The sequence below is a fragment of the Nonomuraea antimicrobica genome (genome assembly GCF_039536965.1).
Classification (GTDB): domain Bacteria; phylum Actinomycetota; class Actinomycetes; order Streptosporangiales; family Streptosporangiaceae; genus Nonomuraea; species Nonomuraea antimicrobica.
In genome coordinates this window covers 1-56455 of record NZ_BAAAZP010000203.1, presented here as the reverse complement: position 1 = coordinate 56455, position 56455 = coordinate 1, and the positions used below count along the sequence as shown (strand labels likewise).

52 protein-coding genes, 1 tRNA gene and 3 pseudogenes (1 of these 56 cut by a window edge) are annotated in these 56455 nt (G+C 69.7%); 37 read left to right on the top strand and 19 right to left on the bottom strand.

What is annotated here, in order from left to right; genetic code table 11:
* Positions 1 to 761, top strand: partial view of a nuclease-related domain-containing protein gene (locus tag ABD844_RS44840; protein WP_344893240.1) — the 3' portion only. Its footprint begins 7 nt before the window's first position; 761 of the gene's 768 nt are visible here — the last part of the coding sequence; its start codon lies beyond the left edge, outside the window; the stop codon is at positions 759 to 761.
* Between the two features lie 10 nt (positions 762 to 771).
* On the opposite strand, the gene ABD844_RS44835 is transcribed toward ABD844_RS44840, so the two are convergent.
* Both ABD844_RS44835 and ABD844_RS44830 read right to left on the bottom strand, forming a co-directional pair.
* Positions 772 to 2148 carry a vWA domain-containing protein gene (locus tag ABD844_RS44835; RefSeq protein ID WP_344893237.1) on the bottom strand — a complete coding sequence of 459 codons (1377 nt, stop codon included), beginning with the start codon at positions 2146 to 2148 and terminating at the stop codon, positions 772 to 774.
* Positions 2141 to 2980 (bottom strand): AAA family ATPase, encoded by an 840-nt coding sequence (locus tag ABD844_RS44830; RefSeq protein ID WP_344893234.1) that lies wholly within the window; start codon positions 2978 to 2980, stop codon positions 2141 to 2143. Before ABD844_RS44830 ends, ABD844_RS44835 begins: the two co-directional genes overlap by 8 nt.
* Before the next feature lie 162 nt (positions 2981 to 3142).
* On the opposite strand from ABD844_RS44830, the gene ABD844_RS44825 reads away from it, so the two are divergent.
* From ABD844_RS44825 to ABD844_RS44795, 7 genes are all read left to right on the top strand, one after another.
* Positions 3143 to 3216 (top strand) — tRNA-Lys (locus ABD844_RS44825).
* A gap of 463 nt (positions 3217 to 3679) precedes the next feature.
* The gene (locus tag ABD844_RS44820; RefSeq protein ID WP_344893264.1) at positions 3680 to 4789 is read left to right on the top strand and encodes a phosphotransferase; all 1110 of its coding nucleotides are present in this window, start codon (positions 3680 to 3682) and stop codon (positions 4787 to 4789) included.
* A 167-nt stretch (positions 4790 to 4956) separates the two neighbouring features.
* Positions 4957 to 6378, top strand: a complete 1422-nt coding sequence (locus ABD844_RS44815) for an ATP-binding protein (RefSeq protein ID WP_344893231.1) — start codon at positions 4957 to 4959, stop codon at positions 6376 to 6378.
* Positions 6379 to 6474: 96 nt separating this feature from the next.
* Entirely contained in the window at positions 6475 to 6891 is a 417-nt protein-coding gene (locus ABD844_RS44810) for a roadblock/LC7 domain-containing protein (RefSeq protein ID WP_344893228.1), read from the top strand.
* Entirely contained in the window at positions 6888 to 7247 is a 360-nt protein-coding gene (locus tag ABD844_RS44805) for a DUF742 domain-containing protein (protein ID WP_344893225.1), read from the top strand. Before ABD844_RS44810 ends, ABD844_RS44805 begins: the two co-directional genes overlap by 4 nt.
* Before the next feature lie 22 nt (positions 7248 to 7269).
* Entirely contained in the window at positions 7270 to 7836 is a 567-nt protein-coding gene (locus tag ABD844_RS44800) for a GTP-binding protein (RefSeq protein WP_344893222.1), read from the top strand.
* Positions 7833 to 9119 (top strand): cytochrome P450, encoded by a 1287-nt coding sequence (locus ABD844_RS44795; RefSeq protein WP_344893219.1) that lies wholly within the window; start codon positions 7833 to 7835, stop codon positions 9117 to 9119. Before ABD844_RS44800 ends, ABD844_RS44795 begins: the two co-directional genes overlap by 4 nt.
* Before the next feature lie 505 nt (positions 9120 to 9624).
* Here ABD844_RS44795 and ABD844_RS44790 read toward each other — a convergent pair.
* Complete coding sequence (locus tag ABD844_RS44790) at positions 9625 to 10212, bottom strand: TetR/AcrR family transcriptional regulator (RefSeq protein ID WP_344893216.1); 588 nt, start codon at positions 10210 to 10212, stop codon at positions 9625 to 9627.
* Between the two features lie 92 nt (positions 10213 to 10304).
* Here ABD844_RS44790 and ABD844_RS44785 point away from each other — a divergent pair, with 92 nt between their 5' ends.
* Positions 10305 to 11177 carry an alpha/beta fold hydrolase gene (locus tag ABD844_RS44785; RefSeq protein WP_344893213.1) on the top strand — a complete coding sequence of 291 codons (873 nt, stop codon included), beginning with the start codon at positions 10305 to 10307 and terminating at the stop codon, positions 11175 to 11177.
* Between the two features lie 421 nt (positions 11178 to 11598).
* Here ABD844_RS44785 and ABD844_RS44780 read toward each other — a convergent pair whose 3' ends face one another.
* Both ABD844_RS44780 and ABD844_RS44775 read right to left on the bottom strand, forming a co-directional pair.
* Entirely contained in the window at positions 11599 to 11859 is a 261-nt protein-coding gene (locus ABD844_RS44780) for a hypothetical protein (protein ID WP_344893210.1), read from the bottom strand.
* 41 nt (positions 11860 to 11900) lie between these two features.
* Positions 11901 to 12080, bottom strand: coding sequence for a hypothetical protein (locus ABD844_RS44775; protein WP_344893267.1), 180 nt, complete (start codon positions 12078 to 12080; stop codon positions 11901 to 11903).
* On the opposite strand from ABD844_RS44775, the gene ABD844_RS44770 reads away from it, so the two are divergent.
* The gene (locus ABD844_RS44770; RefSeq protein WP_344893261.1) at positions 12034 to 12297 is read left to right on the top strand and encodes a hypothetical protein; all 264 of its coding nucleotides are present in this window, start codon (positions 12034 to 12036) and stop codon (positions 12295 to 12297) included. The two genes, ABD844_RS44775 and ABD844_RS44770, sit on opposite strands and share 47 nt — an antisense overlap.
* Before the next feature lie 121 nt (positions 12298 to 12418).
* Here the strand turns inward: ABD844_RS44770 and ABD844_RS44765 are convergent.
* Positions 12419 to 12997: pseudogene (locus ABD844_RS44765) on the bottom strand (SDR family NAD(P)-dependent oxidoreductase); the annotation flags it as partial.
* 57 nt (positions 12998 to 13054) lie between these two features.
* On the opposite strand from ABD844_RS44765, the gene ABD844_RS44760 reads away from it, so the two are divergent.
* Positions 13055 to 13513, top strand: coding sequence for a MarR family winged helix-turn-helix transcriptional regulator (locus tag ABD844_RS44760; protein ID WP_344893207.1), 459 nt, complete (start codon positions 13055 to 13057; stop codon positions 13511 to 13513).
* Between the two features lie 714 nt (positions 13514 to 14227).
* Here the strand turns inward: ABD844_RS44760 and ABD844_RS44755 are convergent.
* Genes ABD844_RS44755 through ABD844_RS44740 form a run of 4 tightly spaced genes read right to left on the bottom strand, consistent with a single transcriptional unit; the run spans position 14228 to position 17747 of the window.
* Complete coding sequence (locus ABD844_RS44755; protein WP_344893204.1) at positions 14228 to 16153, bottom strand: ABC transporter ATP-binding protein; 1926 nt, start codon at positions 16151 to 16153, stop codon at positions 14228 to 14230.
* Positions 16154 to 17167, bottom strand: a complete 1014-nt coding sequence (locus ABD844_RS44750; protein ID WP_344893201.1) for an MvdC/MvdD family ATP grasp protein — start codon at positions 17165 to 17167, stop codon at positions 16154 to 16156. It abuts the gene before it with no gap.
* Between the two features lie 3 nt (positions 17168 to 17170).
* Positions 17171 to 17476: a hypothetical protein gene (locus ABD844_RS44745; RefSeq protein ID WP_344893198.1), complete on the bottom strand. Its 306-nt coding sequence runs from the start codon at positions 17474 to 17476 to the stop codon at positions 17171 to 17173.
* A 37-nt stretch (positions 17477 to 17513) separates the two neighbouring features.
* Positions 17514 to 17747 carry a hypothetical protein gene (locus ABD844_RS44740; protein ID WP_344893195.1) on the bottom strand — a complete coding sequence of 78 codons (234 nt, stop codon included), beginning with the start codon at positions 17745 to 17747 and terminating at the stop codon, positions 17514 to 17516.
* A 990-nt stretch (positions 17748 to 18737) separates the two neighbouring features.
* Here ABD844_RS44740 and ABD844_RS44735 point away from each other — a divergent pair.
* From ABD844_RS44735 to ABD844_RS44705, 7 genes and pseudogenes are all read left to right on the top strand, one after another.
* Positions 18738 to 18863, top strand: a pseudogene (locus tag ABD844_RS44735) (IS3-like element ISRhosp5 family transposase); the annotation flags it as partial.
* Between the two features lie 18 nt (positions 18864 to 18881).
* Positions 18882 to 19352, top strand: coding sequence for a YbaB/EbfC family nucleoid-associated protein (locus tag ABD844_RS44730; protein WP_344893191.1), 471 nt, complete (start codon positions 18882 to 18884; stop codon positions 19350 to 19352).
* A 1-nt stretch (position 19353) separates the two neighbouring features.
* Positions 19354 to 19677, top strand: coding sequence for a hypothetical protein (locus ABD844_RS44725; RefSeq protein WP_344893188.1), 324 nt, complete (start codon positions 19354 to 19356; stop codon positions 19675 to 19677).
* 21 nt (positions 19678 to 19698) lie between these two features.
* Positions 19699 to 22635: an alpha/beta hydrolase gene (locus ABD844_RS44720; RefSeq protein ID WP_344893185.1), complete on the top strand. Its 2937-nt coding sequence runs from the start codon at positions 19699 to 19701 to the stop codon at positions 22633 to 22635.
* A gap of 11 nt (positions 22636 to 22646) precedes the next feature.
* Positions 22647 to 23069: a hypothetical protein gene (locus ABD844_RS44715; RefSeq protein WP_344893182.1), complete on the top strand. Its 423-nt coding sequence runs from the start codon at positions 22647 to 22649 to the stop codon at positions 23067 to 23069.
* 1084 nt (positions 23070 to 24153) lie between these two features.
* Positions 24154 to 24567: a hypothetical protein gene (locus ABD844_RS44710; protein WP_344893179.1), complete on the top strand. Its 414-nt coding sequence runs from the start codon at positions 24154 to 24156 to the stop codon at positions 24565 to 24567.
* Between the two features lie 1059 nt (positions 24568 to 25626).
* On the top strand, positions 25627 to 26667 hold the full coding sequence (locus tag ABD844_RS44705; protein WP_344893176.1) for a LacI family DNA-binding transcriptional regulator: 1041 nt from the start codon (positions 25627 to 25629) through the stop codon (positions 26665 to 26667).
* A gap of 82 nt (positions 26668 to 26749) precedes the next feature.
* Here the strand turns inward: ABD844_RS44705 and ABD844_RS44700 are convergent, their stop codons facing one another.
* From ABD844_RS44700 to ABD844_RS44690, 4 genes and pseudogenes are all read right to left on the bottom strand, one after another.
* Complete coding sequence (locus ABD844_RS44700; protein ID WP_344893258.1) at positions 26750 to 27904, bottom strand: 2-oxo acid dehydrogenase subunit E2; 1155 nt, start codon at positions 27902 to 27904, stop codon at positions 26750 to 26752.
* Positions 27905 to 28260: 356 nt separating this feature from the next.
* Positions 28261 to 29046 carry a site-specific integrase gene (locus ABD844_RS53470; protein WP_425568761.1) on the bottom strand — a complete coding sequence of 262 codons (786 nt, stop codon included), beginning with the start codon at positions 29044 to 29046 and terminating at the stop codon, positions 28261 to 28263.
* Between the two features lie 75 nt (positions 29047 to 29121).
* Positions 29122 to 30330 (bottom strand): annotated as a pseudogene (locus tag ABD844_RS53465) (RNA polymerase sigma factor); the annotation flags it as partial.
* A 55-nt stretch (positions 30331 to 30385) separates the two neighbouring features.
* Positions 30386 to 30709 (bottom strand): YciI family protein, encoded by a 324-nt coding sequence (locus tag ABD844_RS44690; protein ID WP_344893170.1) that lies wholly within the window; start codon positions 30707 to 30709, stop codon positions 30386 to 30388.
* 148 nt (positions 30710 to 30857) lie between these two features.
* Between ABD844_RS44690 and ABD844_RS44685 the strand changes: the two genes are divergently transcribed.
* The 15 genes from ABD844_RS44685 (at position 30858) to ABD844_RS44615 (ending at position 44808) form a co-directional block, all read left to right on the top strand.
* The gene (locus tag ABD844_RS44685; protein WP_344893167.1) at positions 30858 to 31526 is read left to right on the top strand and encodes a DUF998 domain-containing protein; all 669 of its coding nucleotides are present in this window, start codon (positions 30858 to 30860) and stop codon (positions 31524 to 31526) included.
* A 38-nt stretch (positions 31527 to 31564) separates the two neighbouring features.
* Positions 31565 to 31927, top strand: a complete 363-nt coding sequence (locus ABD844_RS44680; RefSeq protein WP_344893164.1) for a DUF1801 domain-containing protein — start codon at positions 31565 to 31567, stop codon at positions 31925 to 31927.
* Between the two features lie 161 nt (positions 31928 to 32088).
* Positions 32089 to 32349, top strand: a complete 261-nt coding sequence (locus ABD844_RS44675) for a helix-turn-helix transcriptional regulator (RefSeq protein ID WP_344893161.1) — start codon at positions 32089 to 32091, stop codon at positions 32347 to 32349.
* A gap of 3 nt (positions 32350 to 32352) precedes the next feature.
* Positions 32353 to 32811 (top strand): hypothetical protein, encoded by a 459-nt coding sequence (locus ABD844_RS44670; RefSeq protein WP_344893158.1) that lies wholly within the window; start codon positions 32353 to 32355, stop codon positions 32809 to 32811.
* 83 nt (positions 32812 to 32894) lie between these two features.
* Complete coding sequence (locus ABD844_RS44665) at positions 32895 to 33158, top strand: hypothetical protein (RefSeq protein WP_344893155.1); 264 nt, start codon at positions 32895 to 32897, stop codon at positions 33156 to 33158.
* Positions 33159 to 33777: 619 nt separating this feature from the next.
* A complete protein-coding gene (locus ABD844_RS44660) occupies positions 33778 to 33942 on the top strand; it encodes a hypothetical protein (protein ID WP_344893152.1) in 165 nt (54 codons plus the stop codon).
* 164 nt (positions 33943 to 34106) lie between these two features.
* Positions 34107 to 34310, top strand: a complete 204-nt coding sequence (locus ABD844_RS44655; RefSeq protein WP_344893149.1) for a hypothetical protein — start codon at positions 34107 to 34109, stop codon at positions 34308 to 34310.
* Entirely contained in the window at positions 34310 to 34849 is a 540-nt protein-coding gene (locus tag ABD844_RS44650) for a peroxiredoxin family protein (protein WP_344893145.1), read from the top strand. The genes ABD844_RS44655 and ABD844_RS44650 overlap by 1 nt, the downstream gene beginning before the upstream one ends.
* A gap of 3 nt (positions 34850 to 34852) precedes the next feature.
* The gene (locus tag ABD844_RS44645) at positions 34853 to 36685 is read left to right on the top strand and encodes an ABC transporter ATP-binding protein (protein ID WP_344893142.1); all 1833 of its coding nucleotides are present in this window, start codon (positions 34853 to 34855) and stop codon (positions 36683 to 36685) included.
* A complete protein-coding gene (locus tag ABD844_RS44640) occupies positions 36682 to 37194 on the top strand; it encodes a S26 family signal peptidase (RefSeq protein ID WP_344893139.1) in 513 nt (170 codons plus the stop codon). Before ABD844_RS44645 ends, ABD844_RS44640 begins: the two co-directional genes overlap by 4 nt.
* A gap of 154 nt (positions 37195 to 37348) precedes the next feature.
* A complete protein-coding gene (locus ABD844_RS44635) occupies positions 37349 to 37483 on the top strand; it encodes a hypothetical protein (protein WP_344893136.1) in 135 nt (44 codons plus the stop codon).
* Positions 37484 to 37543: 60 nt separating this feature from the next.
* Entirely contained in the window at positions 37544 to 40558 is a 3015-nt protein-coding gene (locus ABD844_RS44630) for an AfsR/SARP family transcriptional regulator (RefSeq protein ID WP_344893133.1), read from the top strand.
* A 253-nt stretch (positions 40559 to 40811) separates the two neighbouring features.
* Positions 40812 to 42137, top strand: a complete 1326-nt coding sequence (locus tag ABD844_RS44625; RefSeq protein ID WP_344893130.1) for a cytochrome P450 — start codon at positions 40812 to 40814, stop codon at positions 42135 to 42137.
* Complete coding sequence (locus tag ABD844_RS44620; RefSeq protein WP_344893126.1) at positions 42134 to 43351, top strand: MFS transporter; 1218 nt, start codon at positions 42134 to 42136, stop codon at positions 43349 to 43351. Before ABD844_RS44625 ends, ABD844_RS44620 begins: the two co-directional genes overlap by 4 nt.
* Positions 43348 to 44808 (top strand): M28 family peptidase, encoded by a 1461-nt coding sequence (locus ABD844_RS44615; protein ID WP_344893123.1) that lies wholly within the window; start codon positions 43348 to 43350, stop codon positions 44806 to 44808. Before ABD844_RS44620 ends, ABD844_RS44615 begins: the two co-directional genes overlap by 4 nt.
* Before the next feature lie 31 nt (positions 44809 to 44839).
* On the opposite strand, the gene ABD844_RS44610 is transcribed toward ABD844_RS44615, so the two are convergent.
* From ABD844_RS44610 to ABD844_RS44595, 4 genes are all read right to left on the bottom strand, one after another.
* Complete coding sequence (locus ABD844_RS44610) at positions 44840 to 46354, bottom strand: GMC oxidoreductase (RefSeq protein ID WP_344893120.1); 1515 nt, start codon at positions 46352 to 46354, stop codon at positions 44840 to 44842.
* Between the two features lie 76 nt (positions 46355 to 46430).
* Positions 46431 to 47594, bottom strand: coding sequence for a Gfo/Idh/MocA family protein (locus ABD844_RS44605; RefSeq protein WP_344893117.1), 1164 nt, complete (start codon positions 47592 to 47594; stop codon positions 46431 to 46433).
* 1 nt (position 47595) lies between these two features.
* Positions 47596 to 48546: a sugar phosphate isomerase/epimerase family protein gene (locus ABD844_RS44600; RefSeq protein ID WP_344893114.1), complete on the bottom strand. Its 951-nt coding sequence runs from the start codon at positions 48544 to 48546 to the stop codon at positions 47596 to 47598.
* Between the two features lie 61 nt (positions 48547 to 48607).
* The gene (locus ABD844_RS44595; RefSeq protein WP_344893111.1) at positions 48608 to 49930 is read right to left on the bottom strand and encodes an MFS transporter; all 1323 of its coding nucleotides are present in this window, start codon (positions 49928 to 49930) and stop codon (positions 48608 to 48610) included.
* Between the two features lie 111 nt (positions 49931 to 50041).
* Here ABD844_RS44595 and ABD844_RS44590 point away from each other — a divergent pair, with 111 nt between their 5' ends.
* The 4 genes from ABD844_RS44590 to ABD844_RS44575 all read left to right on the top strand — a co-directional run bounded on the left by ABD844_RS44590 (position 50042) and on the right by ABD844_RS44575 (position 53698).
* Positions 50042 to 50650, top strand: a complete 609-nt coding sequence (locus ABD844_RS44590; RefSeq protein ID WP_344893108.1) for a TetR/AcrR family transcriptional regulator — start codon at positions 50042 to 50044, stop codon at positions 50648 to 50650.
* Positions 50651 to 50813: 163 nt separating this feature from the next.
* Positions 50814 to 51695, top strand: coding sequence for a DUF433 domain-containing protein (locus ABD844_RS44585; protein WP_344893105.1), 882 nt, complete (start codon positions 50814 to 50816; stop codon positions 51693 to 51695).
* Between the two features lie 153 nt (positions 51696 to 51848).
* Positions 51849 to 52862, top strand: coding sequence for an ATP-binding cassette domain-containing protein (locus ABD844_RS44580; RefSeq protein ID WP_344893102.1), 1014 nt, complete (start codon positions 51849 to 51851; stop codon positions 52860 to 52862).
* Positions 52859 to 53698, top strand: a complete 840-nt coding sequence (locus ABD844_RS44575) for an ABC transporter permease (protein ID WP_344893099.1) — start codon at positions 52859 to 52861, stop codon at positions 53696 to 53698. Before ABD844_RS44580 ends, ABD844_RS44575 begins: the two co-directional genes overlap by 4 nt.
* Here the strand turns inward: ABD844_RS44575 and ABD844_RS44570 are convergent.
* Positions 53627 to 56455, bottom strand: a 2829-nt coding sequence (locus tag ABD844_RS44570) for an ATP-binding protein (protein WP_344893095.1), incomplete at its 5' end; no start/stop codon positions are given. The genes ABD844_RS44575 and ABD844_RS44570 overlap by 72 nt on opposite strands.

The following is a 56455-nucleotide window of genomic DNA, read 5'->3' as shown; positions in this document are numbered from 1 at the left end:
GTGGCTCTATCTACGTGCAGCCCAACGAGAAGTACACAGGCTCTTCCCCGCAGTGGTGGTATGAGAAGTTCTGGCGTGAGGACGCCGCCAACCGGCGCAAGTACCGGTACGCCAAGGCCGCTGTGGGATTCGTCATCGGTGTCGCGCTGGGGCTGAGGTTCGGGCTCGAAGGCGCCTCCGCGCTGACCGGCCTGCTGCTGGCCGGGGCCGTGGCCGGCGGCGACTGGTTCGTCTACTGGTACTCCTTCCACAAGACGGCGGTGTGGCGAGGGGCGCGACGCGGCGAGACGATCACGGGGCGCGCCCTGCGCCGATCGCTCGGCCGCTCCGGCTACCGCGTCCTCGACGGACGGGCGATCCGCGGCCAGGCGTCGATCGACCACCTCGTGATCGGGCCCGGCGGCGTGTGGATCGTCGACAACGAGTCCTGGAGCCCCGACACCGAGATCGCCTGCTACGCGGGGCGGCTCTTCTTCGGCGAGAAGTACGGCAGCAAGGTCGCCAAGGCCCTGGTCGAGCGGGCCGAGGCGTTCGCCGAGCTGCTGACGCGCGAGACCGGCGTCCCGGTGACCATCACGCCCGTGATGGCGGTGCACTGCGGCCTGATGCCCAAGGGCGGCGTGGTGATGGCCGAGGGCCTCACGCTGCTCCGGCCGAAGCTGGCGGCCAAGCTGATCAGGTCGGCCGACGGCGACGTGCTCAACGACGCCCAGATCGAGCTGCTGACCCGCACCGCGGCCCGCGAGCTGCAACGCGTCTGAGCCCAGGGGCTCAGGCCAGCGTCTCGATGAACGCGGTGAGCTGGGCGACGTTGCGGCACTCGTACATGGGGACGACGGCGCCGTAGTCACCGGCCACCGAGTCGCCCGTGTCCCACTGGGGTTTCGGCTCGGGGTTGAGCCAGTACGCGTGGCGGGCCCTGGAGGCCAGCGACGCGAGCACGTCCAGCGCGGGCGGCTGGTAGTTGGAGCGGGCGTCGCCCAGGATCAGCAGGGACGTCTTCTGGCCGATCGCGTCGCCGTACCGCTCGGCGAAGCGCTCCAGGGAGTGCCCGTAGTTCGTCCGCCCGAACCGGACCAGGTCGGCCTCGTTCGCCAGCCTGGTCATGGCCTCGACCACGTCGGAGCCCGGCAGGAAGAACCGGGTGATCTCGTCCACGGTGTCCACGAAGCCGAACGCCCGCACCTTCGTGAACTGCTCGCGCAGCGCGTACGTGAGCAGCAGCGTGAAGTGGGCGAACGACGAGACAGAGTCGCTGGTGTCGCAGAGCACGACCAGCTCCGGCCGGTGCGGGCGCGGCGGCCTGAAGTGGGTGTCCAGCGGCACCCCGCCGCTCTGCAGTGAGGCCCGCATGGTCCGGCGGAAGTCGAGGCGGCCCCGCCTGCCCTTCCTGTGCCTGATGGTCAGGCGCGCGGCCAGCCGCCGGGCCAGCGGGTGGACCTCCCTGCGCAGCCTGGCCAGGTCGGCCTTGGTGGCGCGCAGGAAGTCGACCTGGTCGAGCGGGGGGCGGACGGCCGAGCGGGCGATGCGTTCGATCCCGGAGTCCTCGGCGATGCGGCGGCGTACGTCGGTGGCCACGGCGTCCTCGAAGCGCCGCAGGTTGGCGTCGACGCGGCGGCGTACGTTCTGCTCCGCCAGCCCGCCGCGCTCACCGCCCCCCAGCACCTCGCGCAGGATGCCGGCCATCAGCGTCTCGGGCGAGAGGGCGCGCAGCACGCTGTAGGAGAACCAGTTCTGGCGGCCGGGCCCGGCCTCCTGCCTGCCGAACCGCGCCACCATGGCCTGGACGAACTCGCGCAGCTCCTGGTCGGTCGAGCCGATCAGCAGCCCCGCGAGGTGCTCGCGCAGCTCCTTCACCTCGGCCGTCGCCAGGTCCGTACGGGGTGACGCGGGCCGGATGCCGCTCATGGCGGCCGGGAACCACAGGTCGAACAGCACGTCGAACCCCGGCCGGTAGGCCGGCTTCTTGACCAGCGTGGCCGCGTAGGCGGCGCGCAGCGACTCGCGGTCGGCCAGCTCGATCACCCGCAGCGCGTTGGCCGCGTCCAGCCCCTCGGCGACCGACACCGGCAGCCCGGCCGCGCGCAGCGCGTGCACGAAACCGACGTGCCGGTCGACCAGCGACCCGCCCGGGGCCGTCTCAGGCATCGGGCAGCCCCAGCTCCTTGACCGCCCGGGTGTGGTCGGAGGCGTGCTTGAGCACCACGCCCAGCGTGCCGGCGACGGTCGCCTCGTCCAGGTCCTCCCGTCCGAGTGCCAGCAGGGTGTTGGCCCAGTCCACGGTCTCGGCCACGGAGGGGGCCTTCCTCAGCTCCAGCGCCCGCAGTGTCGCCACGGTCCTGACGAGCTGCTCGGCCAGGTCGGCCCGGAAGCCCGGCACCTGGGCCAGCACGATGTCCCGTTCGCGCTCGGGGGTGGGGTATTCGAGGTGCAGGTAGAGGCAGCGCCGCTTGAGCGCCTCCGACAGCTCGCGGGTCGCGTTCGAGGTCAGCACCACGTACGGCCTGCGCTTGGCGACGATCGTGCCCAGCTCGGGGATGGTCACCTGGAAATCGGACAGCAGCTCCAGCAGCAGCCCTTCGACCTCGACGTCGGCCTTGTCGGTCTCGTCGATGAGCAGCACGGTCGGTCTCTCGGCCCTGATGGCCTTGAGCAGGGGCCGCTCCAGCAGGAACTCCTCGCCGAAGATGTCGTCGTCGGCGCTGGTGGCCTGGATCCGCAGGAGCTGCTTCTTGTAGTTCCACTCGTACAGGGCCCTGGCCTCGTCGAGGCCCTCGTAGCACTGGAGGCGGACGAGGTCGGCCCCGGTCGCCTGGGCCACGGCCTTGGCGAGCTGGGTCTTGCCCACCCCGGCCGACCCTTCGACCAGCAGCGGCTTGCCCAGCGCGGCGGCCAGGAACACCGAGGTGGAGATGGCGTCGTCGGAGAGGTAGTCCACGGCGGCGAGCCGTTCCGTCACGTCGGCGGGCGAGTCGAACATCGCTGATCCTGTCTGCCGGTGCCTGGTGCCTTGCGTTCTGGGGCCGGTGCCTGGTGAGGTCGGCGCCCGGCCAGCGGCCTGCCGAACTTTATTCTAGCGGTTGATGTCCGCCTGATTCCGATTCGACCAGGATCCTGATCGCCGGTATATTCCTTTGTGCCAGCGCCGCTAGCTCAGTTGGTTAGAGCAGCTGACTCTTAATCAGCGGGTCCGGGGTTCGAGTCCCTGGCGGCGCACCGCACAGAAACCCTAGCTCGGCACCGTGAGCTAGGGTTTCTCGGTTCTTGGAGGACTTCCGCCTCTCTGCACGTCGAAGATCAGGTCCTCCGGCGCGGCGATGATCTTCCCGATCGGCGACTCCCACCGTTCGAGACACTCCCACGCCGTGTCCGCGTCTTCGGGCTCGTCCAGTTCCTCAAAGATGCCCAGGGCGCCCTTGGGCGCCACGAGCCGCCATGCCGGACCCGGACGACCTAGCTAGGGGCCACTAGGTAGCTGAAGGCGAACTAATCCGGCATACTCCGCAGTGAGCAAGATCCATTGTCAGGACCTGCGCCTCGGGCTCAAGGAGATCAATCGTTGGACAGCGGCGTGAGTAACAGCAGCCCAGGGGTGGTGGTGGCCAAGGGCGTCATCCGGTACAGCGGCCACGCCCTCCGGGAACAGATCACCCGGAAACGAGCGATGCGCTTGGCTGATGTGCCTGTGCGGACAAGGGAGGTCACCAGGGAATGGCTGACCGCCGCCTTGTGTGGCGGGCACCCCGGCGCGGCCGTCGAGTCGTATGTCGTGGAAGACGTGAGCAGCGGCACGTCGAGCCGCTGGCGGGCGACCGTCGCCTACAACAGTGTGGGCCGCGACGCCGGCCTGCCCACGGCGCTCTTCGCGAAGACGAGCCGGAGTTGGACCCAGCGCCTCCTGCTGGGCATGGCCGACGTGCTCACCGGCGAGCCGGGTTTCTACACCCACATCCGGCCCGGGCTCGACATCGAGGCGCCCCACGGCTACCACGGTGCGGTCGACGCGGCGTCGGGGCGCTCGATCGCGTTGATGGAGGACATCGTCGCGACCAAGAACGTGACGTTCTGTACGCCCCAGACGCCGATCTCCCGTTCGGAGATGGAAGACCTGCTCGGCGGCATGGCGACCTGGCACGGCAGGTACTGGAACAGCGCCGCACTGGACCGCCACGCGTTCCTGCGGAAGATGCCGGGGACGTTCATCGGCAACCTGGCCAAGTTCGCCGGGCTGAAGAAGCGCAGCGTGGTCGGCGTCCAGCGGGCCAGGGCGGTGATGCCGGAGGCCATCGTGCCCCTCCACGAGGACCTCTACCAGGCACTGTGGCGGTCGTTGGAGCTGGCCGGACGGGGCCCGCTGACCCTGCTGCACGGCGACTCGCACATCGGCAACGTCTACAAGACGGAGTCGGGCCGGCTGGGCTTCGGCGACTGGCAGGTCGTCATGCGCGGCAACTGGGCCTACGACGTGTCGTACACCATCGCGACCGGGTTGGCTGTGGCCGACCGCCGCGAGTGGGAACGCGACCTGCTCGCCTTCTACCTGGACCGTCTCGCGGCGGCCGGAGGCGTGGCGCCCGACTTCGAGGCCGCGTGGCTCGCCTACCGCCAGCAGATGCTCTGGGCGTACTTCGGCTGGCTGCTGTCCATCGGGCGCAGCTCGATCCAGCCGAAGTTCCAGCCCGACTCGATCAGCCTCGGCATGCTCGAGCGCGCCTCGAACGCCCTTCTCGACCTGGACACGCTGGGTGCGGTCGGCAACTCCACGGTCCGACGGCGCCGTACCGGCTGATGCGTCAGTTCACTTCTGTGGCAATCTGCAGCTATTGGTGACTACGTGCCCACAAAGAGCGAAGATTCCCCTACGATTTGATCGGAGTCTTCGCTGAACGATCCGATCCCCGCCGAAGCCGGGGCGGCTTGCCCTCCCGTCACCAACCGCCGACGAGGAACTGCTCGATGTCAGTACAGATACCTGTTCGCCGTCAGGCACGGCGCCTGCCGACGGGGCAAGCCCTGCTCGTACCGTCGGTCACCGCAGCCGTCTTCGGAGGCGTTGCCCTGCTGGTAGTGGCCGTGGCGCCGCCTGAGGGGCGCGCGCTTCTCGCCTGGAGCCTCGGGATCGCCGCCGTCCTGCTGTGCGCCGCGGTCACGATCACGATGTACAACAGGCAGCAGGCCGACGAGCTCCGCGACCGCCTCGCGGCGATGGACGCGGACATCGTCCGGCTTGCCGATCAGACCCTGCCCGCCCTGGTCCATCGATTGCGCGCCGGAGCGTCCGCGGACACCGCGCTCGCCGAGATCAACCGCCCAGCCGACCTGGCCCACCAGCGCATCCTTTGGACGCTGGCGCAGGAGATCGGCAAAGGAGACCGCATGCGCGCGGCGGCGATGTCGGCCTGCGCGAACGCCGCGAGCCGGGTCCAGGCGCTGGCCACCAGCATGCTGGCCGATCTCCGCGAGATGGAGGAGCGCCACGACGAGAAGGTGCTCGGCGACCTGCTGAAGCTCGACCACAGCACCGCGCAGGCGGGCCGGCTGGCCGACAGCATCGCGGTGCTCACCGGCGCCCGGTCCGGCCGGCGCTGGACCAAGCCGATCGTGATGGAGAGCGTCATGCGCGGCGCGGTCGGCCGCATCAACGCCTACCAGCGGGTCCAGGTGCACTCGTCCAGCACCGTCGCGATCGCCGGGTACGCCGCGGAGGGCGTCATGCACGCCCTCGCCGAGTTGATGGACAACGCCACCAGCTTCTCGCCTCCCTCCGAGGAGGTGCACGTGTACGTGGAAGAGGTGAGCACGGGCATCGTGGTCACCATCGAGGACTGCGGTCTCGTCATGAGCGCCGCCGCGCTGCGCCGGGCCCGGCAGGCCGTCTCGTCCGAGCCCCTGGACCTGACGACACTGTCAGGCACCCGGCTGGGTCTGGCGGTCGTGGGCTGCCTCGCCCGCAAGCACGGTCTGGTGGTCTCCTTCAGACCCTCCTCACGCGGCGGCACAGGAGTGGTTGTCATGATCCCGCAGCAACTGATCGCCCAGGTCGCACGGAACTCCCCGGCGTACGAGCCGCGCGGCGAGGCCGTCCCCGGCCGTCGGTCGTCCACCGCGCCGGCCCAGCCCACCGGCCCATCCGCGCCCACCGGCCCGATATCCGTGCCCGCCCCGGCTGTTCCGGACGGTGAGCCGTATGGGCTGCCCAAACGGCGGCGCGGCCAGACGCTCGCGGCGGCCTCCCCGACGGCTCAGCCGGCCGCACCGGCGGACAAGACCACCCGCCCCCGCTCCGACCCCGCCAAGTTCAGCGCTTTCCGTCAGGCCAGCCGGGGGACCGGCATCGGCAGCGGCACCCCTCCCCACGAGGAACGGGACACCCAATGACCGCCGTCCCGATGCCACAGCCGGATCAAATATGACAAACTTACCGATTGGAGGGAGGGGCCGTCCTCCCGATGGGGTGACCGTCCCGCGTATCCGATGAGAACCTCAGACCGCGACCTCGCCTGGCTGCTGGAGAACCTCCTGGAAAGGACGCCGCAGACCCGGTACGCCCTGGTGCTGTCGAAGGACGGCCTCAAGCTCTCCCACACGCGCGCGCTGTCCGTCGACCGCGCCGACCAGTTGGCCGCCATCGCCTCGGGCATTCAGAGCCTGTCCCATGGCGCGTCCATCGAGTTCGGCGACGGCAGCGGCGGGCTGCGGCAGTCGATGACGGAGTTCCACGGCGGGCTGCTGTTCATCGTGGAGGCGGGCGAAGGAGCCCATCTCGCCGTGGTGGCGGCCGATGACGCCGACCCCGGCGTCATCGGCCACAACATGAACGAGTTGGTGGAGCAGATTGGGGATTATCTGACCGCGCCGCCGCGTCAGCCTCAGCAGAGCCGGGCGCTATGATCTGGCGGCGTGTCCACGGCGAGGACCCGGACCGCCTGTACACCGTCACCGGCGGCCGCAGCCGTGTGGACGAGAGCGCCATAGACATGGTGAGCCTCATCGTCAGCGAGTGCGATCCGGCGCCGGGCATGCAGTCCGAGCACGCCAGGATCCTGCGGATGTGCCGCCGGCCGACGGCGGTCGTGGAGATCTCGGCCGAACTGGGGCTGCCCATCGGGGTCGTCCGGATCCTGCTGTGCGACCTGCTCGATACCGGCCGCATCACCGCGCGTCACCCGCCCGCGGCTCCCGCCAGGGCGCAACTGCCCGACCTCGCAATCTTGGAGCAGGTGTTAGTTGGACTTCAGAAGCTCTGATCGACCCGACCGTACGCCGCTCATGAGCACGGCGACCACCGGGCTCAAGATCGTGATCGTCGGCGGCTTCGGCGTGGGCAAGACCACCATGGTCCGCTCGGTCAGCGAGATCCGTCCGTTGAGCACCGAAGAGACCATGACACGGGCGGGTATCGGGGTCGACGACGCGAGTGGGGTGGAGGCCAAGACCACGACCACGGTGGCCTTCGACTTCGGCCGGATCACCCTGAACGAGCAGATGGTGCTCTACCTGTTCGGGGCTCCTGGCCAGGAGCGGTTCTGGTTCCTGTGGGATCGGCTGTTCTCGGGTACCCTCGGCGCGGTCGTTCTGGTGGACGTCCGCCGCCTGGCCGACTCGTGGTACGCCATCGACCGCCTCGAACACCACGGCATGCCGTTCATCGTCGCCCGGAACAACTTCGGTGAGCCCACGCACCCCCTCGAACAGGTGCGTGACGCGCTGTCCCTGTCCGACGAGGTTCCACTGATCGACTGCGATGCCCGCCGGCGTGATTCCAGCAAGGCCGTGCTGCTCGCTCTCGTCAACCACCTCTACACCATGTCCTCCGCCCGTGGGGTATCCCGATGACGAACGCCTTCCACACACCCGACCCGACCTCGTGGTTCCCCGGCACGCCCGCGCCCACCGGCTTTCACGGTCATCCAGGCGCCATGCCTCTGTACGGCCCGCAGTACCAGCAGAACCCGGCCCAGCTCTACCGGGAGATGCGGCAGCGGCATGGTCCGGTCGTCCCGGTTCTGCTCGAAGGCGACATCCCGGCCTGGCTGGTGATCGGGTACCGCGAGCTCCGCTACGTCCTGAGCAGCCCTCAGCTCTTCGCCCGCGATTCGCGCCGGTGGAATGCCTGGGACCGCATCCCGCCCGACTGGCCGCTGATGGCGTACATCGCCTACCAGCCGTCGATGCTGTTCACCGAAGGCGCCGAGCACCAGCGGCGAGCCGGGGCCGTCAGCGAGGCGCTCGCGGCCATCGACCAGTTCGAGCTGAGATCGCAGTGCGAGCGGATCGCCGACAAACTGATCGACGCGTTCACCGGGCACGGCCGGGCCGACCTGATGTCCCAGTACGCGCACCCGATGCCGCTGCTCGTGGTCGCCGGGACGTTCGGCCTGTCAGAACCCGAGACGCTGCGCCTGGTGGGTGACGTGAGCGCGACGCTGAACGGCGGTGAGGGCGCCATGGAGGCGTACCAGCGGGTCCAGGTCACGATGCAGCGGTTGCTCGAAACCAAGCGCGAGATGCCCGGCCCCGACCTGGCCTCGCGTCTCCTGGCGCACCCCGCCAGGCTCGGCGACGACGAGATCATCCAGGACCTCATCCTGACCATGACCGCGGGCCAGGACACCACCGCGAACTGGATCGGGAACACGCTGCGGCTGATGCTGACCGACGAGCGGTTCGCCGTCACCCTGTCGGGCGGCCGTCGCAGTGCGGGCCAGGCGCTGAACGAGGTCCTATGGGAGGACTCGCCCAGCCAGAACAGCCTGGGCCGCTGGGCCGTACAAGACACCCACCTGGGCGGCCAGCGCATCAGGGCCGGGGACGCGCTCATCCTCGGACTGGCCGCGGCCAACGCCGACCCGCAGGTACGACCCGACTCCCACGACGGCCCTGCCGGCAACCATGCGCACATGTCCTTCGGCCACGGCGAGCACGGATGCCCGCATCCGGCGCCCGAACTGGCCGAGGTCATCGCGTACACGGCCGTCGAGGTGCTGCTGGACCGGCTCCCGGACATGATGCTGACCGTGGCCCCCGAGGCGCTCGTCTGGCGCACGTCCATCCAGATGCGCGGCCTGTCGGCGCTGCCGGTCGAGTTCACTCCCGGCTACGCGAGGTCGATTGGCTGAGCCTCAGCAGTCACGATGACGCGCCCGGCCGTCGCGGCCGACCCTTGCCGCGGCGGACTCGGCAGGCCCTACGCGAATCACCACCAGCGTTGCCGGCCTCGAAGGTGGTGGCGCGGTGCATGTCCTTCACCGACGTCATCGCCGCTCGCGCGGCCGACATCGCGGCGCGGGCACTGAACTCGTCGCCGTGGCCGGAGCGCATGTAGCGGGTGGCCGTTGGGAAGACCGACGCCGGCGGCGTCGACGAACTTGCGCCGGACTGTAGACATGTATTGATCGCTGGGAAGGGTGCAGGCGATGCTGATGGTTGACGATCAGCACGGGGTCCCGGCAGTAATGGCGCAGGATCCAACAGATATGCCTCTCACCTGTGCTTGTGCAGAGGTCTCAGGCTGGTGGGCCAGACCTGAGCCCTGCCTATCGATGCAGGCCAGAGGCATATCTGTTGGGTTTTCTGCCGAAGCTACGGTGATCCCATCAACCTGAAGGTGGTCCTGAGTGGGGATCACCTGCGGTAGGAGTTGATCAATCGGGCGAGGTGCCGTCCGGCGATCTGCAGTGGCTCTTCGCTGTGGGACACCTGTGCGTCGAGTTCCGCGCCTTCGAGAGTGTTGATCGCCGTACGCGCGAGGTCGAGAACGTCCTGTTCGGCGATGCCGGCGCGGCGGAGCTTGTCGGCGACCAAGCTCCGCCAGTGCTCGAAGGCTTCGCGGGCGGCCTGCTGGATGTCGGGGACCCGGCCAGATGTCTCCAGGGCGGTGGCCGTGATCGGGCATCCGTCGAGCCAGTCGGAGTCGCGCAGGTAGGTGGCGAGTAGCCGGGTGCAGGCGATCATCGCCGCGCCGGGGTCGCTCTCGCCGGCCAATGCCTCCCGCAGGATGTCGGCGAATTCCCGGTCGGCGTGGCGGACCGCGGCAACGGCCAGCTCCTGCTTGCCGCTGGGGAAAAAGTGGTAGACGGAGCTGAGCGCGACGCCGGCTTCGCGGGAGATCTGCTTGATCCCGGTCGCTTCGTAGCCCTGGCGCTGCATCAGCCGCGACGTCGTTTGGACCAGCCGTTCACGGGTGCCGAGGGTGCGGGTTACGTCGTTCATGTCACAAGAGTACTGGTTGGAACGTTCGCTACAGTCGTGCTACGTTCTGGTTGGAACGTTCGTTACAGAGATTCGAATGGAGAGCACCCGCCATGCAACACAAGCGCATCACCGCCAACGGCATCGACTTCGCCTACCTGGAGCTGGGCGAAGGACCGCTGGCGCTGTTGCTGCACGGTTTCCCGGAGGCCCCGAGCATGTACCGGCACCTGATGCCGGTCCTGGCCGAAGCGGGATACCGGACGGTGGCCCCGGCACTGCGAGGCTTCGCCCCGACGCAGGTCCCCGCGGACGGCAGCATGCGCATCGCCGATCTGATCGCCGACGCCAACGAACTGCACGAAGCCCTGGGCGGCGACGCAAACGCGATCGTCATCGGACACGACTGGGGCGGCTTCGCCACCTGGGGCGCGGCGGCCCACGCGCCCGACCGCTGGTCGAAGGTCGTGGTGGCCGACGTCCCACCGGTTCGTTTCTATGACCGCAAGGCCACGGATCCCGTACAGATCCACAAGAACAGCCACTTCTACTTCTTCCAGATGGGCGTGGCGGACCACATTGTTCCCGTGGACGACTTCGCCTACCTCGACTGGCTCTGGCAGCACTGGAGCGGCTCCGTCCCGGGGTTCGACTCCAGCCAGGACAGGCAGGCCGGTAAGGATGCCCTGCGAGCGCCGGCGAACCTGCGTTCAGGGCTGGGGCTCTACCGGGACAACTTCCACCCGGCGACTTTCGGCACCGATCAGTGGGAAATGGGCAAGGTGCTGGCCGACCTGCCCACGCAGCCCACGCTCTACCTGCACGGCAGCGAGGACCCGGTCGTCGATGCACAGACGCTCGCCGACATCGTCAACGCGCTGCCTTCGGGCTCGGACGGCGCATTGCTGGAAGGGGTGGGCCACTTCCCGTTCCTGGAGCAGCCTGACGAGGTGAACCAGCGAATCCTCAAGTTCCTGACCGCCTGACCCCACACGGCGTGCCGTGGCATCAAACCCCTTGGGCGTGGGCGGCACCCGAGGACATGATTCAATCGCGCAGTCGGCCTGTTCAGCGGTGTGGCAGCTTGGCTGTCACACCGCTGCGCGGCGGTCTCAGATCTGGGTTTCGCCGCCGTCGACGTACAGGTTGGTGCCGATGATGTATCTGTTGTCGGCGGAGGCGAGGAAGGCCACGGCGGCGACCATGCCCCGGCCCTTGAGTTCGTTCGCCCATGTCCGTGCGAACGTGCGGACGGCGGCTGTGGAGGTGCCACCGCAGCTTCGGCAGAAAACCCAACAGATATGCCTCTGGCCTGCATTGATAAGCAGGGCTCAGGTCCGGCCCACCAGCCTGAGACCTCTGCATAAGCACAGGCGAGAGGCATATCCGTTGGATCCTGCGCCATTACTACCGGGACCCCGCGGGGTCGTGATGGTCAGGGTCGTTCCGGGCGGGGTCGGCTGAGGGCTGGAACCTTTCCAGGCGGTCGCCCCGGTTGGCCGCGATCACGCGGACGACGCGGACGACGCGGACGGCCCGCCGCAGCCGGTGACCGTTCGGGAACTTGACGCCGGCGGCGATGTCGGCGTAGCTGACCTCGCTCCCGTGGTTGCGGCGCAGCCAGATCGTCACGTCGGCGACGTCGAGCTCGGCCTGTGTGAAGCCCATCGCGTCGCGCTGTGAAGTCCGCCGTGAGGTCTCCCGCCCGCTCATAGCAGCCCGCCGTTCTCGTCCAGGGCGGAGCCGGTGGCCAGGTCCCGGACGGCGGCGATACTGCCCGGCACGCCGCAGGCCCTGCTCGGGCGCAGTCGCGCCGCGATCCTCGCCGAACTCGCCGACCCGATGACCACCAGTACCCTGGCCCGCCGCCTGAGCCTCAGCCCGGCCACTGTGTCAGGGCGCCTCAAAGCCCTGCCCCACGCCCGCCCTTGTCGTGTCACCGGTCTTCCCGATCGGCTACCAGCGTCACGGTCTCGTCCCACAGCTCCCGCTGCACACGCGGGTCACGGCCGGGCTCGGGACACTGGAGCGGCTGGGCGTCGCGTACGGAGAGGTAGCCTCCACTGGTCTCGGCGAACGCGGGGTCGGTTGCCAGTCGCACGATGATGCCGGCGCCTTTGCGGGGGTCGCCGATGTGCAGTAGGCGCAACACGCGTTCCAGGACCCGGGAGCCGGGCAGGTCACGGCCCAGACTGGTGGTGTTGAAGCCGGGGTCGCAGCAGTTGACTGTGACCTTCGTGGCGTCGAGGCGCCGGGCAAGTTCCTGCGTCCACATGATGGTCATCAGTTTGGTCCGCCCGTACAGGGCCATCGACTCGCGCCGGCTGTGGGGGTCGACGCGGCGCAGGTCGGTACGTGGGGAGATGGTCCCAGCGTGCCGGGATGCCTCGGAGGCGACGTTGACGATCCGGGCGGGCGCGGAGGCGGAGAGCCGGTCTACCAGGGTGCGGGTCAGGACGAAAGGGCCGAGATAGTTGACCGCGGTCATCTCCGCGAAGCCCTCGGCCGTCGTGCGCTGTGAGAAGGCGTGCAGGCCGGCGTTGTTGACCAGGACGTCCACTCGCGGGTAGTGCGCCGCGATCTCGCGTCCGACCCGGTGCGCCTGCGCGATGAGACCCAGGTCGGCGTAGAAGACATCGACGGGGACATCGGCCGCCACCGTCCTGAGGTCGCTCACGAGGGCGTCGGCCTTGGGGCGGGAGCGGGCCACGACGCCGATGCGGTGGCCGCGGGCGGCCAGTTCAAGGGCGGTGATCCGGCCCAGCCCGGATGTGGCTCCGGTGATCACGGCTACGGGGCGATCCATCGCACTTCCTTTTCATGAGGTACCTCACTATCTTGGTGTGGGAGGATACCCGACACCATGAGCGAGCACCACACGATCACCACCGGCAGCAGCCCTGAGCAGGTGGGACTGGCCCTCCTCACAACCGCCCACAACATCCGGGAGGAAGTGGACCGGCACATGATCTCGGCGACGGGCATCTCCTTGTCGCGAACCAAGGTCCTGCAGGCTCTGGCCGCCCACGGCACGGTCCACCAGGCCCGCCTGGCGGACATCCTCGGACAGGCCCCGCGCTCCGTGACCCAGGCGGTCGAGAGCCTGGAGCGCCTCGGCCTGATCGACCGCACCGGCAACGCCGAGGACCGCCGCCGCAAGACGGTGTCCCTGACGACCACGGGACGCACCGCCCTCGCGGCGGCCGAACGGGCGGGAGAGCACGTACTCCGCCAGATCTTCGGCTCACTGGCCCCCCAGCAACTGACGGACCTGGAAACCCTCCTCACTCTGATCAACCCGCCACGTTCTCACACCGGCTGAACCATGGTTGCCCGGGGTCGGCAAGCGATCTGGCAGCCGGTCACCGACCGTTGTACGGATCGCAACCGCCGCAGGCGATACTCCGGGCGATCATCAAACACGATCGCCTGCATATCTGGCACAACCTGGCCGAAGCCGTGGTGCAGGAGGTCGCCGCGCACTCGGTCTGCTGGGGCAGGACCGGCTCGCCGCCGAAAGAAGGGGTACGGGCCGCCACCACGCGCGAGCGCCGGCAGCAGGTCCATGCCCTGCCCAACCAGGGTGCCGGGCTGCTGGAATGCGCCCGCCGCCCGGGCCTGGCGCTCAACACCGTCAAACGCTACGCCCGCATCAGCGAACCCGAACGGCTGGTGCGCGCGCCAAAGCACCGGCCCACGCTCGTCGAACCCGTTCCACGACCAACTGCGCCAACACCGGGCCGAAGATCCCGCCGTCCCGATCCGGCAACTCCTCGCCGAGATCAAGAAACTCGGCTACACCAGCAGTCAGAACCTGCTCAACCGATACATCAACGAAGGCCGCGTCGAATGCGACCGGCCCGCGATCTCACCCAAGCGTCCGGCCGGCCTTCTCCTCACCGAACCGAGCAAACTCACCGGCCACCACACCGAGCGGCTGAATGCCGCCACCGCATCCTGCTCGGCTAACCACGTTCCGTCACCACCGAAAGCGGGCCAGAGCCGAAGACCGTACGTCCCAGCGGCACACCCGACATCACCCCGAGTCCCGAGGCTGAGGTTCGAGGTAGCCTGCGGCCTGGAGGGTGAAAAGCTCGGCGTAGCGCCCTCCCGCGGACATCAACTGGTCGTGCGTGCCGTGCTCGGCCACCTGGCCGCCATCGAGTACGTAAATGTGGTCGGCCATCCGTACGGTGGCGAAGCGGTGAGAGATGAGCAGCACCGTGCGCCCGGCCAACAGGGTGCGCAGTTGCTCGAAGAGCAGGTGTTCGGCCCGAGCGTCGAGGGTGGCGGTGGGCTCGTCCAGGATGATGAACGGGGCCTCACGGAAGAAGGCGCGCGCCATGGCGACACGCTGCCATTGCCCGCCGGAAAGGTCGATGCCGCCGACGAACTCGGGTCCCAGCAGCGACTCATATCCCTGGGACAGCGCGGCGAGGAGGTCATGGGCACCGGCCGCCCTGGCCGCCTGCATCACGGCGGCACGATCGTCGGCCCTCTCCCAGCGGCCCATCCCGACGTTGTCGGCGGCCGAGAACAGGTAGCGCTGGAAGTCCTGGAACAGTACCGCGATCGAATGGCGCAGCCGATCTGGATCGGCTGCGGTCACATCGACGTCGTCGTACAGGATCCGCCCGGCCTGCGGCCGATAGAGGTGCGACAGCAGTTTTGCCAAGGTGGTCTTCCCCGAGCCGTTCTCACCGACCAGGGCGACGACCTGGCCGGCGCCGATCTCCATGCTGACATTCCGCAGCACCGGGTGCTCGCCCGATGGGTAGCGGAAAGTCAGGTTCTCGACCCTGAGCCGCCGGAAGCCGACCGGCTCCGGACGCGCCTGCGGGGACGGCGGTGACTTCGGGGCCTGCGGGACCTTCCCGAGTTGGGGAAGCTTCGGCGGCTGCGGGGGCGGTGATGATCCGGGAGCCAACGCTACGAATCCCTGCAGATCCTGTAGGAACGGAGCCGCCTCGAAGAGCTGATCGGTGCCTGCGGCAGCGGTACGCAGCCGTACGCCGAGCAACAGGACCGCCGTGGCGGCGGCACCGGCGTCGGCGACGGTCATCCCACCTGTCACAGCCATCGCCAGCACCAGGCCCAGAACCGATCCCAGCGCGACGCCGCTGGTGAGGCGGGCCAGTATGGTGATCCGCAGCCGCCGCCGCGCGGTCACCCTGATCTCGGCCAGGCGCTCGTCGGTGCGCCGTTCCCACCGGGCTCGCAGGTAGCCGGCGAGGCCGAAGGCACGGACCTCCTTCGCGGCACGGCGGGTGGTCAGGACGTCGAGCAGGTAGCTGCGTTCGCGTTCAGCGGGTGTGAGCCGAAACAGCGCATCGAAGAGCACCCCTCCGCTCCTGAGGCTCGCGAACCACAGCGGCACCCCCGCCAGGAGGGTGGCCGGGACCAGCAGGGGCTCGATGGCGGCCAGGGCGAGCGCGATCCCCACGGTGCTCATGACCGCGCTGGTCAGCGCGCTGAGCCCTTGGGTGAGCTGGTGCGGGCGGATCCGGGCGCTCATCGAGGCGCGTTCCAGCCGGTTGTGAAACTCGGGACGCTCGAACTGCTCCAGTTCGATGGTGCAGGCGACGTCCAGGACGCGTCCCAGGGCGTAGCGGTTCAACTGCTCGCTGAGGACGTCGTCGCGGGAGGTCGCCACGGCGGTGGCGAGGCCGATGACGCCGAGCAGGCCGAGGATCAGCGCGCCCTGTAGCAGCATCCCGGCCAGTGACGATCCGGCTTCCGCCACCAGGAGCCTGTCCAGCAGGTCACGGCCACCGAGGATGGGCAACAGCAGACCGAGTCCGCCAACCGCCTGCAGTGCTGTGATCAGGAGGAACTCACGGCGGGCCGCGGCAAAGGTGAGCTTGAGCGCGCCGCCCAGGAGCCCAGGGAGCCGCCGCATTTCGATCTGCGGCGGCTCCGTGAACTCGGCCGCGGTGGCCGGCGAGAGCGAGGGATCGCTCATTCAGTAGCCGACCTGTTTCACCTCGCCGCGCTGGAAAGGCCCTCCCTCCATCAGGAGGTCGGATATGCAGTCGCTCATCGGTAGTCCCAGGTCGTTCTGCATCCACATGAACTGGCCGGTGGGATTGGCCTCCAGGAAGACGTACTCGCCATCCGGTGTAACGATGAAATCCAGTGCGCCGTAGACGACCCCGAGTTCGTCCAACAATGCCTGTGTCTGCTTGACGATCTGCTCGGGAAGCGGCCGATAGTCGGCGTAGTGCATTTGATCCTGCTCGGCCCGCCAGTCGACCTGGGTCGCCTCATGGCGCTGCGAGTCGATCGTCACCGGGAAATAGGTGTTCCCGATGACGGTGAGCCGCACCTCGTACGCCTTTTCGACGTACTCCTGGAACTGGCACATCGTGTGGCGCACCCGGCCCAGATGCTCTCGGATCTCATCACCGACCACGGTGGTGAGCAGTCCGGACGGAAAAGCGCCGGGATAGTGGATCACACCTCCGCTCAAGGATTTGTAGACCAGTTTCCCTTGCTCGCCTTCCAGCACCCTGGCGACCTCGTCCGGGTCGTTGGTCAGCAGTGTCCGGGGAACCCGCATTCCGAACTTCTTCGCCATCGCGAGTTGGTACGGCTTGAGATCGGCGACCGCGTCGATATCGGGACGGTTGATCCACAGGCAGTCGGTCGCGCGGAGGATCCCGCCGACGCCGTGCAGCGCCTCGTAGCGGGCGAACTGCCGCTCAGGCTCCCCCATCTCGTCACCGAACTCGAACGCGGTGGGCCGGCGGTACCAGACGCCGGATATCGCGCTGAGGTCGAGTTCGGAGTCGCGGTGCCTGAGCACCTGCCGCCCGCCCTCGAAGTCGGAGGTGGTGAAACTGAGCTTCTGTGGAAAGTAGCTGGTGTCGACCCGGACGACCCTTGCCCCTTTTGACTTCAGGCTCCGGACGACCGGGTCTACGGTGGGATCGAAGTCCTGCGTGAGTATCAGGACCTCAGGCGATCGTGCAGCCATGTCTCAGGCGCAGATGTCGTCGAGGACCCTGTCGAACGGCGGGCTGTAATACGACCGGGTGTACGAGCTGTATCCGGCCGTGATGTCCCCCTCCGGGGCAACCCAGGTCTGGGATTCGGGATCGTAGTAACCCGCCTGGGGGTCTGGGCCGTCGACGAAGGCCGGGTTCCACGGCTCGGCGTAGGCGTAGGCGAACGGCCGCTCGTCGCCCTCAGATCCCGATATCAATGACGGATCGATGTTGGCGTGGTCCGGTGACAGGAAGGGACGGCTGGTACGGAGCGGGGGCGGCGTGATGACGTTGGACATGAGCTACCTTTTTCGTATGTCGCACCGACTACGGGGATTAATTTTCTGATGTGGTTGGTTCGGTGATCCCAGTGAGCCCTGATACCTCACCGGAGAAGGCCCAGACCAGATGGGTCGCGTCGTAATGGCCGGCGGCCAGCCTCAGTTCGTTTTCCGACTCGAACTCGGAGCCGATTTCGTACAGATACGCGAGCGGCGCCGCACGGCTCACCCTGCAGCGCGCACGCGACTGCGTCGGCTTGGCAGGGACGACGAGATAGCCGTCGTGCAACTCCGGACGATCGAGCCGTAGAAACGTCGGCCAGCGATACGATTCAGCTCCGCGTCGGATCGCGCCTCCCGAAGATCAATGATCTTTTGGAAGGAAAGATGACACGGATCATCTATGCCTGTCAATGGCCTCAGGTCTTCCAGGTGGGTGGTCGTGTGATGTCCGGGTTGGTGGCCAGGTGATTATCCGGTGGGTGGTCGGCTCAAGGGGATCACCCCTTGGCTGCGAGGGCTTCGGTCCCGCTCGGGATCGGTGACCTGGCTCGTGCCGCTCGCTCCACACTCGCCCGCGGGGTCGAGCTGGCTACAAGCTCGACTACGCGCTCACTCATGGACACCAGCTCGTCGACGGGGTCGCCACGCCACTGGAGATCGCACCGACCACCGAACCGCCAGATCCCGAAGCTGAATGACTCCGCTTACTCCTCCTCGCGGAAAACCACAAGATCAACTCGCTCGTCGAATGCGCAGCGGTCCAGCGGGAGGAGGACTTCGCCGCGCTGATCGTCGAACTGGCCGTGTTCCGCAACGACCGGTTGCAGCGCCAGCCCTCGGACAGAAACCCAGTTCAGTGCGCTGAACTGGGGTTTCTCGGTTCTTGGAGGACTCCCGTTACCGGCCTGCCGCGGTCGCGGCATCGTCGACCTGTTCCCCGCCAAGGAGAATGTGGAGAACGGATCTTCTGGCAGGTCCAACCGAGGCTCTGTTTGAGCAGGCGGAAAGGTGTGCTCGATGTCGAAGCGGCGCAGGAAACGCCTGCCACATCCGGTCGACCTCGACTGGAGTCGCGTTCACTCGTGACCACCACAGCCACACCGGCTTCGGGATCGCCCCGCTGGGCAGACGGTCCACCTCCAAGCGGATCACGGTTTCCTCGATCACCGGCAGCTCGGCTTCCTCGGCCCAGGCCACGCGACGGGTCAACCGTGGGTGCAGCCGGTCCCATGCCACAGCGGCCCGCGACTGCCCGGCGGCCATCAACCGCCCCACGCTCGGCGACGGGGAATTCCTCTACCTGGCGACCGTGCTGGGCTGTTTCAGCCGCGGGGTGGTGGGCCGGTCGATCGCCGGCCACATGCGCACCGACCTGGTCGCCAATGTACTGAAGATGGCCGCAGTCTGAACAGGCTCATGGATGATGGACGACCCGGCCAAGAGGGCTGCGGCCTTTCGTTGGCTTCCTCTATGTTCGTCCAAGGGTGGCGGTTGTTACGTAGAGGGGCTTGTCGTGCAGGATGGGATTGGCACCGCGTTCGAGGAAGTGGCGGCGGAGTTTGACCGATCAGTAGGTCGGTTGCGTGCGGCGCATGATCGGCTGAACGAGGTCAGCCATACCGCCCGGGCCGCGGATGGGATGGTGACGGTGACCGTGGGCCCGCGTGGGCAGGTGCGTTCGATCACTCTTGATCCGCGGGTTTACCGCAAGCTGTCGCCCTCCGAGCTCGCTGACACGATCATGGATCAGATCGGGGCCGCGACGGGTGAGGTGTCGGCCCGGACGCGGGAGTTGGTGGAGCCCTTGATGCCGGCCGGGTTGCGATATGACGACATCTTCGGCTCTGAGGCGAGCCTGGAGGCATTCTTTCCGACCCCTCAGAAGCCGTAGCGTGAGCGGGGGCGAAGAGGGCTACACCGCCGCCTGGGACAGAATCCGGCAGCAACGGGGCGGGCAGGCGGCCGATGAGGCAGCCTTTGTCGAGGGCGTGCGTGACACCGTGCGGGAGGCGTTCGCGGTGGCGGGCCGGCCGATGGGCGATGACCAGTACGGCGCCGAGTTGGAGAAGCGCTTTCCCCAGATGAAGGCGCAGATTCTCGCCGCGTTCGACGCCTATGTCGAGGAACTCGACGGCCTGCACACGGGGTTGCGGAAGGCCGGGGCACATTACGAGGCCGCAGATGATCCGCGATTGTGGGATCCCGGGCAGGGCTGATCTGCGGTGTGGTTGGACGGGGTGCCCATCCCTGAGCAGGTACGGCCGCGGATCGGCTGGGTCGTGGGCATGGATTGGCCGGAGGCGGATGAAACCGTCCTGTTCCGGCTGGCCGATGATCTGGCGCTGGCCTTCCACCGGATCAACGACGGTGTGCGCGGCGATGGAAGGCTCGCCGGCGGGGCGGCTGCTGGCGCCGAGCGCGGCGACTGGGACGGGGAGGCGCTCAGGCGGTTCGTGGAGCGGGTAGGGGACGACACCGCCAGCCGCAAGGAGGAGTTGCTCATTCGCCTGGCGGGGTTGGCGTTGGCCTGTAACGACCTGGGCGTGGAGGTCCAGTACACCAAGCGGATGATCAAGGCTGCGGTGCTGCTGTTGATCTTCCAACTGGTGTGGCTGATGTGCCTGAAGCTGTCACCCGCCTCGGGGTGGGCCTGGGCTGCTGCGGGAGCCCGGACGCAGATCACCAGGATGATGATCCGGCAGTTGGCCAAAAGGCTGCTGTTCAACGTGGCCCTGTTCGGGACGCTGATGGGCGGGCTGGACCTCTACGTGCAGGCGAGTCAGTCCCGGCGCGAGGAGATCGATTGGGAACGGGTGGGCTGGTCGGCACTGTCCGGCGTCCTCACCGGCGTCGCGTTGACGCTGACCACGGGGCTGCTGCCGCCCCGCTCGATTCTGGAGCTAATGGGGCATTCCGCCGTGGCCGGTGGCGGGGTCACTCTCGCCACCATGCTGTTGAGCGGCCAGCCGATCGACTGGACGATGGTGGCCAAAGGCGTCACGGCCGGAGCGCTCGGAGGGGCGGATGCGCACTGGGCGAGCTGGAGCCCGCGCATCGGCCGCGCCGGCGGAGGTGACCCACCGCCCCCCGGAGGCGACCCACCGCCCAGCGCGGGCAATCCCGGCACGCCACCCCGGGCTCCCGGCGGGCCCGAGCCCACCCCTCCGATCCGGACCCGCGACGGCGGCGACCCCATACCCGCGCTCCCGCCCCGGCCAGACCCCAGCGACCCGGCGGCACGCGCCGTACCGGAGCAGCAGACCACGCCGCGCGCCGCGGACAAACCACCAGAGCCCCAGACGGGCCTGGCCGCCGCACGCCCGCAGCCCACCCCGGACCGGATCCCACCGACCGGCGGCATCGACCAGATGATCAACTGGGCACGGAACGCCGAAGGGGGCGAAACCCCCACCGTTCAACTACGCCAGCATGACGCGCCCACCACCAGGCTCGGCCGAGAGCCTGCCGCCGACCTTGCCGCCGACCCTGCCGCCCACCGGGTCGACCCGCCCGCGACGAGCCCTCGCGAGCCGTCCGCCGAACCGATTCCGGCCCGGACCCGCGACTCGGGCCCGATCGAGGACGCGCCGGCGGTGCCGTCCAAGCAGCCTCCCGAACCGACACAGCAGACCTCGTTGAGCAGGGGAGCCGACCAGCCTGCCCAGTCAGGCGCGGATGGCCCAGGTGCCGTCCGGACGCACCCCGTATCGGATGGCGGCTCGCCTGAGTATGCGCCGGTTCGCTCCGAGCCCGGCAACACTGACAGAACCGTGTCGCAGGCAGACGGGCAAGATTCTCCAGCACCGGCCCATCCGCCCAGGGAAGGTGCGCCCCGACCGACACGACCCGACGAACTTGCGGTGGCCCGCCGCGACACTTCGGCCGCCGGGCGTGACCATGTTGACCGCGCCCACGCCATGCCCAGCAGAAGCCGTCCCGAAGAGGTCTCGGCGAGGCACCTGCTCGAAGAGGTGCCGGCGACGCGACTCCGGGAAGACGTCTCGACGGCGAGTTCCAGGAGGGCGGGGGAGGAAGCGCCGACGGCGCGCTCAGGGGAGGACGGTCCCCCGCCCGCGACGCCCGACCTGTCGTCCGGGCAACCCGCCCGCCCTGATTTGTTCGAGCCGGGCGCTTTACCGACCGACGTGAATGCGAGATGGCACGCGCTCACGGCGCAGCAGCAGGAATCGTTGCTGGTCACGCGAGGTCCGGAGATCGGCGCGTTGGACGGGATTCCTGTGGTGACCAGAGACCAGGTGAACCGATCGCTGGTTGCCGATGTGAAAGCCCAACTGATTACCGAGCGAGACCAGCTCAACGCCCACCCACGACTGGACCAGAATGCCGTTAAACGGCTGGAGACGGTGAACGACAGGTTAGAAGGCATCCGTGCCATCGAAGACCGGCTGGCCGCACCGCCTAGCGCCGAGCATCCCCAACTGTTCGTGCTGCGTATCAGTGGCGAGGGTACCGGGCGTGTGATCCTCTCGGCCGGCAACCCGGATACCGCCGCGAATACGGCTGTCTATGTGCCGGGTACTTTCACACGCCTGGGCGCTAACAACGCCCGGTTCATCCGAGAAATCGACGCTATCGCACTGTCAGCTACCAAGGCCGGTTCGCCGTCGACGGCAGTGATCTCTTGGATGGACTACCACGCACCCCAGTCACTTGTTCCAGAAGCGATGAGGAAGGGGTTCGCGGATGCCGCGATGGCCGGATTGAGCCGGTTCCTGGACGGCTTGAGGGTTACACATGAGGGGCCCCGGTCGCACAACACTGTGATCGGACACAGTTACGGCACGGTGGTCGTCGGGCACACGGGAAGGGACGGCGTGCTCAATGCGGACAAGGTGCTCTTTGTGGCGAGCCCCGGAACTGGCGTCGCCCGTGCCGATCAGCTCCGTCTGGCCGGGGTCGACCAGCAGGATGTTCCGAACCACGTGTTCGCCATGACCGCTGATCACGATGTGATCCGGCTCGTCAACTGGTGGCATGGCAGGGCGCCGACCTCCGTAGCTTTCGGCGCCGCGGAGATCGCAGCAGATCCAGGCGCACCCGGGCCTTGGTACGTTTTCGGGTTGAGCAAGGCGGTGCATGACCTCTATTGGGAAAGTGGCAACCCTGCGTTGGTCAACATCGGCAACATCATCGCCAACCAACCGATCTACTGATCCGAGGAATCATGCACGGTGAACTCACTCTTGAACAGGCCACTCAACGTGTGGAGGACAACTTTCGGCGGGTTTTCGCGCAACTTCCCGCCCACGCACGCGCCGAAAAGATCGCCGGCGACCCCGCGCCCTGTAACGAGCCTTCCGACGGGGGACCAGCCGGAAGGGTCGTGGCGTCGGTGGACTACCGGATCCATGATCTGCCGCCCGAACACTACGGTCATCTCTTCGACGTGCTGCGTGCGTGGTGGATAGATCACAGGTTCACCGTGTTGATCGACGCCCGACCGCGGGGGCTATACCTGTGGGTGGAGAACGCGGCCGACGGGTTCCGGATGGCCGCACAGGCCAACGAGGCCGGCGGATTGTTCCTCACCTCCGCTTCACCCTGTGTCTGGCCTGGCAACGTCTCATCAGACGACCAGCCTCGCTGATACGAGCGTGCGGCTGTTCGTCGGCGAGTACCTCTCTTTCTTCGGTCTCGAATGGACTCCGGACGACGTGCTCGTGATGGTGAGCGTGGGGCCGCTGCGCTGCGCTTCGGGACGAGTCCCAGTGAGGTGACTGCCGCGCTCGGAGGCATTACGTCTTCGTTCTCTCCGCTGCCCGGGAGAACGCGGCTTCGCGCTTCTTGAGCAACGCTGGCGCACCCTGCAGCACGTCCATCTCAGCCCCAGCCGAACCGGCGACATCGCCCAGCGAACCGGGTTCAATCTCCCTCGGTACGGTGGTAGGCGTGCAGCGGGCAGGCGACCAGTCTTCCTACCGGCTGAGGCAATGAACCACGACCCGTCTCACCGGCTTCCTCGGGAGGCATGGGCAGTCCAGGATTAGCTGTCGCGATCCCGGCTCCGCCGAATCGGCTACCGAGGCAGCATGCGTCCACCGTGGCATGACAATCCAGGAACGCGACTCCACCGAAGTCGGGGCACACCGAAGTCTCCACCGAACCCAGGGCGATTCAGGCCGACTGCCAAGACGCACCTGTCCTGCGAGCAGGGGAACAGGGTGCTGTCGTTCATCGGCACCGCCGGTCAGCGTGGCGATTCCCGGCAGTTTCAGCCGGTGTTGGAGAAGATCGGCGGGCCCGGCCCGGCTCGGGCTGCCTCGGAAGCGGCCGGACAAGGTCCGTGCCGACTGTGCGCCGCGCTGGAGGCGGATCTCGGCCGCCGCGCCTGGCTGGGTAGCTGGAGGTGGTCCAGTGGCGGCGATCCCTCAATGACGGCGGAGAGGACTGCTTGGGAGCGGCCCTCGCGGCCGAACGACTCGATCAGCCCGGCGACCGTCACGGCCAGGGACAGCAGCACGTCCGGCCGAGTGGGTCGACACTCTCGCGGCACCCGGCGCATCAGGGCGGGCACTCCGGCCGGGCGGACAGATCACCGGGGTCGCGTAGCGGTCGCCTCGATGACGCAGGTCAGCTAACTGCCGTCCACCGAGCCTCTATATGATCACCACGCTCCCGCACACGAGGCCCTCATGGCTCGCGGGACAGTAATGAACGGCGAAAGGAAGCACATGCGCACTTCCAGCAAGCTTTCCGCCCTGGCCGGCGTGGCGATGATCTCCACCTGGCTCGTCGCGGTCGCGACCCCGGCGAGCGCCGCCGGTCCCTGCGGGAGCGGCTACACCGAGATTGCCTCATATCCCATCACCGCCAACTTCGCGACGAAGGGCTACCTGGAGGTCTACTACAGCGCAGCCACCCAGCAGAACTGCGCCCTGGCCGTAGGAACGGGTGACACCTATGGAAAGAAGACCTTCAAGCGCGTGGTGATCGGCCTGAGCACGAAGCCCGCCACCGACGAGGACAAGGGTGACTTCGCCTACTACGCGGGCCCGGTGTACGTCAAAGCCCCGGGTAAGTGCATCGACGTGGAGGGCTACGTCGAGGACGCCTCCGCGGTCGGGGTGTCGGTCCACTGCGACTGACCGGTCCGCCTCCCGTCGCGGCCGTCTCGGCGCGGCGGAAACCCCGGACCTCTCCGTAGCGCTGAGCGGCACCTGCGTCGGCCTCGGAGTTGACCGGCCGAGCCCGGCCGGGGTTCTCACCCGCGGCGGCGATTGGTACGCGCGCGGAGTGGGAGGGAAGCCCGGCCGGGGTTACGGCGGCTTCGTCAACCGGGCGTGGTCAAGCGTCTCATCGGTCGAACGGGGCCGCATCCGAGCAAGGACCTGTATTGGGAGCCCGCGCGACGAGTGACCGAAGCGGCCCCGACCACGAGGGGCCCAGGCGGTGTACTGCGAGGCATTGCTGTCAGACGTATGGGACTGCTGCTCACGCTGCCTGCCCTGTCGCCTGACCCGCTAATGCGGAATGCCACCGAAAACACTCATCCGAAATCACCGTCACACTGTTCGGCGTGTCCCCAAGCTTGTCTGACGTGTGACGCCCCCGCCCGATTGGCATGGCAGCGTGGTGCGCGGCAGTTTCTGGGGTGAGGTTCACCGGTGATCGCGACCTTCTCCCGATGGAGGTGGCCCTTTGCAGCCGAGCTTGAAAGACCGGTGCTACGGCGAGGCGCCGGGGGATACGCAGACTCACGGCAATCGGTTGTCTGGGGGTATGAGACATGCCGGCGCGCCGTAGCGAGATGGACGACGTGCACAGGACATCGCACGTCGTCGGCGAACAGCATTCCTCTCGCCCTGCCGGTGGTCAGTGAGTGCACCAGCGCCTCGTGCGGAGAATCACCGTCACCGGTGATCAGGGATGTCCGGGCTGTCGCCGTAGTTGGCGCGATCCCGTTCACCGCTGTCTTGGCAGCGGCAACCACTCAACACTCGCGGTATCTCCTGATCGGGTCAGATACGTCGCGGCTACCTCATGTTCGGCCGCCGAACACTGCCTGGCGAGTTCGCCGCCGAGAAAACCGTTGCCACCGACGATGAGGAATCTCAGGGCCGGCCGGCATAGTTGATCAGTCACTCTGAAGCGGCCGCCGATCGAAGGGGTAAGATCATTTGCTTGAGGGTGCTATCGTTTGCATCATGGCTGGGGCGAGGTTGGTGGACGTGGCGCGGGAAGTCGGCGTGCACGTCGGGACTGTGTCGCGGGCGCTCAACCCCGCCACCCGGTCGCGCGTCAACGCGGAGACGGCCGCGCGCATCATCGATGTGGCACGGCGACTCGGCTACGAGGTGAACATCGCTGGTCGCGCGCTGCGGACCCAGCGCACCCAGACCATTGGCGCGCTGATCCCCGACCTCACCAACCCCCTCTTCCCGCGCATCGTCCGTGGCGTCGAGGACAGCCTGGAGAAGGCCGGATACACCGCGCTGATCGCGAGCACTGACAACAACGCGCAGCGCGAGCGCAGGATGATCGCGGCGCTGCTCAGCAGGCAGGTCGACGGCTTCCTGATCGCGAGCGCCCGCCTGGAGGACCAGGCGCTGGAGGAGATCGCCCAGGATGGCGTCCCCGTGGTGGTGCTCAACCGGACGAGCGCCAACGCCCGGACCTCGGCGGTGATCGCCGACGACCCGCAGGGGATCGCCGACGTGATGGCCCACCTGGTGGCTCTGGGGCACGAGCGCATCGCGCACGTGGCGGGCCCCGGTGACACCAGCACCGGACAGGCACGCCTGCTGGCGTTCGAAGCGGCGCTGGACCGCTACGGCCTGAAGCACCGCTCCGAGCTCGTCGTGCGGGCGGAGGCCTACAGCATCGCGGCCGGCACCCGGTGCATGCGGGACCTGTTCAAGCGCGGCAAACCGTTCACGGCCGTGGTGGCCGGGAACGACCTGCTCGCGCTGGGGGTGCTCGACGCGCTGAAGGAGAACCGGATCCCTTGTCCCGAGCGGGTCTCCGTGGTCGGTTTCAACGACATCGACTTCGCCGAGCGGATGTCTCCGGCCCTCACCACGGTCCGCGTGCCGACGTATGAGCTGGGGGCTCGCGGGGCTGAGCTGCTGCTCGACATGATCTATCGCGAGCGGGAGATCTCTACGGTGACCCTGCCCGTCACCCTGATGATCCGCGAGTCCACGGCTCCCCCTCCGCTCCAGGGCACCGGCCTGTTCGGCCTCTGACACCGGTCATCCGCCGAGCGCCCAGCAACCCGCGTGATAACGGGCTCCCGGACAGGACGGCGGACGCCACTACACCCCTCCGTCAGGCCAGGATGCGGAGTGGGTTCTCGATGAGCGTGAGAAACGCCCTCATCCACTCGGCGGCGACCGCTCCGTCGACGGGCCGGTGATCGACCGACAGCGTCACCCTCATCACCGTCCCCACCTCGATCACGTCCTTCCCCACCACCGGCTCCCTGCGTGCGGCGCCGACCGCGAGGATGGCCGACTGAGGCGGGTTGATGATCGCCGCGAACTCCTCCGTCCCGTACATGCCGAGGTTGGAGACCGTGATCGTGCCGCCCTCCAGCTCGGCCTGCCCGAGCCTGCCGTTCTTCGCCCGCTCCACGAAGTCCCGCACCGTCGAGGCGATGGAGGACACGCTCAACTGGTCGGCCGACCTCACCACGGGTGTGGCGAGCCCTCGTTCGGTGGCGACCGCGACCGCGACGTCGACAGAGGGGAATGAGCGCACCGCGTCCTCGGTCCAGATCACGTTCATCGCCGGAACCAGCGTGTGGGCGCAGGCCACGGCCTTGACCACCAGGTCGTTGACCGAGACGCGGACCGGGGCGCCGTCGTTGAGCCGGCGGCGCACCTCCAGCAGGCCGTCTACCCTGGCCGTACCGCGCAGGTAGAAGTGCGGGATGGAGCGTTTGCTCTCCGCCGTGCGCGTGGCGATGGCCCGGCGCATGCGCGCGTGCGGGAGGTCGGTGAACGGTTGTGCCTGGGCGGGAGCCTGCGGCGCCGCGGGCGGCGCGCTCGCGGGGGACCGTTCCGGCACGTCGTGGGGGTGGGGGCGGGTGTCGCGGGCGGCGATGGCAGCCTCCACGTCTCTTCTGACGATCCGGCCGTGCGGGCCCGTGCCGGTGATCTCCTCGATGGGGATCCCGGCCTCCGCGGCCATCCGGCGCGCGAGCGGGCTGGTGAAGATCCGAGGGCCGGATCCGTCCGGGACGGCGTCGGCCGACGGCCGGGAGACGGTCGCGGCGCCGGGAGCGGCGGCGACCGGTGGCGGGGGAGCCGTCACGCCGAGCTGGGTCAGCAGGGCGTCGAGGTCGGCCACCCGCTCGCCGGGTTCACCGATGAGCGCTATGGGCGCGCCCACCTCGACGTGGGCGCCTTCTGGCACCAGCGCCTTGAGGATGACGCCGTCGCTTTCGGCCTCCACGTCCACCACGGCCTTCTCGGTCTCGATGGTGACGATGCGTTTCAGAGTGTGACGCTAATCGTGATGGCAATCGATTGTCAATGAATGACCTGCGCTTTTACTGAAAGTCACTGCTGGAGCGGCAATCCTCTGCAGCGACGGTTGACCTGCCCTTTGGCGGATGCCGCCCCTCCGCCGCGGCGAGGCTCGTGCGCGCTCACCTCCACGGCCGATCAACCGGTACGGCCTGCCGGGAGTGCTCCGCCACCGCCACGGTCACAGCACCTTCACAGCACCAGGACTCCGGTTTCCAGCGCACCCGAACCGAAGCCCACCGCCGGGCGTCCGTCGACACCGCCCAGGACCTGCCGAAGCAGTGGCTCGACACCCACCCGGGCCGCTGTTCACGAACCCTGGGACGGCTCCCACGCCTCCTGACCGCCTGATCCGCCTGGAAGGGTAGAGGCGTGGAGTGGGGCAGGGCCCTGATGGTCGCGGGTCCGTCCTGCCCTCGCGTCGGCAGGGGGTTTCAGTTGGCGGAGGGTGTAGCCGTCGCCCGCCGGGTCCAGGGACTTGGTGGCCTGCTTGAAGAGGTACTGGGCCCGTTCGTACGACAGGCGGCGACGGCCGGTCTCCGGGCACAGGTCGGCGGGAGCCGGCGTGCGGGCCGGGCCGGGACGGCGGTCGGCGAGGAACACCGGGCCCCGGGTACGCCCGGCCACGAGCCGAGGGAGGAGCCGGGCGGTCTCGGAACGCCAGCTCACCCAGGTGCCGCCGACGCGGGCCCGCCGGTCGTCCAGGTCCAGGTCCTCCACGTTCAGTGACAGGACGGTGCTCACTCCGGCGGCGGACTCGTGCAGGAGCCGCCACAGGGTGCGTTCGCGCAGGGGCAGGCCGGGGCGCTGCCACAGCGCGTCGAGCCGATCCGCACTGATCGTCTCCGTCCTGGGCCGGGTCTCGCCCCGTCGGTCGAGGCCCGCCGCGAGGTCGTCCAGGGCCGCCCACGCGCCGAAGGAGCGGACGGCGGCCCGGTGCCGGTTCCACGTCGCGGACGCCGCCCCGCCCCAGGTCGTCGCGAACACCTGCGTCACCTGGTCGGCGGTCAGAGCGGTCAGCGGCAGGTGACCGCCCAGGGACCGGCACAGGCGTCCCAAGGTCTGCCCGTACGAACGGACCGTTCCTGCGTCCAGGTCGTCGCGAGCGAGGAAATCCCGGGCGGCCTGGGCGAGGGTGACCTCCGGCTGACCGGTGACGGGGATCTCGTCGGCGCGGCGGCGCAGGAAGTCGCGTTCCGCCGCATTCCTGGTCAGGGCCGCGGCCCGTTCGAACTCCAGTCGGGCCTCGTCGTGCCGTCCCAACCGGGCGAGGAGATCGCCTCGGACACCGGGCAGCAGGTGGTAGTCGCGCAGCGCGGGCTCGTCGGTCAACGTGTCGACCAGAGTGAGCCCCGCCTGTGGCCCCTGCGCCATCCCGACCGCCACCGCCCGGTTGAGCTGCACGATCGGTGTCGGCAGTAGCCGGACCAGCGCGGCGTACAGGGCCGCGATCTGCGCCCAGTCGGTGTCCTCGGGGGCCCGTGCCTGCGCGTGGCACACGGCGATCGCGGCCTGCAGCGCGTACGGGCCGGGCGGGCCGCCGCTCTCCCGCACCCGCAGCATGGCGGTGAAGCCGCGCCGGATGAGCAGTTGGTCCCAGCGCCCCCGGTTCTGCTTGTGCAGCGGGACGGGCTCGCCCGCCGACCCGATGCGCGCGGCCGTACGGGACGCCTGAATCTCCATGAGCGCGACCAGCCCGTGCACCTCCGACTCGTGCGGCGCCAGCCCGGCCAGCAACCGGCCCAGCCGCAGCGCCTCCAGGCAGAGGCCCGGCCGCATCAGATCGTCCCCGGACGTGGCCGCGTACCCCTCGTTGAAGATCAGGTAGATGACCTCCAGTACCGACGACAGGCGCTCGGCCAGGGCGGAACCCTCCGGCAGTTCGAACGGGACCCGTTCCTCGGCCAGCCTCCGTTTCGCCGCGGCGATGCGCCGGGCGACGGTCGGCTCGTCGACCAGGAACGCCCGCGCGATCTCCGCGGCCGTCAGGCCGCCGAGCAGCCGGAGCGTCAGCGCGACCCGTGCCTCGGTGGGCAGCACCGGGTGGCAGGAGATGAACATCAGCCGCAGGACGTCGTCCTGCTCCGAGGCGTCCTGGCGTTCGTCGAGTTCGCGGGCGAGCTGCTCGTGTCTACGTTCCCTGCGCTGGGAGCGCCGGATGTGGTCGATCGCCCGCCGTTTGGCGGTCGTCATAAGCCAAGCGCCGGGGTTGTCCGGGATGCCCGACTCGGGCCACTGTTCGAGTGCGGCGACGAGCGCGTCCTGGGCGAGCTCCTCGGCGAGGCCGACGTCGTGCACCATGCGGGTGAGCGCTGCGATGATCTTGGCAGACTCGAACTTCCAGACCGCGTCGACGGTGCGATGGGCGACGGTCACGATGACGATGACAGCACCACCCCGGCCCGATCGCAAGCCGGGGCGGCGCCATGCCGGTTCAGGGGCCGAAGACCTGCTGGATGACGCTCTCCCCGTCGCCGACTATCTTGCGGAAGCGCCGGCCCAGCTCGATCGCCTCCTCCTTCGACCGGACCTCGACCAGCGCGAAGCCGACCACGGCCTCCTTGGCCTCGGCGAACGGGCCGTCCGTCACCGTGATCTCGTCGCCGGAGGACGTCATCCGGATACCGCCCGGCTCAAGGCCGCCGGTGGCCAGCAGCACACCCGCCGCGGTCATCTCCTCGACGAACTTGGCCATCTCCACGTACAGGGTCTCGTCGGGGGCGGTGTCCGCGGACTTGGACATCATCAGGTAGCGCATGAGGGGTTCTCCTCGTCTTCCATGCCGTTGTCGTAGCTCTGCTAAGCGTCGAGCAACACTATGTGACAGGGAATGCTGGCGTTCCCTGTCGCATCGGTGGGTCGACGTGTGGGTGAGAACCGCACAGACCAACCGAAAGGCACCGGCCATGACCGCCATCCAGACCCCCGCCGCCGACACCACCGCCTCCTCCGACTCGGGCGCCACCCGGTCCCTGCTCACCTGCGCGGCCGTCGCGGCACCCCTGTGGGCCGTCGTATCCCTGGCCCAGGCGGCCACCCGGGAGGGCTTCGACCTCACCCGCCACCCGCTGAGCCTGCTGAGCAACGGCTCTCTCGGCTGGCTGCAGATCGCCAACTTCGTGATCGCCGGCATCCTCACCATCGCCGGAGCGGCCGGGCTGCGCCGAGCGCTGCGAGGCGCCCCCGGAGGCACGTGGGCGCCGCGGCTCGTCCTCGTCAACGGCATCGGAATGATCGTCGCCGGACTCCTCGTCATGGACCCGGGCAACGGCTTCCCCGCGGGCTTCGACGCGGTGCCCACGTCTCTGTCCTGGCACGGTTACGGCCACTTGGCCGCCGGGTCGATCTCGTTCGCCGCCCTGACCGCCGCCTGCTACGTGCTGGGCCGCCACTTCGGCCGGTCAGGGAACCGCGGCCACGCCGTCGCCTCCCACGTCGCCGGCACCGCACTGCTGATCGGCAACGGCTGGTCGATCAGCGGCGGTGCGGCCGGATCCCTGGTGCTGGCCGTGGGCACCCTCACCGCCATGCTCTGGGTCGCCCTCGTCGCCGCCCGTTACCGCCACAGCCTCTGAACCCCCGCCGCCGGCTCACCACCAGGAAGGACACTGACATGACCAAGTTCGCGACGGTGCGGGACTACCTTGCCGTCCTGCCCGAGTCCCAGCGCCGGATCGCCGGCGAACTCCTGCCGATCATCGAGGCGGTGCTGCCCGGAGCCGGAGCCGTCTGGCACGGGCACCCGGTGTGGAGCCTCGGCGACAAGCCGGGCGATTCCCCGGTCTGCTACCTCAAGGCGTACTCCGCGTACGTGAGCTTCGGATTCTGGCGAGGGCAGGAGTTGTCCGACCCGTCCGGCCGTCTCGAACCCGGTGCCAGGGCCATGGCCGGGGTGAAACTCCGCGAACCTGCCGACATCGACCCCGACCTGTTCGCCGCCTGGCTCCACGAAGCCCGCGGGCTGGAAGGTGCCTGACCAGCCGCAAACGCCGGACCCCGTCCGATCAGCACGATCGGACGGCAGGTCGGTGAGGTGCTGCCGGACCAGGACGAAGGCCTGGATCTGGAGCAGTAGACCAACCTGATGAAACAGTGTGCAGACTTGACATTATGTTGTGTTTTCACAATATTTTGTTCATGAGTCCGGTGAGGCGTGGCAGTGCGCTCCCCATCTACAACCGGCTGCAGGTGCTCCGCGCCGAGCGGAACATGAGCCGGGCAGCGTTGGCGGAGGCCGTCCAGGTCAACCCGCAGACGATCGGCGCGCTGGAGCGGGGCGACCACTATCCGAGCCTTGACCTGGCGTTCCGGATCTGCGCCGTGTTCGATCTGCCGGTGGAGACCGTCTTCAGCCGCAAGCCGTTCACCCCACTGTCCACCCAGCTCTACCGGGAGTAAGAGATGCCCAGCAACGCACTACCGCGAACCAGGGCCCGCCGCCGCCAGGTTGCGATGTCGGTGCTCGCCGGTTTCGCATTCCTGATTGCCGGGGCGGCGCTGTTCCGGGAGCCGACCCTGGAGGTGTCCGCCGTGCTGATGGTGGCGGGCCTGCTGCTGGGTGTCGGCGGGCTGTACGTCCTCCGGTCCCTCACGGGACGGATGACGGGGGACGGCCGGGATCTGGACGAGCGCGAGACCGAACTTCGCAATAACGCGCACTACCGGAGCTACCAGACGTTCGCCTTGCTGATGCTGGTCGACCTCGCTTACGGCCTGGTGGTCGCCGGGCGGCCGGATGGAGGATCGCTGACCTCCAGCATGACCGCGGCATTGTTCCTTCTCGGGCTGGCCATGCCCACGCTGAAACTGGCGTGGTCGCTGCCCGACGACGATCCCGAGGACTTTGTCACGACCGCTTGAGCGCCATAAGATCGGCGGCGCGCCGACGGCCGCATTCCGGTCGCGGTGACCTGCCGAAGTACTCCAGGTGCCGATCCCGGGATATGACGAGTGGCTCGACCGACCCGAGCCGCGCGGCGGACTTGCCGGGCGTCTACCGGCGCGAGGGCCGCCGCGACCTGGTCAGCCAGGCCGCCGAGGAGGACCTGGTGCAGCGCCGCTTCGATGTCGAGGCGTCTGATCGGCTGTTGCTGACCGATATCACCGGGCATCCCACCGGCGAAAGAGAAGCTTTATTGCGCTGCTGTCATAAATGCCTATCCGTGCCGGATCATCGGCTGGTCCGTCGACGCACGGCAGGATTCTGATCTCGTGGTGAGGGCATTGGCGATAGCTGTGGCCCGGCTTCTCGACGCCGGAATCTGGAACGCCCGAGAATAACGGGCCGGCGCCATCTTTGAATGGATCGAATGCCGGTGCAATCCTCTCCGGCGACATTCCGGTATCGGAATACGCAGTCCGTCGCGTTCGAGGGCCTCTACAGGTCACCACCCGCACCGCTCGGCGGGGTGGGGAGACTTGCCCGGCATGGACTCGGCCCTCTCAAGAGATCGAGCCTTCCCGTCGGCTCTACAGCCGGTTACCGCTCAACTCCGGAGAGTATGACGTGAAGGCTGACACGCGGAAGCCATCCAAGTAAATGCGGTTCGGTGTGCGACGTCCCGCGGGCGGGCGGAGCGGTTCGATCAAGGTCAACGGCCATGTTCGTCACCGAAACACCAAACGCAAGTGATCTTCGTCACAGATCACCATCTTTTCGGATTTACGGTCACCCTATACAGTGCTGGATTGTTGCCCCATTTTCTTGGGGGTGGGTCGCGGTATGCGAAAGGTTGTGAGGCCGCGGGTCATTGAAGAAGGCTTGGTAATGGCAGTCGATCCTATCCGGCATATTTCTGGCAATGAATATTCGAAAAGGAGAAAGTCATGAGCCGTCTCATTGATCGAATGATCGAGCGGATTGCCCCCAAGGCAACCGCGTCCGCCTGCAGCGGCAGCTACTTCTGCAACGCCGCCGGCCACCCGGGCTACTGGTACCGCTTCTGCTGCCCACAGACCGGCTGCCAGTGGACCAAGGTCGGCAGCTGCTGACCTGACCGTCAGGCGCGCCGGGCGGTGGTGCACGCCGCCGTCCGGCGCTGACGAGGAGAAGACGCAGGGATGGAGTACGTGAGGGCGGGTTGCGCCGGCTTGATCGCCGCGTTCACCAGCGCCATCACGATCGCACTCCAGCGGGGGCGGGTTGCTCCACCCCGATGCTTCGGCGCGTCCAGTACGCCTCTCGGCCCCGTCATCTGGTCCGCAACACCGCGTTGTCGTTCATGACCGTGCTCGGTGGGCCGACACCCAAGGAGCTCCCGCCTGCCGACCTGGCCGTGGCGGCCTCGTCCGGCCTCATCGGAGCGATTCTGATCGTCTCCTTCGACGACATCATCGACCTGTTCGCGAGGACTTCCTGATGCCCTATCTTGTCGCCGCCGTGGTGCTGCTCGGTGTGCTGTGCCTGCTGAACCTGCTGCTCACGATCGGAATCCTGCGCCGCATGAGGACACAGGCCGACCAGGCGGGATGGCATCCCGGGCCCGTGTTCGCGCTCGGTCCAGGCTCCGCCGTCGGGGAGTTCGCCGTCGTGACGACCACCGGCGAGCCGGTGTCCCACGACAGCCTGACCGGCCTGGTCGGATTCTTCTCCGCAGGCTGCGAGGCCTGCCACGATCTGCTTCCGCGTTTCGTCGAACACGTGCGGGAGTCGGGTCGTAAGGACGTGCTGGCGGTGGTCGGCGGCGATGACGCCGAGCTGGTTCAGGCTCTCACTCCGGTCGCCCGGGTCGTCGTGGCCGGCCTCGACGGCGGACCCGTGGCGCGAGCGTTGCAGAACACCTGGACCCCGGCGCTTTACCTGGTCGGAGATGATCACAGGGTCGTCGCCACGGGATCCAAGATCGAGGAACTGCCGCCTCCGAAGCTCGAGCACGACCGCGTCGCCGGCAAGGGGTGAGCGGTGAGCGCTGCCCCGAAGGGGGACCTGCGGATCCGCGCGCGGGATCTGCGCGCCTCCGCCGCCGAGGCGGTCTCACTCATCTGGCGGGCAGCCTCAGCGAACGTGATGGTGTTCCTGCTGGCGACTCTGGTCGGGGCCGCGGCGCCGATCGCGACCGCGTGGGCGACCAAACTGGTGATCGATCGGCTGACGACTCCGCACGGTGCGGTCGGCGGGTTGGCGCTCGCACTGGTCGCCACCGGACTGGGCGCCGCCGTCCTGCCCGTCCTGGTCCACTACCTGAGGGCCCAGATCGGGCGGTCGGCGGGCCTGACCGCGACCGAACGGCTGTTCGCCGCGGCCGAGCGTCAGGTGGGCCTGCGTAACTTCGAAAATCCGACCTTCCAGGACCGGCTTCGACTCGCGCAGGAGGGCATCGGCCGCATCGCCGAGATCGTGGACGGCATCGGCAGCGCTCTCGGTGGCGCGCTCGCCCTCACCGGCTTCATCGCGTCCCTGCTGATCCTCAGCCCGGCGATGACGGTCATGGTGCTCGTGGCCGCCATCCCAGCGCTCGTCGCCGAGATCCTTCTCTCCCGGCGCCGGTCGGCCATGGAGTGGAGCATCGAACAGTTCCACCGGCGGGAGTTCTTCTACAGCCAGTTGCTCACCGGAGTCGCCGCGGCCACAGAGATCCGCCTGTTCGGCATCGGGGCGTTCCTGCGCGCCCGGATGATGGACGAACGGCGAAGCTCCGATGCGGCCGGCCGGCGGATGGACCTCCGGGAACTCCGCGTGCAGGGCGGACTGACGGTGTTGAGCGCGACGGTGGCAGGCGTCGGCCTGTGGTGGGCGATCACGGCGGCGCGGGGCGGCGCGCTCAGCGTCGGAGACGTCGCCATGTTCCTCGCGGCCGTCATCGGCGTGCAGTCCGCGCTTGCGACACTGACCGCGGCGATCTCCGGCGGGCAGGCGCGGTTGCTGGCCTTCACCCACTATGTCGCCGTGGTCCGGGCCGAACCCGATCTCCCACGGGCGCAGCAGGGGACCGCCCCGCAGTTGCGGCAGGGCATCGAACTGCGGGACGTGTGGTTCCGCTACAGCGACGACCATCCCTGGGTCCTGCGCGGGGTGAACCTGGCGATCCCGTACGGCTGCGCCGTCGCGCTCGTCGGCCTGAACGGCGCGGGAAAGAGCACGCTCGTCAAGCTGCTGTGCCGGATGTACGACCCGACCCGAGGGCAGATCCTCTGGGACGGAGTGGATCTACGTGACATCCCTCCGGCGATGCTGCGTGAGCGGATCAGCGCCGTTTTCCAGGACCATATGAACTACGACATGACGGCCGGGGAGAACATCGCCCTCGGTGACCTGACCACACTGGGTGAGCCAGGGCGGATCCGGGAGGCGGCCGGCCGCGCGGGCATCCACGACAAGCTCGCCGCGCTGCCCCGGGGTTACGACACACCGCTGACCCGCATCTTCGTGGTCGGAACGGACAAGGACGACCCGGTGACCGGCGTCGTCCTGTCCGGCGGGCAGTGGCAACGCCTCGCGCTGGCCCGAGCCTTCGTACGGAACGACAGCGACCTGATGATCCTCGACGAGCCCAGCTCCGGCCTGGACCCCGAGGCGGAGCACGAGATCCACACCGTGATGCGGGAGCACCGCGAGGGCCGGACGAGCCTGCTGATCTCCCATCGGCTCAGCGCCGTCCGCGACGCCGACCACATCGCGGTCCTGGACGGCGGCCGGATCACCGAGCACGGGTCGCACGACACACTGCTGGCCGCCGACGGCAGCTATGCCAGACTCTTTCGGCTCCAGGCCGCCGGATACCAGGAGGCTCTGTGACACTCGTTCTTCCAGCCGTCGTGGTGCTGCTGGCCGCCGGTCTGCTGGTGCTGTCGGTTCGCCGTGGTTTCCTGGTCACCGTCGTCGACGGCACGAGCATGGAACCGGCGCTGCGATCCGGCGACCGCGTGCTGGTACGCAGGACCAAACGGATCCGCGTGGGGCAGATCGTCGTCGTGGAGTTCCCCGATCTCCCGAGCGGGAGCGCACCGGCGACCACGCGCGGCCGACAGTTGCTCGTCAAGCGGGTCGTGGCCGTGCAGGGCGATCGGCTGCCCACCGAGTGGGAGTACCCGGACGTCGACGGGATAGCCGGCACGGTCGTGCCGCCCGGGTCCGTCGTGGTGCTCGGCGACAACCGCGCGACGAGCTGGGACTCCCGCCACTACGGCTTCGTACGCCCTGAGCGGTTGGTGGGCGTGATGCTCCGGCACCTGCCCGGGTCGGGCGGCGTGACCGAGGTCGAGGACGCCCGACAAGCCCGCTCCGGTGATGCCGAACCGACCTGACCTTGAGTGCTGCCGTCTGAGCGTTGCTGACAACGGCTCCCGCGCCGCGATGCGCGGATAGCGCGCAGATAGGGCGGCCCGCCAGGCTGTACCCGCCGGATCGCCCGAAAGGGGCGGCCACCGAGAAGAACGGAACCGATCCATCATGCGAGTGGTGATCGCCTCCCTGCTCGCCGCGCTGACCCTGGGCGCGGCCGTAGCCGGAGTCAACCTGACGGACAGGGCCGAACCAAAGGAGACAGTCCTGGCCGGGCTCTGCGGCACCACTGGATTCCCGGGCTGCCCCTGATCCGATTCCCACGCTGAACCTGCTCCCAAGGGGCAGGCTCCGCCGCGATAATGCCGATATATGGGCATCAAGGCGGAGTTTCGGTTGCTCGGTCCGCTGGAAGTGGTCGTCGACGGGGGACGGCTGTCCGTCGGCGGGCCGCGGCAGCAGCGGCTGCTCGCCACGCTCCTGCTGAACCCGGTCGAGATCGTCTCCACCTCGCGGCTGATCGACGAGCTATGGGGTGAGGACCCGCCCGACACGGCCCGCGAGCAGGTTCACAACGCCGTGGCCAGGCTGCGCAGGAGCCTGGGCCCCGCCGGCCGGCTGCTGGCCACCGAGGGCTCGGGCTACCGCCTGCGCGTGGACGGGGAGCAGGTGGACTCCCACCGGTTCGGCCGGGCCGTCGAGGCGGCCCGGCTGAGCGCCGAGGCGGGCGAGCCGGCTGCGGCGGCGCAGACCCTCGCCTCGGCGCTCGACCTGTGGCGCGGCCCTGCCCTGCAAGGACTGACCGGGAACGCCATCGAGGCCGCGGCCATGGGTCTCGACCAGCAACGCCTGGCCGCCAGGGAACAGCTCCTGGAGTGCCGGCTGGCGCTCGGCGAAGCGGCCGAGCTGGTGCCCGAGCTGACCGGGCTCGTGGCCGAACATCCCTTCAGAGAGACCTTACGGCGTCAGCACATCGTGGCGTTGTATCGGTCAGGGCAGCAGTCGGACGCGCTGGACTCCTACGAGCGCACCCGCGCGCTCCTGGCCGACGAGCTCGGCCTCGATCCGGGCCCCGAGCTGCGCCTGCTGCACGAGCAGTTGCTGCGCAACGACCCCGCCCTCGACGCTCCCGCGAAGCCGTCACCTGGCCAGGCCCGGCCGGCGGCGCGCAACTGCCTGCCGTACGACATCGCCGACTTCACCGGCCGCGCCGCCGAGGTGCGGCGACTGCTGGAGCTGACGGGTACGGCCACCGACACCGCAGTGGTGATCACCGCCCTCGACGGCATGGCCGGCATCGGCAAGACGACGCTGGCCGTTCACATCGCGCACCTGCTCGCCGACGACTATCCCGACGGCCAGCTCTTCATCGACCTGCACGGATACACGCCGGGACAGCGGCCCCTCGCTCCGGCCGCCGCGCTCGACGTGCTGCTGGACGGCCTGGGCGTGCCGCCGGAACGCATCCCGAGAGACTTCGAGCAGCGGGTCGCCAAGTGGCGTTCGGACCTCGCGGGCAGACGGGTCCTCGTGATCCTGGACAACGCCAAGGACGCGCAGCAGGTTCGCGGGCTGCTGCCGGGGGCGCCGACCGTGCGGGTCCTGGTGACGAGCAGGCGGCGGATGTCCGCGCTGGAGGGCGCCTCGTCGTTCTCGCTGGAGCTGATGCCGCCCGACGACGCCGTCAAGCTGTTCCTGCGGGTGGCCGGGGCGGAGCGCGTCGCCGGGGAGCCGGAGCAGGTGGCCGAGGTGGTCGAGCTGTGCGGCTACCTGCCGCTGGCCATCCGCATCGCCACCTCCAGGTTCCGGCACCGTCCCACGTGGACCGTCGCCTACCTCGCCGACCGGCTGCGCGACGAGCGGCGCAGGCTGCTGGAGCTGGCCACCGAGGACCGCAGCGTGCTGGCCGCCTTCACCGTCTCCTACCGGCATCTCGCACCGGCCCAGCGGCGCCTGTTCCGGCTGCTCGGGCTGCATCCCGGCGCGGACTTCGACGTGTACGGCGCCGCCGCGCTCGTCGACGCCGCGGCGGGCGAGGTCGAACCCCTGCTGGAGGAGCTGCTGGACGTGCACCTGCTCGCCCAGCACGCCGTCGGCCGCTACCACTTCCACGACCTCCTGCGCCAGTACGCCCGCGCCACCGCCGAGCGCGAGGAGAGCCCGGAGGAGCGCTCGGCGGCGATGGCCCGCCTCGCCGAGCACTACCTGCATCTCGGACACGCCGCGGAGCAGGTGTTCGACCCCGGTCGCCACCTTGGCGAGCTGGTGCTCGGCCGCCGCTCCGAGCTGCCCGAGCTGCCCGCGCCCGCCGCCGTACGCGACGTCATCGCGGCCGAGCGGCTCAACTTCGTGGAGGTCGTCGGCCACGCGGCCGGCACGGGAGCCCACTCCCACGCCTGGCGGCTGGCGGCCGCCCTGGGCCCGCTGCTGCAACGGCACGGCTACAGCGACGAGGCGTTCGACGTCTACGACCAGGGGCTGCGTGCCGCCCGCGAGTGCGCCGACTGGGGCGGGCAGGCCACGCTCTACCGGCACCTCGGCGTCGCCCGGCTCGGCACCGGCGACTTCGGCGACGCGCTGGCCGCGCTGCGCGAGAGCCTGGCTCTCGAACGGGAGGTCCACGGCGACGGGCCCGGCAGCGCCCGCGTGCTCAGCAACATGGCCATCGTGCACATCAGGCTCGGCCGCTTCGCCGACGCGCAGGAGCACCTGCACCGCGCCCTCGACCTGCTGGGTACGGACGGCTCGGCGCACGACCGGGCCTTCTTCCTGGCCAACCTGGGCGTGGTCAACACCAAGCTCGGACGCTACGAGGAGGCGGCGGCCTGCGTGCTGCGCGCGCTCGACATCCAGACCGGGCTCGGCAACCGCTTCGCCGAAATGCTCTGCCTGGTCAACGCCGGCTGGATCTACACGCTGTCCGGCCGGTTGCCGGACGCCCGCGACCACCTGGAGCGCGGTCTGGCGCTCGGCCGCCAGCTCGGCGCCAAGGAGGCCGAGGCGCGGGCGCTGTACCTGCTCGCCGACTGCCTGCGCCGCCAGGACGAGAACACCGCGGCCCTCACCGGCGCGCGGCGGGCGCTCGTGCTCGCGCGGCAGATCCAGGACGCCGACGCGGAGAGCCAGACGCTCAACGTGCTCGGGCAGGTTCACCACGCGCTCGGCGACCCGGAGGCGGCGCGCGACTGCTACGGGCAGGTGCTGCGCCTCGGTCTGGAGGTCAAGGCGGTGCCCGCCCATCGAGGGCTCGGACGGCTGGCCCTGGACGAGGGCGACCGGGCAGCCGCCCGCGCCCACTGGACGAAGGCCCAGGCCATCGCCGAGGGCGCCGGCCTGCCCGAGGCGGAGGAGATCGCACGGGACATCGCGGCCCTGGACCGATCGTGAACGGATGACGGATCTTGCCCGGATAGGTGGCGGATAGGGGCTGGAGAGCCCGCATTCCTATGGTTTCGAGCTGTCAGACAGAACGAACCATCTGGAGGAATGATGGCGAAGCTCATCTCCCGTACCGCCAAGCAGATCTTCGGCGAGCAGCGCATGGCCGGCCGCTACACGTGGTTCGCCAGGCACTAGGCGTTCGCTCATCAGGGGCCGGCGTCACGCCGGCCCCTGATCCACTCCGAGGATCGGATGTCCCATGGTTGTGAAGGCACGTGTGCAGCCGAGCCTGCCGCCGGGTCCGCGGGGGCACTGGCTGCGAGGGAACGCCCCACACTACGAGGCCGACCGGATCGGCTTCCTCCAGCGAAACGTCCGCGACTACGGCGACGTCTTCTCCTTCAACGAGAACACGACGGTCGTCAACGACCCCGCCCTCGTCCACGAGATCCTGGGCAGGACCAACACCGACTTCCTGGCCGAGGACGCGATGTTCGCCGGGGCCGGCGACCCGGAGGCGACGGCGGCGGAGGCGGCGTCGTGGATGGCCGCGCGCCGCAAGGGCTGGCGCGGGTTCAACCGGACCGTCGCCACCGCGCACGCCGGCCGCATGATGCGCCTCCTCGACGACCTGACGGACGGCACGGGCGGCCGGCGCGTCGACGTCCTGGACCTGATGGCGCGGGCGTCGGGCTGCATGGTGGCCGACTACTGCTTCGGCGCCGACGGCTCCGGGATCGTCGCCACGATCGAGGCGAACGTCGCCGCCGCGCTGCCCATCATGTCCTCCGGGCGACTGCTGCCACGCTGGCTGCCCGCGGCCAGGAACAGGCGTTTCCTGGCGGCCAGGCGGGCGACGGCGGCGCTGATCGACGACCTCATCGCGCGCCGCCGGTCCAGGCCCGTCCCCGAGGCGCCCCGCGACCTCCTCGACGTCCTGCTGGCCGCCCGCGAGCCGGAGCTGAGCCACGAGCAGGTACGCGACGTGCTGCGGGTGACGCTGGTGGCCTCGTACGGCGTCCCCGGCGCGGCGATCGCCTGGGCCGTGCGCGAGCTGGTCATCCAGCAGGACGTGCGCCGGAGGGTCAAGGAGGAGGCTTGCGCCTGGGAGGGGCGGGACGACCCGCCGGAGATCACCGAGCTGCCCTACACCCAGGCCGTGGTCAAGGAGCTGCTGCGCGCGTACACGCCGACGTGGCTCATGGGGCGCACGGCCAGGCGGGAGGTCCAGGTCGGGTCCTGGAGCCTGCCGCCGGGCCACCAGATCATGTTCAGCCCCTACCTGATCCACCGCGACCCGCGCTGGTGGCCGGAACCCGACCGGGTGGACCCGGGCCGTTGGCTCGGCACGGAGTCGCCGCACGCGCGCCACACGTACCTGCCCTTCGGTGCCGGTCCCCGGGTCTGCCTGGGCACCCAGCTCGGCATGCTCCAGCTCACGCTCGCCATCTCCAGGCTGGTGCGGCGCTATCGCTTCGACGTCGCCGATCCGGCGAACCGGCCGGCCAGTCCGTCGGCCCTGCTGAAGCCGGAGGGGCTGCGGGCCCGGTTCGTCCCGCGCGAGGCCGAGGACCGCCTCCGTTGAAGGCGACCGGGACCCGGCCCGGTACGCGGCCCGGTACGCGGAACGTGCGCCTGCTGGGCACGGCGGAGCTGGTCTCGTTCCTCGGCAGCCGGGCGTCGGACCTGGCCATGCCCCTGCTGGTGCTCTCGCTCACGGGGGCCGCCGCCCAGGCCGGGCTGGTGTTCGGCCTGGGCGTGCTGGCCAGGGCGCTGACCGCGGTGCCCATGGGCGTCCTGGCCGACCGGCTGCCGCCGAGGACCGCGCTGGCCGCCGTCGAGTCCGCGCGGGCGGTGCTCGTCGGCGTCTTCGCCGCCACGGTGTGGCTCGACGTCGCGTCGCTCTGGCTGATCTGCGTGGTGACCGTGGCGGACGGCACGGGGGGCTCGCTGTTCCGCGCCGCCCAGACGGTCGCGGTGAAGTCGTCCGTCCCGGCGGAGCACCTGTCGTCGGTCCTTGCCCGGCTCCAGTTCCCCCAGTTCGCCGCCACTCTGGCCGGGCCGCTCGTGGGCGGATCGCTGTTCGCCGTGTCTCCGGCGCTGCCGTTCGTGCTCGACTGCGTGTCCTACCTGGTGTCGGCGCTCTGCTCGCTGGCACTGACCCGGCCGCCGGGCGGCCGGGCCCCGGTGGAGGCGGCCGCGACCCCGCTGGCCGGGCTGCGCCTGGTGTGGCGCTCGGCGCTGCTGCGTACGGTGCTGCTGTGGTCGGCGGCCACGAACGCCGCGCTGGGCGCCGTCAACGTCGCCGTCGTCGTCATCGCCGGTCGGCTCGGGGCGGGCGCGGACGACGTCGGCGTGATGATGAGCATCGGCGGCTGCGGCGGCCTCATCGGCGTCGCCTGTTCGTCCTACCTGGCAGGAAGGCTGTCCGCGCCGCTGATCGTCCGCGTGGTGAGCTGGACGGTGGCCCTGGTGCCGCTCTCCTTCCTGCTGCTCGGCACGACCGCCGCGATCGGCGTGGCGCTCGCGGTGATGTTCTTCGCGCTCGCGGTGGGCAACGTGGTGCTCGGCACCCGGCGGATCGAGAGCACCCCCGCGCACCTGCAGGGCAGCGTCGAGGGCGCCAGCCATCTCGTCGCGAGCGCCGTCGCCCCGGCGGGTCCCGCCGTCGTGGGGTGGGCGCTCGACGCGGCGGGCCCGCCGCTCGCGATGCCGATCGTGACGCTCATAGCCGGCGTGGCCGTGCTCTTCACCCTTTCCCGAACGTTCACCGAACGCCTGTCCAGGAGAGATTCATGACCTTGCGACATTGTCTGGCCGTCCTGTTGCTCGCCTCCGCCGTGCTCGCCCCGGCCCCGGCCGCCACGGCCGCCCCGAGCCTCGCCGACCTGATCGAACGGCGGGTCGACGGCAACGGGGTGCTCGCCCACCTGCGGGCCTGGGAACGGGCCGCCGACCGGAACGGAGGCCACCGGGCCACCGGCAGCCCCGGGCTGGCCGAGTCGGCCCGCTACCTCGTCGACCGACTGACCACGGCGGGATACCGGGTGGTGCGCAGGCCGGTGCCGTTCGAGGACTTCGCCTTCGACGCCGAGAGCGCCCGCCTGAGCGGCGGCGCGGGTCAGGTGCCGGGCCCGCTCGGCGCGGGCAGGGAGGTGCGCCTGCTCATGGGCCGCTGGTCGCCCTCCCTGCCCGAGGGCGGCATCGACGCGCGGCTCGCCGTGCCGAACGCGGGCGGCGACGGCTGCGCGGACGGCGACTACGCGGGCCAGGACCTGACCGGCGCGGTGGTCATGGTGGACCTGACGAGGTGCGCGCTCACGCGGCTGGCGGAGGTCGCGGCCGGGCTCGGCGCGCGGGCGATGCTGACCTACCTTCCCTCGCCCAGGCCGGGCAACATCTGGCGCCTGGGCGTGCTGCCGCCGTACCAGATCGGCCTGCCCGTTGCGACCATCACCCAGGCCGAGGCCGGGGCGTTGGCCCCGGCGGCCGCGAACGGGGACGTGCGGCTGCACCTGGACCTGCGCGGCCACGAGGTGACGGGGACGACCGAGGTCATCCTCGCCGAGACCGCCGGCGGAGACCCGGAGAAGGTCGTCATGGCCGGCGCCCATCTCGACAGCGTGACCGAAGGACCGGGGATCAACGACAACGGCACCAGCGCGGCGGCCCTGCTGGAGACGGCACTCCAACTCGCGCCGTACCAGCACAGGGTCCGCGACAAGGTGCGCTTCGCCTGGTGGGGCGCGGAGGAACTGTACGCGCTGGACTCCGCCTACTACGTCGTCCACCTCAGCCAGACGGAGCGCGCGGCCATCGCCGCGTACCTGAACTTCGAGCTGATCGCCTCGCCCAATTCGGGCCGGTTCGTCATGGACGGGGATGACAGCGACCACCCCGGCGAGGGCGCCGGGCCCGCCCCGGAGGGCTCGGCGGCGCTGGAGGCGGCCTTCTCCGGCTATTTCCGGCACCGCGGCTTGCCCTTCCTCACCAATGACGTCGAGGACGTCCGCTCCGACCACGAGCCGTTCATGAAGGCCGGCATCCCGGTCGGCGGGATCTACTCGGGCGGGGGCCTCGACGTCAAGACCGAGGAGGTGGCCCGGGTCTTCGGCGGGCAGGCGGGCGACTTCTACGACCCCTGCTACCACCAGCCGTGCGACCGGATCGCCAACCTGGACACGGCGGCGCTGCACGTGAACGCGAAGGCGATCGCGTGGGTCCTGACCAGGCTGGCGGAGGGCATCAGCCCCTGACCGGCCGCGGAGCAGGGGAGCACGCCACCGACTAGGTACGGTCGAGCAGGCGGGCCGCGATCCTGGTCGCCGCCCGCCATGCGAGTGCCACGGTGGTGAGCGTCGGGTTGGCGGCGGTCGAGGTGGGGATGACGCCGTTGCCGCCGACGTAGAGGTTGTCGACGCCCCAGACCTTCAGGTACTGGTCGCAGACCGAGGCCCCGTCGTCGGCGGCGCCCATGCGGACCGTGCCCTGGTAGTGGAGCGACGACCCGCCCGCGGCCAGCTCGGGCTCCTCGGCCAGGGCGCCGATGCGGTCGGCGCTGCGGCGGGCGTTCTCCTTCAGCCGCTGGATGGTGCGCAGGTCCTGGTCCGTGTGGGAGTAGTGGACGGTCATCTTCGGCATGCCGTAGAAGTCGGTCTCGGTCTCGCTGAACTCCACCCGGTCGCGGAACTGGATGTCCTTGGCGCCGTACCACGCGAACGCCACGAGCCGGGACGCGAGGGCCTCGTCGTCGATGCCGAGGCTGTAGGGGGAGTTCATCATCGCGATGATCCCGCCCTGCATCGGGCGGGCGTCGGAGAAGGGCACGAGCACGTAGCCGAGGCGCTCGGGGTCGCTGTCGTGGCGCTCCGGGTCGAAGGCGTCGTTCAGGTATCCGAAGGCGCCGACCTGGAAGTGCTCGTTCAGGTGGTGCCCGAGCGCGGCGGGGCGGACCCCCGACGCGAACAGCACCTGGGGGGTACGCAGCCCGTCGGCGCACACCACGACGTGCCGGGCGCGTACCTCGCGGAGATCGCCCGTCCCGCGGTCCTCCAGAATGGCGCCGACGGCGACGCCGTCCTCGACGACGACCCGCTTGGCGAGGGTCTCGGCGCGCAGCTCGAATCCGGGTACGGTGGCCTCCAGGTCACCCAGGATGACGCCGGTGCCGGAGAAGTGCGCCTGACCGTCCTTCCACTGGATGGCGCTCGGCATGAAACCGACCGGGGTCAGGCCGGGGCCGTCGAACTCGTCCGCCATCTCCCGCCGGATGGCCTCCGCCAGCCCCGTCCCCGGCACATCCCACTTGGTGACGCCGAGGAGCTGTTCTGCGTGGTCGAGGGCGGCGTCGAGCTCGTCGGCGGGGATGAACGGGATCCGCTCCGACTGGTGCGGCCGTGGCGAGGAGGTGCCCCAGTGGATGCCCATTCCGCCGACCCCGCTGGCCATGCTGGCCGCGGAGAGCCCGACCTCGTCCTCGGCGAGCTTCGGACGGGGGTCGAGGAAGAACAGTCCGGGCAGGATCGTCTGCCGGAACTCGAGGCTCGGGTCGAGGCCGTCCGCGATGTCGGCGAGGGCCTTGGCGCGCTCGACGCCGGTCTCGGGCCCCTGGGTGAGCAACTGCGCGGCGACGCGGGCCTCTTCGCTCATGTTCTGGGTGTGCGCGCCGCGGACGCCGGGGATGTGCGGCCCGACCTCGACCATGAGGATGCGCGCCGTGGGCACGGCGTCGCCGATGGTACGGGCGTAGGTCGAACCGGCGGGGCCTGAGCCGATGATGAGAACGTCGACCTGCTCGGTCATATTTCGTCTCCCTGAGGATGGGGTTGTCGGGGTCAGCGGTTCCGGAGATCCGGGGCGGCGGGAGGGCGGGCGGCGGTCATTCGGGCGGCCCGTCGATGGCGGTCCAGGCTCCCGACGCCGCCGAGTCGAGGACGGTGTCGACGATCCCGACGGAACGCACTCCGTCCGCCAGGGTCGGCAGCCCGTCCGGCGGGTCACCGGCGATCGCGACGTAGGTGTCGGCGACGAAGGCGTTGAAGCAGTCCTGGTAGCCCTGGGCGTGGCCGCCGGGCAGGTAGGACAGGCGGCGCTGGTCGCCGGAGGCCCGGCCCGCGCCGCGGGCGATCACGGTCGCGCCGTCCGGCGTGCCGATCCAGGCGGTCTCCGGGCTCTCCTGGTCGAACACGGCCGAGGCGACCGCGCCGTCCAGCTCGAACCAGAGCCGGTTGCGCCGCCCGGCGGCGACCTGGGACACGACGACGTTCGCCGGGACGCCGGAGGCGGTGGTGAGGGTGACGACCGCGAGGTCGTCGGTCGTCACCGTCACGGCCGGGGTGGCCCCGGCGGTCGTGGTGAACGTCTGCGCCGAGCCCGTCGGCCGCTCCGGGACGGCGACCGAGGTCAACGCCGTGAGGGAGACGAAACGCTCGCCCGAGACGAACTCCACGAGGTCGCACCAGTGCGAGCCGATGTCGGCGAACGCGCGTGACCGGCCGCCCGTCTCCACCTGGACGCGCCAGTTCCCGACGTCGGGTGAGAGCATCCAGTCCTGTAGGTAGCTGCCGTGCAGGGCGTGCCACCTGCCGAACTCACCGGCGAGCCTGCGCGCCCGCAGCTCCCGGACGAGCGGGTGGTAGCGGTAGACGTACGGCACCGTCGCGACGACCCCCGACTCGGCGGCGACGGCGGCCAATCCCTCGGCCTCGGAGAAGGAGGTCGCGACCGGCTTCTCGCAGACCAGATGCCTGCCCGCCCGGAGCACGGCGGTCGCGTAGGAGGCGTGGGTCGAGTTGGGCGTGCACACGTGGACGACGTCGATCTCGGCGGCGAGGAGGGCGTCGAGGTCGGGGAACGTGGCGACGTCCCAGTCGGCGGCGATCTGGGCGGAGCGTTCCGGCCTCGATCCGAGCACGCCGACGACCACGCCACCGGCCGCGTGGACGGCGCGGCGGTGGATGGCCGCGACCATGCCCCCGCCCACGATCGCCGCGCGTACGGGGCCGCTGCGGGTGGAGCCGGCCATGTCAGTCGTGTCCGTCATGTCAGGGGGCTTCCGTGGCGGGGGCGCCGGACCGGTCGAGAACGGCTCGGGTGAGGTCGAGGACGCGGGCGCTCTTGGCCCAGGGGTCGCCGCCGTTGCCCTCGTACTCGACCGAGAGGGGGCCGGTGTAGCCGTGGACGGTGAGGATCTGGAGCGCGCGTTCGAGGTCGACCGGTCCGACGGCGCCGTCCTCGGAGACGTGGTGGGCCTTGAGGCTGACCAGTTCGGCGTGGTCGGCCAGGGCCTCGACGCCGTCGTAGAGGGGGGTCAGGTCGAGGCCCGCGAACACCTCGTCCGGGTCGCTCTCGCCGCCGAAGAGGACGGCCATCGCGGGGGCCATCAGCACGTCGAAGTTGCCCAGGTCGAGCAGCAGGCCGCAGGCGTCGCGCCCGACGGCGTCCAGCAGGTGCCGCATCCAGGCCGGGTCGCTGCTCGGCCCGCCGTGGTTCTCCACGAGCAGCCGGGCGCCCCGCTCCTCCGCGTACGAGCCGAGCCCGCCCAGCGCGTCCACCAGATGGGCGGGCGGCGTGGCGCCGTGGTGCGGGCTGAACGGTGAGCCGGGGTTGACCCGGACGAACTGCGACCCCATCGCGGTGAACCGGTCGATCCACCGCTGGATGAGCGCGACGTCGGCGGCGCGCTTGTCGTCGTCCGCTTCCAGCAGGTCGCCGACGTCGATCGCGACGTTGAGCAGCCGCACGCCGGACGAGCCGAGCGCGGCGGCGAACAGGTCGAGCTCCGGGTCCTCCAGCCCGGCGAACTGGAAGGCGACCGTCTCGACGGCGTCCACGCCGAAGGCGTCCCTGGCGCGCGCGGGGAACTCCGACAGGCGCAGCAGCTTCGGGTACGGCAGGTCGATGTGCACGTCGTTGCCCTGGGGATCGACGAAGTCGAAGACGACCGGGCCGAGCTGCTCGCGGACACTGTAGGAGGACACGGACAGGGTGTTCATGGGATCTCTCTTCCAGTCGGACGGGTCGGACGGGTCGGAGGGGGCGGAGGGGTTCGAGGGGTCAACTGACGGTGGCGGGGGCCTGCGCGGCGTCCGGGCGGGTGATGGGGGCCCAGCGCGGGTCGCCCTCGCGGCCGATCTCCGGCAGCCGGAGCACGGCGAGGGCTCCAAGGACGCCGCAGACGGCGAGCGTGAGGTAGAGCGCGGGGAAGCCGCCGACGCCGAGCAGGAACGGGGCGACGAACGGCACGATCGACTGCGGGAGCGTGTTGGCCAGGTTGATGATCGCGAAGTCCTTGCCGGCGTTCTCGCTGCTGGGCAGCACCCGGACGCACAGCGCGCCGTCGATCGAGAGGAACAGGCCGACGCCGAGGCCGAGCAGGGTCACCGCGACGTACACGACCCCGAGGGTCGGGGCGGTCGCCTGGAGCACCAGCGCGGCGGCGGCGATGACGCCTCCGGCGATGACGAAGGGCTTCTGCCGCCGCACCCGGTCGGAGACCAGGCCGGAGACCGCGCTGGTGATCGCGAGTACCACGACGTTCAGTAGCGACATCACCAGGACGACGCCGCTGACCGACTCCGGGGCGATGTCGAAGCGTTCCATGACGAAGATGGCGTTGTAGGTGCCGCTCGCGAAGCCACAAGTGATCAGGAAGCGCACCAGCCACGCCCAGCCGAAGGCGGGGTGCCGCCACGGATTCAGCCAGTACGACTTCACCAGCTCCACCAGTCCCAGGCCCGGCTGGCCGGCGGCCCGCGGGTGCTGCGGGTCGCGCAGCAGGACGACGGCGAGGACGCCGAGGAGCGCCGCGACGACGGCGACGACGCCCCACTGCACGACCAGTTGGGAGCTGGCGCTGACGCCCGCGATGCCGATGAGCGGCCCGACCGCGGCGGCGAGCCCGATGAATCCGGAGACCGTTCCGCGCCGGCCCGCCGGCACCTGGTCGGCGAGCAGCGCGCTGGTGGCGGCGAGCTGGAAGTTGAAGATCGTCTGCGTCGCGCACCAGACGACCGCGACCTGCCACACCTCGGTCGTGAACGCGTGCGCGAACACGACCAGCGACCCGGCCAGGGCGCCGCTGAGCATCCAGGTGCGGCGGCGACCGAACCGGGCGGCGGTGCGGTCGCTGATGCGGCCCGCGAGCGGGTTGGCCACGAGCGCGAACAGCGCGCCGAAGCCGGTGATCACGCCGAACGCGCCGGCGGCCCCGTCGCCGGCGATCCGGGTGACCTGGAGGGTCAGCAGGAGTTGCAGGGGAGTGAGGAGCGCGACGAGTGCTCCGACGTTCGAGCTGGTCATGGCCAGGAGCAGCCGGGGAAGTGGGGTGGCAGGGGCAGCGAGTTCGTTCGCCGCGGTGGCGTCGGAGCGACTGGGCATCTAACACGTTCCTTCTTGCGTAACGCCCCCGAAACGGTAGTGACGCCCATTATGTACATTCACCCGAACGGGTTTCAATACCAATCCGGAGTGACCGATATGATCCAGGCCATGGGATTGCGCGAGCTCAAGGCCACCCGGACCCGGCGGCAGATCGTCGACGTGGCGCTCGACCTGTTCATCGAGCAGGGGTACGACGCGACGACCATGGAGCAGATCGCCGAGCGGGCCGAGGTCGGCAGCACGACGCTGTACCGCTACTTTCCGAGCAAGGACCTGCTGATCCTCGACGGGTTCACCCGGTCGATGGACCTCGGGGCGCGGCTGCGCGAGCGTCCGGCAGAGGAGCCGCTGAACGTCGCGCTCGGAGCCGCGATCCATGAGTCGTTCGCGGACTTCGCCATCGACGACGGGCGCCTCGCGGCGGTGCGCCGCATCGTCGACAACGCGCCGGTGCCCCGGGCCCGGCTCTGGGACTTGGTCGCCCGGTCGCAGAGCGACCTGGAGTCCGCGATCGCCGACCGCGTCCGCCGCCCTGCCGGTGACCTGCTGGTCGCGATGACCGCGCACCTCACGTTCGCCGTCTACCAGATCGCCGCGGAGACCTGGTGGGCAGGCGACCACCAGGCCTCACCCACCGGGGTCGTCGACGACCTCCTCCACACCCTCAACACGCTCGACCTGGTGATCCCCACCCCACCCCCCCGTCAACGGCCCTGAGGGTCTTGCCGGGCCCCGCCATGTTCTCGGGCACCCAGTCCTGCGACGTGTTCCGCGCGAGAACGAGGCCCGGCGTGGCGGCTCTCCGAGCACGATGGGGCTATTGCTGGGTGGATCACGGGGATGTTTGCGATGATGATGAGGCCGGACCAGGTCAAGGGAGGTGAAGCTGGTGTCCTACAGCCCGAAGTTGGCGGCGGCGTTGTCGGGTGCCACGCTTCGCCAGCTCGCGCACTGGCGTAAGTCCGGCTCCGGCCGTGGAGCGGTGCTGGTGCCGGAGATCTCGCCGCTGCGTCCGGTGTTGTACTCGTTCCGGGACGTGGTCGCGTTGCGCACCTGCGTGAAGCTGCGCAACGACGCCTCCTTGCAGAAGATCCGCCGGGCGTTGGACACGCTCCGTGACGACCTGCAGGAGCGCGAGCATCTGTCGGCCTACCGGTTGGTGGCCGACGGTTCGACGATCTACCTGGTGGAGCAGGATCAGGCCACCGATCTGGTGCACCGCAAGGCCAACGTCGTCATCCACGAACTGGTCGACGTGCTGCGGCCGTTCTACCGCGACGGACGATACATCCCTGACCTTTTGCGTCCCCGGGAGCACGTCACGGTTGATCCCGGGGTGCGTGGTGGCATGCCGGTGATCGAGGGGACTCGGGTACCGTACGACGAGATCGCGGCTTTGCTGCGCGACGGCGTTCCCGCCGAGCGCATCCCGGAGTACTTCCCGAGTGTGTCGGCCACGGCGGCCTTGGACGCCGTCGACTTCGCCGATTACGTCGACAGCTACGAACCCCCAGGGAGCAGCGTGCGACTGCTGCTGGATGAGAACGTCCCCCGCCCTCTGCACCAAGTCCTGACCAGCTTCGTGCTGAACCACGAGATCGTCCATCTCCTGGACCTTCCCGGCTGGTCGGGAACCCGGGACGAGGCTCTGTACCCGCGAGCCGCTATCGCGTTGCGCAGCATCGATCCCACGGTGGCGAGTCGTCTGAGGGTGATCGATCCGGTGGCGAATCCGCCCAAGTTCTGGCCCACGTCGCCGTAGCCTGAGCGGATCACCAGACCGGCTTGGGATTGAGAAGAGGTCGTGGGTGGGCCAGCTCGAGGCGGAGCGGTAGACGCCCCGGTGCGTACGGGCTTTCTTGGGTGAAACCGGGGCGAGGGTGTCGTGAAACCCGGGGCGGCGACAGTGAAGGCCATGAGCATCACTGAACTCGACAGCGCGGGGGTCACGTCGGCCGCCCCACGTGATACGGACCTGGCCGTCCAGGCGGAAGGGCTGGTCAAGGTCTTCGGCGAGCACCGGGCCGTCGACGGGATCGACCTGGCGGTACGCCCCGGTGAGATCTTCGGCGTCCTCGGGCCCAACGGTGCCGGCAAGACCACCACTTTGCGGATGCTGGCCACCCTGCTGCGGATCGACGCAGGACGCGCCTCGATCTTCGGCGTCGACGTCGCCGGCAACCCGCACGTGATCAGGCAACTGGTCGGCGTCACCGGGCAGTACGCGTCCGTCGACGAGAACCTGACCGCCCGGGAGAACCTCTGGCTGTTCGGCCGGTTGCAGGGGGTCGCCTCGTCGCGCGCGCGGCGGATCGCCGCCGACCTGCTCGGCCGGTTCGGCCTGGAGGAGGCCGCCGACAGGCCGATCTCACAGTTCTCCGGCGGGATGCGGCGGCGGCTCGACCTGGCCGCCAGCCTGATCACCAGACCCCCGCTGATCTTCCTCGACGAGCCGACCACCGGCCTGGACCCGCGTACCAGAGGCCAGATGTGGGACACCATCCGCGGCCTGGTCGCCGGGGGCTGCACCGTGTTGCTGACCACGCAGTACCTGGACGAGGCCGACCAGCTCGCCGACCGGATCGCGGTGATCGACCACGGTCGCAAGGTGGCCGAGGGCACCCCCGACGAGCTGAAGACCATGGTCGGCAACTCGACCCTGCAACTCCTGCTGGACGAGCCGGGCGAGGTGCCCGCCGCCGCGGAGGTCGTACGGCGGGTGCTCGGGGCCGAGCCGGTGCTCAGCCCGGAGCGCGGGCGGCTCAACGTCGCGCTGGAGCAGGCCGACCAGGCCGCCGACGTGCTGATCGCGCTGCGTACCGCGGGGGTGTCGATCTCCTCGGTGAGCGTCGCCAAACCCAGCCTCGACGAGGTGTTCCTCGCCCTGACCGGCCACGGGACGGACGAGAAGGAAACGGAGGACCGATGAGCACCACCATGATCGAACCCGTCCACGAGACCGTCAGGGCCGCCGAACGGGTGGCCGCCGCCCGGCGGCACGTCTCGGTGGGCGAGACCCTGGCCCAGACGCTGACGATGGCCTGGCGGGCGCTCATGAAGATGCGCCGCAACCCCGAGCAGTTCTTCGACGTGGCGCTGCAGCCGATCCTGTTCACCGCGATGTTCGCGTACATCTTCGGCGGCGCCGTCACCGGCGACGTGAACAGCTACCTGCCGCTGATAATCCCCGGCATCCTCGCCCAGACCGTGCTGACCACGTGCATGGCCACGGGGACGCAACTGCGAGAGGACATGGAGAAGGGGGTGTTCGACAGGTTCAAGTCGCTGCCGATCGCCAGGATCGCGCCGCTCGCCGGGCCGATGGTGGCCGACCTGCTGCGTTACACGATCGCGGCGACGCTGACCTTCGGGAGCGGCCTGCTGATGGGCTACCGGCCGGGCGGCGGGGTGTTCGGCGTGCTGGCCGCGATCCTGCTGGCGATCTTCACGGGCTGGTCGCTGGCGTGGGTCTTCACCTGGGTCGGTACGATCGCCCGGAGCGCCCAGGCCGTGCAGGGCATCTCGATGATGATCCTCTTCCCGCTGACCTTCCTGTCGAACGCGTTCGTCCCGGTCGAGACGCTGCCCGGCTGGCTCGCCGCGTTCGTCCGGGTCAACCCGGTGTCGCACCTGGTCACGGCCGCCCGCGATCTGGCCAACAGCGCCGTGCTCAGCGGCGCGGTGGCCTGGACGCTAGTGGCCGGCGTGGTGGTCATCGCGATCTTCGCCCCGCTGTCGGTACGCAGTTACCGCCGGCACATGTGACCGCGGGCCGAAGACCTTCTCGACGAGGATCCGGGCCTCGTCGAGAAGATCCGGACCGTGCTGCCCGCGGTAGTCCGCGCGCAGCTCGGCGATGGCCCCGGGTGCGGCGGCCTCGGCGTGCGGTTCGATCCGCGCGAAGGCCGTACTGGGCATGGTGCGGTTGTAGGAGAACCGCTCGGCCAGCACCAGGAAGCCGACCGCGTCCCGCGGCGCCATGGCCGCGCGCAGCAGCCCCCACGTGCCGAGCGCGAAGAGCGTCAATCCGCACGCCGGGTAGTCGAGGTGCGGGGCACCCTGGGACAGCGCCCGGTGCAGCCGGGTGACGGACCAGTCGTTGAACAGCCCTTCGCCGTACTCCAGATCTTCGGGCCCGGCGTGGTGGGCGTGCGCGATCAGGGCGATCGACTCGGTCGTGACCACCCAGGGCTCCAGGCCGCTCGGCGACAGGCCGGGGAACCGCAGGTCGCGGGCCAGGCGTACGCTCTGCCGGTAGTGGGCCAGGGCGGCGGCCACCTCGCCGCGGGCGATGGACAGCTCAGCGGCGGACAGGGGGAGCACCATGTGCCCGCCGATGGTCGCCCCGAGGTCGTGGAACCTGGCGATCTCCGCGAACTCCGCCTCCGCGGCCGCCAGGTCGCCCTCGCCGAGCGCGGCGCACAGCAGCAGCGAGCGAATCTGCGCCGCGTCGCCGATGGCGCCGAGCCGGACCAGGATCGGCAGGGCCGCCCGCGCGTGACCGATCGCCTTCCCGCGCTGGCCCAACTGCATGCGCAGTTGTGCCATCACGGTGTGCAGGACCGCCGTGAGCCACGGCCCGTCGTCCTCGGTGACCAGCGTCAGGGCGCGTTCGCCCGCCGTGATGGCCCCCGCGAGGTCGCCGACGTTCTCCAGGACGTGGCTGCACATTTGCGAGGCCATCAGCGCCACGTCGCGATCGTCGCTCCGGCTCAGCTCCGTGAGGCGGCCCGCGGCGCGCTCGGGCGGATCGGACGCGAGCAGGACCGTGGTCATCGCCACGAGCCGGGGGTCGCTCGTGTCCCGGACGGGCAGCCGGCCGAGCACGTCGGCCAGGCCCTCGCTGCTGCTGTCGGTGGTGATCACGATGTTCATCAGCGTGATCAACGCGGCGGACCGGGTGGTGTCCTCGAGCTCCGGCGGCGGGTCCCAGCCGGTGAGGGCTTGCGTGATCGCGTCGCCGAGCACGATGAGCCGTGGGTGATCGCCGCGTACGGACCACAGCCCGCCGACGCCGACCAGCAGCCGCACCACCGTCGCGCGGTCGGGCTCGGCCAGGGCCTGACGGAGCAGCTCGGACAGGTTGCCCTCCTCGGCGCTCAGCGCGTCGACCGCCGCGAACTGGGCGCGGCCGAGCAGCACGGAGGAGTGCGCCATGGTGTGGTCGACCGCCCACGCCCGCTGCGCCGCCCGAGCCTCGGCCTCCTCACCGGCCTCCGCCAGCCGCATCCGGCCGAACTCGCGTACGGTCTCCAGCATCCGGTAGCGAAGCCCGTGATCGGTCTCCCGTACGCTCAGCAGCGACTGCTCGGCCAGCGCCTGCACGGCGGGCAGCGCATCGGGCCCGAGCACGTGCTCGGCCGCGGCCAGCGTGAAGCCGTCACCGAAGAGCGCCAGCCGGCGCAGGGCCCGGCGCTGCGGCTCGTCCAGCAGGTTCCACGACCAGTCGATGACCGCGAGCAGCGTCTGGTGCCGGTCGGGTGCGCTGCGGTCGCCGCCGCGCAGCAACGCGAACCGGTCCGCCAGGCGACGCCTGATCTCCTCCACCGACATCACCCTGACCTTGGCCGCGGCCAGCTCGATCGCGAGAGGCAGCCCGTCGAGCCGGGTGACGATCTCGGCGACCGGACGTTCGTCGGCCCTGACCCCGGGGCGGGCGGCCCTGGCCCGTTGCAGGAACAGCTCCACCGCGTCGGTCGTGTCCAGCTCGGCGAGCGGGTAGACCTGCTCGGCGGCGATCGCCAGCGGGGCTCGGGAGGTGGTGAGCACCCGCAGGTCCCTGGTGGTCGCGGTGAGGAACGCGACCAGATCGGCGACGGCGCCGATCACGTGCTCGCAGTTGTCCAGGATCAGCAGGGACGGGGCCTGGCCGAGGTGCTGGGCGATCCTGGCGCGGATGTCGGTGCGCTGTTCGGGGGCGAGCGCCCGGCGCCCGCTGACGGAGTCGCGGACCCCGAGCGCCGACCCCACCTCGCCGACGACGTCGTCGGGTGAGGAGACGCCCACGAGTTCGACGAAGTGCGCGACGGGCTGCGTGGCGTTCCTGCCGACCACGTGCGCCAGCCGGGTCTTGCCCAGCCCGCCGGGACCGATGATCGAGACCACCCGGCTCGTCTCCAGCAGCGCGCGGACCGCGCGGATGTCGTCGTCGCGGCCGAGCAGCGAGGAACCGTCGAAGAGGATGCCCTCGCGCACCGGCCGGTCGGCCGCCAGCAGCCCGGCGTGCACCCGGGCCAGCTCGGGGCCGGGATCGGTGCCGAGGTGATCGGCCAGGTCGGCGCGGTAGCGCTCGTATCGTTCGAGCGCCGCGCCCACCCCGCGTACGGCGGCCTCGCTGCGCAGCAGGCACGCGAGCAGTTCCTCGTCGTGCGCCCGCGCGGCGGCGGCCTCCTCCAGCAGCGGCAGCGCGCTCTCGTGGTCGCCGCCCAGGCTGCGCGCCATGGCCAGCACGCGACGCGCCACGGCCAGCCGACCGGCCGCCTCGGCGCGCAGCGCGGCCAGCGGGCCGACAGCCGTGGCCAG

Excerpts from the sequence above, each read along its gene's own strand:
- ABD844_RS44675 (WP_344893161.1), top strand. The coding sequence starts at position 32,089 with ATGAGTCCGGTGAGGCGTGGCAGTGCGCTCCCCATCTACAACCGGCTG.
- ABD844_RS44655 (WP_344893149.1), top strand. The coding sequence starts at position 34,107 with ATGCTTCGGCGCGTCCAGTACGCCTCTCGGCCCCGTCATCTGGTCCGC.
- ABD844_RS44600 (WP_344893114.1), bottom strand. The coding sequence starts at position 48,546 with ATGAACACCCTGTCCGTGTCCTCCTACAGTGTCCGCGAGCAGCTCGGC.
- ABD844_RS44680 (WP_344893164.1), top strand. The coding sequence starts at position 31,565 with ATGACCAAGTTCGCGACGGTGCGGGACTACCTTGCCGTCCTGCCCGAG.
- ABD844_RS44615 (WP_344893123.1), top strand. The coding sequence starts at position 43,348 with ATGACCTTGCGACATTGTCTGGCCGTCCTGTTGCTCGCCTCCGCCGTG.
- ABD844_RS44790 (WP_344893216.1), bottom strand. The coding sequence starts at position 10,212 with ATGAACGACGTAACCCGCACCCTCGGCACCCGTGAACGGCTGGTCCAA.
- ABD844_RS44670 (WP_344893158.1), top strand. The coding sequence starts at position 32,353 with ATGCCCAGCAACGCACTACCGCGAACCAGGGCCCGCCGCCGCCAGGTT.
- ABD844_RS44755 (WP_344893204.1), bottom strand. The coding sequence starts at position 16,153 with ATGAGCGATCCCTCGCTCTCGCCGGCCACCGCGGCCGAGTTCACGGAG.
- ABD844_RS44795 (WP_344893219.1), top strand. The coding sequence starts at position 7,833 with ATGACGAACGCCTTCCACACACCCGACCCGACCTCGTGGTTCCCCGGC.
- ABD844_RS44610 (WP_344893120.1), bottom strand. The coding sequence starts at position 46,354 with ATGACCGAGCAGGTCGACGTTCTCATCATCGGCTCAGGCCCCGCCGGT.
- ABD844_RS44780 (WP_344893210.1), bottom strand. The coding sequence starts at position 11,859 with ATGGGCTTCACACAGGCCGAGCTCGACGTCGCCGACGTGACGATCTGG.
- ABD844_RS44650 (WP_344893145.1), top strand. The coding sequence starts at position 34,310 with ATGCCCTATCTTGTCGCCGCCGTGGTGCTGCTCGGTGTGCTGTGCCTG.
- ABD844_RS44685 (WP_344893167.1), top strand. The coding sequence starts at position 30,858 with ATGACCGCCATCCAGACCCCCGCCGCCGACACCACCGCCTCCTCCGAC.
- ABD844_RS44590 (WP_344893108.1), top strand. The coding sequence starts at position 50,042 with ATGGGATTGCGCGAGCTCAAGGCCACCCGGACCCGGCGGCAGATCGTC.
- ABD844_RS44730 (WP_344893191.1), top strand. The coding sequence starts at position 18,882 with ATGATGGACGACCCGGCCAAGAGGGCTGCGGCCTTTCGTTGGCTTCCT.
- ABD844_RS44810 (WP_344893228.1), top strand. The coding sequence starts at position 6,475 with ATGAGAACCTCAGACCGCGACCTCGCCTGGCTGCTGGAGAACCTCCTG.
- ABD844_RS44805 (WP_344893225.1), top strand. The coding sequence starts at position 6,888 with ATGATCTGGCGGCGTGTCCACGGCGAGGACCCGGACCGCCTGTACACC.
- ABD844_RS44625 (WP_344893130.1), top strand. The coding sequence starts at position 40,812 with ATGGTTGTGAAGGCACGTGTGCAGCCGAGCCTGCCGCCGGGTCCGCGG.
- ABD844_RS44760 (WP_344893207.1), top strand. The coding sequence starts at position 13,055 with ATGAGCGAGCACCACACGATCACCACCGGCAGCAGCCCTGAGCAGGTG.
- ABD844_RS44705 (WP_344893176.1), top strand. The coding sequence starts at position 25,627 with ATGGCTGGGGCGAGGTTGGTGGACGTGGCGCGGGAAGTCGGCGTGCAC.
- ABD844_RS44690 (WP_344893170.1), bottom strand. The coding sequence starts at position 30,709 with ATGCGCTACCTGATGATGTCCAAGTCCGCGGACACCGCCCCCGACGAG.
- ABD844_RS44580 (WP_344893102.1), top strand. The coding sequence starts at position 51,849 with ATGAGCATCACTGAACTCGACAGCGCGGGGGTCACGTCGGCCGCCCCA.
- ABD844_RS44830 (WP_344893234.1), bottom strand. The coding sequence starts at position 2,980 with ATGTTCGACTCGCCCGCCGACGTGACGGAACGGCTCGCCGCCGTGGAC.
- ABD844_RS44630 (WP_344893133.1), top strand. The coding sequence starts at position 37,544 with ATGGGCATCAAGGCGGAGTTTCGGTTGCTCGGTCCGCTGGAAGTGGTC.
- ABD844_RS44815 (WP_344893231.1), top strand. The coding sequence starts at position 4,957 with ATGTCAGTACAGATACCTGTTCGCCGTCAGGCACGGCGCCTGCCGACG.
- ABD844_RS44710 (WP_344893179.1), top strand. The coding sequence starts at position 24,154 with ATGCGCACTTCCAGCAAGCTTTCCGCCCTGGCCGGCGTGGCGATGATC.
- ABD844_RS44770 (WP_344893261.1), top strand. The coding sequence starts at position 12,034 with ATGACCACCAGTACCCTGGCCCGCCGCCTGAGCCTCAGCCCGGCCACT.
- ABD844_RS44575 (WP_344893099.1), top strand. The coding sequence starts at position 52,859 with ATGAGCACCACCATGATCGAACCCGTCCACGAGACCGTCAGGGCCGCC.
- ABD844_RS44745 (WP_344893198.1), bottom strand. The coding sequence starts at position 17,476 with ATGTCCAACGTCATCACGCCGCCCCCGCTCCGTACCAGCCGTCCCTTC.
- ABD844_RS44785 (WP_344893213.1), top strand. The coding sequence starts at position 10,305 with ATGCAACACAAGCGCATCACCGCCAACGGCATCGACTTCGCCTACCTG.
- ABD844_RS44605 (WP_344893117.1), bottom strand. The coding sequence starts at position 47,594 with ATGACGGACACGACTGACATGGCCGGCTCCACCCGCAGCGGCCCCGTA.
- ABD844_RS44835 (WP_344893237.1), bottom strand. The coding sequence starts at position 2,148 with ATGCCTGAGACGGCCCCGGGCGGGTCGCTGGTCGACCGGCACGTCGGT.
- ABD844_RS44595 (WP_344893111.1), bottom strand. The coding sequence starts at position 49,930 with ATGCCCAGTCGCTCCGACGCCACCGCGGCGAACGAACTCGCTGCCCCT.
- ABD844_RS44665 (WP_344893155.1), top strand. The coding sequence starts at position 32,895 with ATGACGAGTGGCTCGACCGACCCGAGCCGCGCGGCGGACTTGCCGGGC.
- ABD844_RS44800 (WP_344893222.1), top strand. The coding sequence starts at position 7,270 with ATGAGCACGGCGACCACCGGGCTCAAGATCGTGATCGTCGGCGGCTTC.
- ABD844_RS44660 (WP_344893152.1), top strand. The coding sequence starts at position 33,778 with ATGAGCCGTCTCATTGATCGAATGATCGAGCGGATTGCCCCCAAGGCA.
- ABD844_RS44715 (WP_344893182.1), top strand. The coding sequence starts at position 22,647 with ATGCACGGTGAACTCACTCTTGAACAGGCCACTCAACGTGTGGAGGAC.
- ABD844_RS44750 (WP_344893201.1), bottom strand. The coding sequence starts at position 17,167 with ATGGCTGCACGATCGCCTGAGGTCCTGATACTCACGCAGGACTTCGAT.